General features: G+C 34.1%; 62 protein-coding genes and 1 other RNA gene (2 of these 63 running past the window's edge). 42 read left to right on the top strand and 21 right to left on the bottom strand.

All coding sequences use genetic code 11. The features are described from left to right. On the top strand, positions 1–294 hold the 3' portion of the coding sequence (locus K7G76_RS08480; protein ID WP_223033778.1) for a DUF4153 domain-containing protein. It extends 1095 nt beyond the left edge of the window; the window shows 294 of its 1389 coding nt (coding positions 1096–1389); the start codon falls outside the window, past its left edge; its stop codon occupies positions 292–294. On the opposite strand, the gene K7G76_RS08475 is transcribed toward K7G76_RS08480, so the two are convergent. Then, positions 272–451, bottom strand: coding sequence for a hypothetical protein (locus K7G76_RS08475; protein ID WP_223033777.1), 180 nt, complete (start codon positions 449–451; stop codon positions 272–274). The two genes, K7G76_RS08480 and K7G76_RS08475, sit on opposite strands and share 23 nt — an antisense overlap. A 216-nt stretch (positions 452–667) precedes the next feature. On the opposite strand from K7G76_RS08475, the gene K7G76_RS08470 reads away from it, so the two are divergent. From K7G76_RS08470 to K7G76_RS08455, 4 genes are read left to right on the top strand one after another with little or no spacing between them, the layout of a single operon-like run. Beyond that, positions 668–1297, top strand: coding sequence for a SanA/YdcF family protein (locus tag K7G76_RS08470; protein WP_223033776.1), 630 nt, complete (start codon positions 668–670; stop codon positions 1295–1297). Further along, on the top strand, positions 1294–1671 hold the full coding sequence (locus K7G76_RS08465; protein WP_223033775.1) for a ribosomal maturation YjgA family protein: 378 nt from the start codon (positions 1294–1296) through the stop codon (positions 1669–1671). The genes K7G76_RS08470 and K7G76_RS08465 overlap by 4 nt, the downstream gene beginning before the upstream one ends. Then, positions 1668–2333 (top strand): DUF1361 domain-containing protein, encoded by a 666-nt coding sequence (locus K7G76_RS08460; protein ID WP_223033774.1) that lies wholly within the window; start codon positions 1668–1670, stop codon positions 2331–2333. Before K7G76_RS08465 ends, K7G76_RS08460 begins: the two co-directional genes overlap by 4 nt. A 57-nt stretch (positions 2334–2390) precedes the next feature. After that, complete coding sequence (locus K7G76_RS08455) at positions 2391–4292, top strand: TlpA disulfide reductase family protein (RefSeq protein WP_223033773.1); 1902 nt, start codon at positions 2391–2393, stop codon at positions 4290–4292. Positions 4293–4343: 51 nt separating this feature from the next. Here the strand turns inward: K7G76_RS08455 and K7G76_RS08450 are convergent, their stop codons facing one another. Then, on the bottom strand, positions 4344–5546 hold the full coding sequence (locus tag K7G76_RS08450; protein ID WP_223033772.1) for an NAD(P)-dependent oxidoreductase: 1203 nt from the start codon (positions 5544–5546) through the stop codon (positions 4344–4346). Between the two features lie 107 nt (positions 5547–5653). Here K7G76_RS08450 and ssrA point away from each other — a divergent pair. After that, positions 5654–6048: a transfer-messenger RNA gene (gene ssrA / locus K7G76_RS08445) on the top strand. 210 nt (positions 6049–6258) lie between these two features. On the opposite strand, the gene K7G76_RS08440 is transcribed toward ssrA, so the two are convergent. The 4 genes from K7G76_RS08440 to K7G76_RS08425 all read right to left on the bottom strand — a co-directional run bounded on the left by K7G76_RS08440 (position 6259) and on the right by K7G76_RS08425 (position 8218). Further along, entirely contained in the window at positions 6259–6657 is a 399-nt protein-coding gene (locus K7G76_RS08440) for a rhodanese-like domain-containing protein (RefSeq protein WP_223033771.1), read from the bottom strand. Between the two features lie 10 nt (positions 6658–6667). Further along, on the bottom strand, positions 6668–6982 hold the full coding sequence (locus K7G76_RS08435) for a rhodanese-like domain-containing protein (RefSeq protein ID WP_223033770.1): 315 nt from the start codon (positions 6980–6982) through the stop codon (positions 6668–6670). A gap of 94 nt (positions 6983–7076) precedes the next feature. Next, entirely contained in the window at positions 7077–7688 is a 612-nt protein-coding gene (locus tag K7G76_RS08430; protein WP_223033769.1) for a thioredoxin family protein, read from the bottom strand. 5 nt (positions 7689–7693) lie between these two features. Beyond that, the gene (locus K7G76_RS08425; protein ID WP_223033768.1) at positions 7694–8218 is read right to left on the bottom strand and encodes a TlpA family protein disulfide reductase; all 525 of its coding nucleotides are present in this window, start codon (positions 8216–8218) and stop codon (positions 7694–7696) included. A gap of 269 nt (positions 8219–8487) precedes the next feature. Between K7G76_RS08425 and K7G76_RS08420 the strand changes: the two genes are divergently transcribed. The 10 genes from K7G76_RS08420 (at position 8488) to K7G76_RS08375 (ending at position 17420) form a co-directional block, all read left to right on the top strand. Further along, entirely contained in the window at positions 8488–9891 is a 1404-nt protein-coding gene (locus tag K7G76_RS08420) for an anthranilate synthase component I family protein (protein WP_223033767.1), read from the top strand. A 1-nt stretch (position 9892) separates the two neighbouring features. Next, positions 9893–10459: an anthranilate synthase component II gene (locus tag K7G76_RS08415; RefSeq protein WP_223033766.1), complete on the top strand. Its 567-nt coding sequence runs from the start codon at positions 9893–9895 to the stop codon at positions 10457–10459. A 1-nt stretch (position 10460) separates the two neighbouring features. Further along, positions 10461–11459, top strand: a complete 999-nt coding sequence (gene trpD, locus K7G76_RS08410) for an anthranilate phosphoribosyltransferase (RefSeq protein ID WP_223033765.1) — start codon at positions 10461–10463, stop codon at positions 11457–11459. Then, complete coding sequence (gene trpC / locus K7G76_RS08405) at positions 11456–12241, top strand: indole-3-glycerol phosphate synthase TrpC (RefSeq protein WP_223033764.1); 786 nt, start codon at positions 11456–11458, stop codon at positions 12239–12241. Before trpD ends, trpC begins: the two co-directional genes overlap by 4 nt. After that, positions 12238–12864 carry a phosphoribosylanthranilate isomerase gene (locus K7G76_RS08400; RefSeq protein WP_223033763.1) on the top strand — a complete coding sequence of 209 codons (627 nt, stop codon included), beginning with the start codon at positions 12238–12240 and terminating at the stop codon, positions 12862–12864. Before trpC ends, K7G76_RS08400 begins: the two co-directional genes overlap by 4 nt. 90 nt (positions 12865–12954) lie before the next feature. Then, positions 12955–14136 carry a tryptophan synthase subunit beta gene (gene trpB, locus K7G76_RS08395; RefSeq protein WP_223033762.1) on the top strand — a complete coding sequence of 394 codons (1182 nt, stop codon included), beginning with the start codon at positions 12955–12957 and terminating at the stop codon, positions 14134–14136. 3 nt (positions 14137–14139) lie between these two features. Next, a complete protein-coding gene (trpA, locus tag K7G76_RS08390; protein WP_223033761.1) occupies positions 14140–14904 on the top strand; it encodes a tryptophan synthase subunit alpha in 765 nt (254 codons plus the stop codon). Positions 14905–14953: 49 nt separating this feature from the next. Continuing rightward, entirely contained in the window at positions 14954–15781 is an 828-nt protein-coding gene (locus K7G76_RS08385; protein ID WP_223033760.1) for a hypothetical protein, read from the top strand. 10 nt (positions 15782–15791) lie between these two features. Beyond that, a complete protein-coding gene (locus tag K7G76_RS08380) occupies positions 15792–16814 on the top strand; it encodes a DUF481 domain-containing protein (protein ID WP_223033759.1) in 1023 nt (340 codons plus the stop codon). Between the two features lie 6 nt (positions 16815–16820). Continuing rightward, positions 16821–17420, top strand: coding sequence for a hypothetical protein (locus tag K7G76_RS08375; RefSeq protein ID WP_223033758.1), 600 nt, complete (start codon positions 16821–16823; stop codon positions 17418–17420). 179 nt (positions 17421–17599) lie between these two features. Here K7G76_RS08375 and K7G76_RS08370 read toward each other — a convergent pair whose 3' ends face one another. The 3 genes from K7G76_RS08370 to K7G76_RS08360 all read right to left on the bottom strand — a co-directional run bounded on the left by K7G76_RS08370 (position 17600) and on the right by K7G76_RS08360 (position 24244). Next, positions 17600–19195: a T9SS type A sorting domain-containing protein gene (locus K7G76_RS08370; RefSeq protein ID WP_223033757.1), complete on the bottom strand. Its 1596-nt coding sequence runs from the start codon at positions 19193–19195 to the stop codon at positions 17600–17602. 155 nt (positions 19196–19350) lie between these two features. Next, entirely contained in the window at positions 19351–22347 is a 2997-nt protein-coding gene (locus tag K7G76_RS08365) for a fibronectin type III domain-containing protein (protein WP_223033756.1), read from the bottom strand. A gap of 286 nt (positions 22348–22633) precedes the next feature. Continuing rightward, complete coding sequence (locus tag K7G76_RS08360; RefSeq protein ID WP_223033755.1) at positions 22634–24244, bottom strand: tetratricopeptide repeat protein; 1611 nt, start codon at positions 24242–24244, stop codon at positions 22634–22636. A gap of 240 nt (positions 24245–24484) precedes the next feature. Between K7G76_RS08360 and K7G76_RS08355 the strand changes: the two genes are divergently transcribed. Next, positions 24485–25315, top strand: coding sequence for a cyclase family protein (locus tag K7G76_RS08355; protein ID WP_223033754.1), 831 nt, complete (start codon positions 24485–24487; stop codon positions 25313–25315). Here the strand turns inward: K7G76_RS08355 and K7G76_RS08350 are convergent. Next, positions 25312–26049, bottom strand: coding sequence for a uracil-DNA glycosylase family protein (locus tag K7G76_RS08350; protein WP_223033753.1), 738 nt, complete (start codon positions 26047–26049; stop codon positions 25312–25314). The two genes, K7G76_RS08355 and K7G76_RS08350, sit on opposite strands and share 4 nt — an antisense overlap. A gap of 176 nt (positions 26050–26225) precedes the next feature. On the opposite strand from K7G76_RS08350, the gene K7G76_RS08345 reads away from it, so the two are divergent. Next, on the top strand, positions 26226–26357 hold the full coding sequence (locus K7G76_RS08345; RefSeq protein WP_223033752.1) for a 30S ribosomal protein THX: 132 nt from the start codon (positions 26226–26228) through the stop codon (positions 26355–26357). A 2-nt stretch (positions 26358–26359) separates the two neighbouring features. Here K7G76_RS08345 and yaaA read toward each other — a convergent pair whose 3' ends face one another. From yaaA to K7G76_RS08330, 3 genes are all read right to left on the bottom strand, one after another. Beyond that, complete coding sequence (yaaA, locus tag K7G76_RS08340; protein WP_223033751.1) at positions 26360–27118, bottom strand: peroxide stress protein YaaA; 759 nt, start codon at positions 27116–27118, stop codon at positions 26360–26362. An 89-nt stretch (positions 27119–27207) separates the two neighbouring features. Further along, complete coding sequence (locus K7G76_RS08335; RefSeq protein ID WP_223033750.1) at positions 27208–28248, bottom strand: RluA family pseudouridine synthase; 1041 nt, start codon at positions 28246–28248, stop codon at positions 27208–27210. A gap of 2 nt (positions 28249–28250) precedes the next feature. Then, entirely contained in the window at positions 28251–28814 is a 564-nt protein-coding gene (locus K7G76_RS08330; protein WP_223033749.1) for a PASTA domain-containing protein, read from the bottom strand. A 162-nt stretch (positions 28815–28976) separates the two neighbouring features. Here K7G76_RS08330 and K7G76_RS08325 point away from each other — a divergent pair, with 162 nt between their 5' ends. Genes K7G76_RS08325 through K7G76_RS08315 form a run of 3 tightly spaced genes read left to right on the top strand, consistent with a single transcriptional unit; the run spans position 28977 to position 30905 of the window. Then, the gene (locus tag K7G76_RS08325; RefSeq protein ID WP_223033748.1) at positions 28977–29951 is read left to right on the top strand and encodes a D-alanine--D-alanine ligase; all 975 of its coding nucleotides are present in this window, start codon (positions 28977–28979) and stop codon (positions 29949–29951) included. Between the two features lie 18 nt (positions 29952–29969). Beyond that, positions 29970–30425 (top strand): pantetheine-phosphate adenylyltransferase, encoded by a 456-nt coding sequence (gene coaD, locus K7G76_RS08320; RefSeq protein ID WP_223033747.1) that lies wholly within the window; start codon positions 29970–29972, stop codon positions 30423–30425. A gap of 6 nt (positions 30426–30431) precedes the next feature. Continuing rightward, positions 30432–30905, top strand: coding sequence for a nuclear transport factor 2 family protein (locus tag K7G76_RS08315; RefSeq protein ID WP_223033746.1), 474 nt, complete (start codon positions 30432–30434; stop codon positions 30903–30905). Here the strand turns inward: K7G76_RS08315 and K7G76_RS08310 are convergent. Then, positions 30902–32524 (bottom strand): SulP family inorganic anion transporter, encoded by a 1623-nt coding sequence (locus tag K7G76_RS08310; protein ID WP_223033745.1) that lies wholly within the window; start codon positions 32522–32524, stop codon positions 30902–30904. The genes K7G76_RS08315 and K7G76_RS08310 overlap by 4 nt on opposite strands. 99 nt (positions 32525–32623) lie before the next feature. Between K7G76_RS08310 and K7G76_RS08305 the strand changes: the two genes are divergently transcribed. Further along, the gene (locus K7G76_RS08305) at positions 32624–34351 is read left to right on the top strand and encodes a M14 family metallopeptidase (protein WP_255572963.1); all 1728 of its coding nucleotides are present in this window, start codon (positions 32624–32626) and stop codon (positions 34349–34351) included. Between the two features lie 64 nt (positions 34352–34415). On the opposite strand, the gene K7G76_RS08300 is transcribed toward K7G76_RS08305, so the two are convergent. Beyond that, complete coding sequence (locus K7G76_RS08300; protein ID WP_223033744.1) at positions 34416–35069, bottom strand: hypothetical protein; 654 nt, start codon at positions 35067–35069, stop codon at positions 34416–34418. Between the two features lie 247 nt (positions 35070–35316). Between K7G76_RS08300 and K7G76_RS08295 the strand changes: the two genes are divergently transcribed. The 3 genes from K7G76_RS08295 to K7G76_RS08285 are packed head-to-tail and all read left to right on the top strand — an operon-like array spanning position 35317 to position 38667. Next, positions 35317–35682: an Hpt domain-containing protein gene (locus K7G76_RS08295; protein WP_223033743.1), complete on the top strand. Its 366-nt coding sequence runs from the start codon at positions 35317–35319 to the stop codon at positions 35680–35682. Next, positions 35675–36439: a LytR/AlgR family response regulator transcription factor gene (locus K7G76_RS08290; RefSeq protein WP_223033742.1), complete on the top strand. Its 765-nt coding sequence runs from the start codon at positions 35675–35677 to the stop codon at positions 36437–36439. The genes K7G76_RS08295 and K7G76_RS08290 overlap by 8 nt, the downstream gene beginning before the upstream one ends. Continuing rightward, a complete protein-coding gene (locus K7G76_RS08285) occupies positions 36436–38667 on the top strand; it encodes an ATP-binding protein (RefSeq protein WP_223033741.1) in 2232 nt (743 codons plus the stop codon). Before K7G76_RS08290 ends, K7G76_RS08285 begins: the two co-directional genes overlap by 4 nt. A gap of 41 nt (positions 38668–38708) precedes the next feature. Here the strand turns inward: K7G76_RS08285 and K7G76_RS08280 are convergent, their stop codons facing one another. Continuing rightward, the gene (locus tag K7G76_RS08280; RefSeq protein WP_223033740.1) at positions 38709–39290 is read right to left on the bottom strand and encodes an NUDIX hydrolase; all 582 of its coding nucleotides are present in this window, start codon (positions 39288–39290) and stop codon (positions 38709–38711) included. Between the two features lie 130 nt (positions 39291–39420). On the opposite strand from K7G76_RS08280, the gene pyrE reads away from it, so the two are divergent. Both pyrE and K7G76_RS08270 read left to right on the top strand, forming a co-directional pair. Beyond that, on the top strand, positions 39421–40065 hold the full coding sequence (gene pyrE, locus K7G76_RS08275; protein ID WP_223033739.1) for an orotate phosphoribosyltransferase: 645 nt from the start codon (positions 39421–39423) through the stop codon (positions 40063–40065). Between the two features lie 25 nt (positions 40066–40090). Continuing rightward, the gene (locus K7G76_RS08270) at positions 40091–40486 is read left to right on the top strand and encodes an SRPBCC family protein (RefSeq protein ID WP_223033738.1); all 396 of its coding nucleotides are present in this window, start codon (positions 40091–40093) and stop codon (positions 40484–40486) included. Here K7G76_RS08270 and K7G76_RS08265 read toward each other — a convergent pair. Next, positions 40483–41214: a biotin--[acetyl-CoA-carboxylase] ligase gene (locus K7G76_RS08265; RefSeq protein WP_223033737.1), complete on the bottom strand. Its 732-nt coding sequence runs from the start codon at positions 41212–41214 to the stop codon at positions 40483–40485. The two genes, K7G76_RS08270 and K7G76_RS08265, sit on opposite strands and share 4 nt — an antisense overlap. Positions 41215–41309: 95 nt before the next feature. Between K7G76_RS08265 and rsfS the strand changes: the two genes are divergently transcribed. From rsfS to K7G76_RS08235, 6 genes are all read left to right on the top strand, one after another. Continuing rightward, the gene (rsfS, locus tag K7G76_RS08260; protein WP_223033736.1) at positions 41310–41681 is read left to right on the top strand and encodes a ribosome silencing factor; all 372 of its coding nucleotides are present in this window, start codon (positions 41310–41312) and stop codon (positions 41679–41681) included. 8 nt (positions 41682–41689) lie between these two features. Then, positions 41690–43657, top strand: a complete 1968-nt coding sequence (ftsH, locus tag K7G76_RS08255; protein ID WP_223033735.1) for an ATP-dependent zinc metalloprotease FtsH — start codon at positions 41690–41692, stop codon at positions 43655–43657. 118 nt (positions 43658–43775) lie between these two features. Next, positions 43776–44384, top strand: a complete 609-nt coding sequence (locus K7G76_RS08250; RefSeq protein WP_223033734.1) for an LUD domain-containing protein — start codon at positions 43776–43778, stop codon at positions 44382–44384. A gap of 1 nt (position 44385) precedes the next feature. Continuing rightward, positions 44386–45195, top strand: coding sequence for a phosphatidate cytidylyltransferase (locus K7G76_RS08245; RefSeq protein WP_223033733.1), 810 nt, complete (start codon positions 44386–44388; stop codon positions 45193–45195). 1 nt (position 45196) lies between these two features. Further along, on the top strand, positions 45197–45850 hold the full coding sequence (locus K7G76_RS08240; RefSeq protein WP_223033732.1) for a phosphatidylserine decarboxylase family protein: 654 nt from the start codon (positions 45197–45199) through the stop codon (positions 45848–45850). Then, a complete protein-coding gene (locus K7G76_RS08235; RefSeq protein ID WP_223033731.1) occupies positions 45847–46113 on the top strand; it encodes an acyl-CoA-binding protein in 267 nt (88 codons plus the stop codon). Before K7G76_RS08240 ends, K7G76_RS08235 begins: the two co-directional genes overlap by 4 nt. 6 nt (positions 46114–46119) lie before the next feature. Here K7G76_RS08235 and pafA read toward each other — a convergent pair whose 3' ends face one another. Next, on the bottom strand, positions 46120–47775 hold the full coding sequence (pafA, locus tag K7G76_RS08230; RefSeq protein ID WP_255572962.1) for an alkaline phosphatase PafA: 1656 nt from the start codon (positions 47773–47775) through the stop codon (positions 46120–46122). A 105-nt stretch (positions 47776–47880) separates the two neighbouring features. On the opposite strand from pafA, the gene K7G76_RS08225 reads away from it, so the two are divergent. Beyond that, complete coding sequence (locus tag K7G76_RS08225; RefSeq protein WP_223033729.1) at positions 47881–48618, top strand: MlaE family ABC transporter permease; 738 nt, start codon at positions 47881–47883, stop codon at positions 48616–48618. Then, positions 48618–49385, top strand: coding sequence for an ABC transporter ATP-binding protein (locus K7G76_RS08220; protein WP_223033728.1), 768 nt, complete (start codon positions 48618–48620; stop codon positions 49383–49385). Before K7G76_RS08225 ends, K7G76_RS08220 begins: the two co-directional genes overlap by 1 nt. 4 nt (positions 49386–49389) lie before the next feature. Here K7G76_RS08220 and K7G76_RS08215 read toward each other — a convergent pair whose 3' ends face one another. Genes K7G76_RS08215 through K7G76_RS08205 form a run of 3 tightly spaced genes read right to left on the bottom strand, consistent with a single transcriptional unit; the run spans position 49390 to position 52539 of the window. Beyond that, positions 49390–50853 (bottom strand): DUF389 domain-containing protein, encoded by a 1464-nt coding sequence (locus K7G76_RS08215; RefSeq protein ID WP_223033727.1) that lies wholly within the window; start codon positions 50851–50853, stop codon positions 49390–49392. A 6-nt stretch (positions 50854–50859) separates the two neighbouring features. Further along, positions 50860–51939, bottom strand: a complete 1080-nt coding sequence (locus K7G76_RS08210) for a mannose-1-phosphate guanylyltransferase (RefSeq protein WP_223033726.1) — start codon at positions 51937–51939, stop codon at positions 50860–50862. 3 nt (positions 51940–51942) lie between these two features. Then, the gene (locus tag K7G76_RS08205) at positions 51943–52539 is read right to left on the bottom strand and encodes a SprT-like domain-containing protein (RefSeq protein ID WP_223033725.1); all 597 of its coding nucleotides are present in this window, start codon (positions 52537–52539) and stop codon (positions 51943–51945) included. 457 nt (positions 52540–52996) lie between these two features. Here K7G76_RS08205 and K7G76_RS08200 point away from each other — a divergent pair, with 457 nt between their 5' ends. The 7 genes from K7G76_RS08200 to K7G76_RS08170 form a co-directional block, all read left to right on the top strand. Then, entirely contained in the window at positions 52997–53560 is a 564-nt protein-coding gene (locus K7G76_RS08200; RefSeq protein WP_223033724.1) for an adenylate kinase family protein, read from the top strand. 146 nt (positions 53561–53706) lie between these two features. Then, on the top strand, positions 53707–54510 hold the full coding sequence (locus K7G76_RS08195) for a hypothetical protein (RefSeq protein WP_223033723.1): 804 nt from the start codon (positions 53707–53709) through the stop codon (positions 54508–54510). Positions 54511–54683: 173 nt separating this feature from the next. After that, a complete protein-coding gene (locus tag K7G76_RS08190; protein WP_223033722.1) occupies positions 54684–55892 on the top strand; it encodes a serine hydrolase domain-containing protein in 1209 nt (402 codons plus the stop codon). A 125-nt stretch (positions 55893–56017) separates the two neighbouring features. After that, positions 56018–56575: a DUF1572 family protein gene (locus K7G76_RS08185; RefSeq protein WP_223033721.1), complete on the top strand. Its 558-nt coding sequence runs from the start codon at positions 56018–56020 to the stop codon at positions 56573–56575. Between the two features lie 58 nt (positions 56576–56633). Continuing rightward, positions 56634–57053 (top strand): DUF3995 domain-containing protein, encoded by a 420-nt coding sequence (locus K7G76_RS08180; protein ID WP_223033720.1) that lies wholly within the window; start codon positions 56634–56636, stop codon positions 57051–57053. A 35-nt stretch (positions 57054–57088) separates the two neighbouring features. Further along, positions 57089–57631, top strand: coding sequence for a DinB family protein (locus K7G76_RS08175; protein ID WP_255572961.1), 543 nt, complete (start codon positions 57089–57091; stop codon positions 57629–57631). 27 nt (positions 57632–57658) lie between these two features. After that, positions 57659–57671, top strand: the beginning of a protein-coding gene (locus K7G76_RS08170) for a DUF6090 family protein (RefSeq protein ID WP_223033719.1). It continues 749 nt past the right edge of the window; only the first 13 of its 762 coding nucleotides appear in the window; its start codon is at positions 57659–57661; its stop codon lies beyond the right edge, outside the window.

Below are 57671 nucleotides of genomic sequence, written 5' to 3'. Positions count from 1 at the left end.
AGGGTTAACAGTTTAACGGCTTATGCCCTATTAATTATCTCTTGCTCGGTTAATTGGGATAATTTAATTACCAATTATAATTTATACCATGCCAAGTCCAATGATTTTGAATACTTGATTAGCTTATCAAACAACAATACCTTTCTATTAAAGGCATACTCCCAAAAAAATCAATTGAGTACAAAAAATCAATTTCTCGTTGATAAAAAGCATAATGATTTTGTAGAAAAGCTAAATAGCAATACATGGCAAGAAATGCAGTTCGATAATTTTAATATAGAACAATACAAATGAGATACTCCAAATCAATCTTAAAATCTATTTTTCTATCTGGAATTATATTTTGGTTAGTCATTTTTTCAGAAGACTTTAATGCTGATATGCTATTTTGGGTGTTTTTATCAATAATACCTATTTCACTTTGTTGCTCTTTTACAATCTTTACCACCATTGCACCTTGGTTTATTCTAAACTCTGGTATGAAACCTAGAGAAGTATATGTCAAATATTTTGCTTACTACGCAATTCTTTGTTTTGCCTTATGTTTTTATGGAGTCTGGAAAAGCAACTTCAGCATTTATGCTATTAGTTTTTTTGCATCAGCATTTATTACCACAATGCAAACCTGGAATTGGCTTGTAATCGATAACCCAAAAGACTCAAAATCATGAAACACTTAAAAAAAATACTTCTATTGGTACTTTGTACAATTGTTTATGCTTTAGTATTTAGTTCCCATGTAACTTATAATACCAAGGGTTACTCATACAATATCGTACAAAATATTCCAGAAAACAGAGTTGGTATTGTTTTGGGCGCAAGCAAGTATACTAGTAACGGACAAATAAATTTATACTATAAATACAGGCTTGAAGCTGCAATTGCGTTATATAAATCCGGTAAAATTAAATTTATACTTGTTAGTGGTGACAACAGCAGAAAAGACTATGATGAACCTAGTGATTTTAAAAATGATCTTATAAAAAATGGTATACCAAAAGAGAAGATATTTTTAGATTATGCAGGTTTTAGAACATTAGATTCCATGGTTCGAGCTAAAGAAATTTTTGGCTTGAACTCATTTACAATTATATCACAAAAATTCCATAACGAACGTGCACTTTATTTAGCTCAACATTATAATATAAATGCCATAGCATTTAATGCGAAAGACATAAATGGACATTATGGCTTAAAAACCAAACTTCGTGAATATATTGCTCGTACCAAAGCTTCTATTGACATCCTATTTAATGTTAAGCCTAAATTTTTAGGTGAAAAAATAAAAATTGCATGAAGCTACAGTTCAACAAAACATATTTTTCTGGTTTCATTTTACTGTTTACTATAGAGTTCCTTATTGCAATCTACTTGAAAGATGGTTTTATAAGGCATACGTTTGGAGATTTTTTAGTAGTTATTCTTTTGTATTGCTTTATTAAAAGTTTCATAAATATAAATCCATTATCAGCTGGGATATTGGTATTAATTATAGCATTTACAATTGAGTTTCTCCAGCTATTCCAACTCTTAAAATTTTTGAATTTAGAGCATAATTATATAGCAAAACTGGTACTTGGAAGCACATTTCAAATTGGCGATTTAGTGGCTTACATTTTGGGTATAATTACTGTTTTACTTGTCGAAAAATCAAACCAAAGAACACCATGAATTCATTAAAAGTCTTTTTGTTTAATCGGTTTAATACCTTATCGTTTTTAACAGCATCTGTAGGTTTCAGCCTCTTTCTATTAATGCTTCGTATTAAACTAACCCACTCATTTTTCTTAATATTTTTAGTATGGAATTTGTTTTTAGCCATAATTCCGTATGCTATAAGTTTATTTTTAGAAAGCAAACCAACCCTTTCAAAACCAAAACACTTTCTTTACATGGGTACTTGGTTAACTTTTCTCCCAAACGCTCCCTACATTGTTACAGATTTTATTCATTTACGATTAAGCTTAAATTACATGGTATGGTTGGATTTTGTTGTTATAGCTTCATTCGCTATTACCGGGTTGGCTTTCTATTTCCTGTCAATAAACAGCATGCTTAAAATACTCAAAACCAATTTCAAACTTCAAAATGAAAAATACATGCTATTTGTTATATTTCTATTATCTAGTTTTGGCGTGTATTTAGGTCGTTTTTTGCGCTATAATTCGTGGGAGATAATTCAAAACCCCATAACTCTGATAACCGATATTTTATCAATTATAGTCTTTCCAAAAACACACGCAGGAGCATGGGTGTTTACTATTGCATTTACATGTTTTTTAATAGTTTGTCACTTCATTTTATTTAAAAGTAATTACTTAAAAAAACTTTAACATCAATAAATGTAAAATATTACTATCTTCAATGACCGTAAAAAACACAAATACATTATGAAAAAAATCTCAACCTACATTGCAATCTTAACTGTACTTTTTACAGCATGTAAACAAGATGAAAAAAAAGTGGAATCACCTGAATTAGCCATGGGTGATTTTGTTTTTGAAACTGAATATTTCAAGCCTGGCACATCTGTAAACCTTACCTATAATGGTGAGGAAGATACTCTAGAAAGTTTGTATTACTACATGGTAAACGACAAATCATACCCTGTAGACATTAATTTTAATTCAGAAAATTCTGCTACAGTAAAAATTCCAGATTCCGCACAGGCATTAGCTTTTAATTTTAAAGTCGATGGTGATTATCTTAACAATGACAAAAAAGGTTTCCTATACCAATTAAAAGATGAAACAGGCAACGATTTACCTGGAAGTAAAGCAGCATTAGCAAATTATGTTATGCGTTATGGCAGTGAATTCGGAATTAAATCAGATAAAGAAGCCTTATTCAATGATCTTGAAAGTGATATTACTACCAATCCAGAAATTAAGGATAACTGGAATACTACTTACCTAGCTATGGCCTATCGTCAAAATCAGGAAAAAGGCGAAAAAATGATTAACGACTATATTGAAGAGGTATCTAATAAGGAAACAAAAACCGAAGAAGATTATGTTGCTTTATCCAGACTATACAACACCATTGGCGATAGACAGAAAGCAGCTTCAATAACCGAAGAAGCAAAAGCTAATTTCCCTAAAGGTAACATGGCAAAAAACAGTTATGGTTCTACATTTTCCCAAGCTAAAGATTTGGAAGAAAAAGAAAAGATATTTTTAGAGTATAAAGAAACCTTTAATGAAGTTGATGGAAATTTAGGTAACTATATGGTGCGCTCTTTAGCTCAAGCACATCAGGATAAGGGCAACGAAGAAAAGTTTGAGTACTATGCCAATATGATGAAAGACAAATCGGCAAAAGCAGGAATATTTAATAGTATTGCTTGGCCATTGGCAGAAAAAGGAGAGAATTTGGATTTTGCGGCTAAAACCTCAAAAGCCTCTTTAGAGCTCATGAAAGAAGCGCAACAAAATTTAGACAACAAACCTGAATATTACACTAAAAATCAATATCAGAAAAGTCTAGAAAACTCGTACAATATGTATGCAGATACTTATGCTTTAATTTTATTTAAACAAGGTAATGTAAAAGAGGCCATAGTCTATCAAGAAAAAGCTATTGGAGAAGGAAAGAGTGGAGAGATGAACGAACGCTATGTTGAATTTCTTATGGCAGATGAAAATTATGATTTAGTTCAAAAAAAATCGGAAGAGTTTATTGAATCCGGTAATGGTTCAGAAAAAATTAAAGCGTTTTACAAAGAAGCTTTCATGAAATCTAATGATAATGCTGAAGCGTTTGAAAGCAAATTAGCACAATTAGAAAAAACAGCCCATGACAATTATAAAGCTGAAATTAAGAAAACCATGATTAATGAAGAGGCTCCCGCATTTGCTTTAAAAAATACCAAAGGCGAAGAAGTTTCATTGGCATCCTTAAAAGGTAAAACCGTAATCCTAGATTTTTGGGCTACCTGGTGTGGACCATGCAAAGCATCTTTTCCTGGGATGCAACAAGTAGTTACAAAATACAAAGATGATGAAAATGTTGTTTTACTATTTGTTGACACCTTTGAAAGTGGTGATGATAGAGAAAAATTGGTTACAGACTTTATTGAGAAAAATAATTACGATTTCCATGTCATTTACGATGAAGCCATAGAAAACAGCAGAGGTTTTGAAGTAGCTGACAAATATGGTGTTTCAGGAATACCAACTAAAGTAATAATAGATAAAGACGGTAAAATTCGTTTTAAAGCTGTTGGCTATAGTGGCCAAACCGAAAAACTTGTAGACGAAATGGATATTATGATAGAAATTTTAAAATCATAATACTCCTAAAGCCAAATAAAAAAGGTTGACTTTTAAGTCAACCTTTTTTATTTAATTACCATCTACATAATCTTGTAAATATCTAAACCTTTCAGTCAACTTTCCCTTATCAGTAATCTTGGCTCGTTTTAAAATACCGCGCTCGTCATTATTAAAAAAGGCTGGAATAACATGCTCCAAAAACATATCGCCAAAGCCCTCACTAGCATCCTTTGGCAGTTCACAAGGTAAATTATCTACAGCCATAACTGTAATGGCATCAGGCGCATCAAAAGCCACTTCACTTTCCGTTTTGGCATCATAACCATAAAACGGATTGGCAATAGTTGATGCTCGTAATGTTGAAGCTACTGGACCGTCAACATCACAACTAATATCGGCAACCAAATTAATTCTAAAATCGGGATGTTTGGCGTCGTTTCTAGTAAACAAATAAGGTGCATTATTGCCGTAAAAGTGACCAGCAATAAAAAAGTCGGTTACTTTCGCATAAGGCATAAAATTACTTTCATAACCAGTAGGATCTTTATAAAACTCTTGTTTTCTACCTACCTTACCATCTTTCCGTTTATTATATTCCATAACATCTGCCATAACATAAACAGGTTCTGAAAATTGCGATGTTAAATACAAGGCATCACTAATTTCCTTAATCTGTAAATGATCTAAAATTTCTTTAGCGCCTTGTGCTACCTTCCCTGTTCCCGTAAGCAGTATTTTAAGGTTTGGTAACGTAATTTTATCCAACTCTGCTTTTACCTCGTTTAAATCGGCTAATGCTTCTACTTTAGGCAAACTAAACAAGTTATCACGCAAACCTAAAGCCCTGAAACCGTTATAGGCACCAACCAATCCCGCATAACGTCCAAAACCAATTAAACGTGCACCACTTTGTTTTACTATAGTTTCATGATCATACATATCTATGTTATTGTCTAGCATAGCTTTCAACAACTTTCTATTGTAGGGCTGTTTTTTTATGGTATGAGAAAAATAAAAGTATTTTTTATTCGGAATTAAATTCTCGATCGGCACTTCTTTCACCCCAAGCATGACATCACAACCTGACACATCGTTAGTAACCTTAAACCCTAAAGCTTTATAAGCTTCATCAGGAAAAATACGAATATCACTAGACTCAACTATAAACTCGGCTTGAGGAAACTGTGCTCTAGCTTCCGCTAACTTTTCTGGCGAAAAAACCACGCGTCTATCTGGTGGGTTTTTACGTTCTTTTATGATGGCAAACTTCATACTGAAAACGAATTGGAATAATTTTTGCACGAAAATACATGTATTGCCAAGGTTATACAAACTTTTTGATAACTTTGCGATCCTTTACCATTATTGCAAATAAACTTGGGGTCGACTGGTTTTGACAGCGAGATTAATGAAATGGTAAGCACGTCGTGTAATGACATTGAAACACGTAAAAGGCTAGGTCAAACTTTTAAACGGCGAGAATAACTACGCTTTAGCTGCTTAATCTGAATTATAGTAAGATTTGCCTAGTCCCGCAAGGCGGGAAAGCTAAATGTCTCCTGAAAGCCTTGGTTAATGGCGTTCGATTAGAGGCATCGTAAAAATTAACATAGAACGTAAAGCACTTCGATTTACTTTCGAAATTTAAGAAGATAAGTTGTAAGTAGGTTGTCTGTAACCAGCTTGCAATCGAAAAAACAAGAACAGAATAAACGTGTAGAAAGCCCTTTGATTACTTGTTTGGACGAGAGTTCGATTCTCTCCGACTCCACATTTAAAGCTCACAATCTATTCAGCACGATTGTGAGCTTTTTTTACGCTTCAACAATTTATCATGCATGTTATCGGATAAATCAACACAGATTAAAATGGTTTTATAAATTCATGTCACCATAACATAAGTAGGTTAAGTTTATGGTAGATTTGGGGCAAAAAAGGTAGACACATGTCTACCTTTTTTATTTTAATCAACTATACTTTATTTTTAATTGGATCTCACAACATCGTTACCATTATGAATCCATTTTGTTATGCCTCCATCCAAATCATAAATCTTAACAAAACCAGCTTCAACCATTTTTTTTGCACAGCGTGCGCTTCGTCCTCCTGATCTGCAATACAATATAACGGGCTTCTCTTTATCGAGTTTTAAAATATCTTCTTCAAAAGTTGGAGACATAAAATCTATATTCTGGAAATTAGCTATATAGCCTTCTTCGTACTCCTCTGGAGTTCTAACATCTACCAATTGAATATCTTCTATTGCCAATAGTTCTTTCATCTCTTCTGAAGTTACAACCTGTATTCCACTTTGGGCTTCAGCTTGTTTGCAAGAAAAGCACAAAGACATTATAGCAATACTTAAAATTAAGATTCTACTCATATTATATGTTTTAACTATTAACTACTTCTCCAGACCATTGCATAATTCCACCCACTAAATTATAAGCGTTTTTAAAACCCAGTTGGGACATAATAGCACAAGCCTGTCCGCTACGTCCTCCAGATTTACAATACACAAAGTAATTTTTGTTTTTATCAAGTTTATTAATACTATCCATAAAATTCTGCCCTTGATAAATATCTAAATGAATTGCATTGGGTATAAAACCTTCTTCCAATTCTTCAGCTGTTCTAACGTCTAAAACAACTGCATTTTTGTCCTCACTCAGCTTTTCGCGCCAAGTATCTTGTGATAAATCTGCCATAGATTATTTAGTTAGTGTATAACAAAATTATACATTTCTAATTAAATAGACATAAAAAAATCCGAAGCGTTACACTTCGGATTATAATTTACATTTATACTTTTATTGAACACCCAATTGCTCGGGTTTTAGGCTCTTTTATTTCTTCTCCTGCCAATAAAGCATCAACAGCATCCTCTACATACTTTTGGTTTACGGCATTGGCATCTTTGTAATTATCATCAATTGCACCTATATATTTAACAATATTGCCTTTAGAAGTTTTTTCCAAAACATACACATGAGGTGTTTTTGTTGCTCCATACTGCGGATAAATTTTCTGCCCTTTATCCATTAAATACGGAAATGTAAATCCTTTTGCTTTTGCTCTTGCTTTCATGGCTTCCATATTATCACCAGGTTTTACATCAGTATTATTTGGCATAATGGCTATAACTGGATAACCCTTATCAGCATATTTTTTATTTAGAGCCTCTACTCTATCTTCATAAGCCACAGCATAAGGACATGTATTACATGTGAAAATTACAATAAATCCTTTCGCTTTCTTAAAATCTGAGAGCGAAACCATTTTACCATCAATATTTTCCAGTTTAAAATCGGTAGCCACATCACCTATTTCGTAGCCACCACTGTCATTTGTAGTTGTAAATGCAAATAAACCCAAAACGGCTACCAGCACAAACATTGTTTTTAGTGTTTTCATAGTTATTAGTTTAAAAATTTGTTGACTTCTGTTTTGAGCTCTTCATATGTGAAAGATTGCTCGTAAAATTGTTTTTTATCTTTATTGTAAATTAATGTTGCTGGAATAGCACCTTCCCAATCTGGATTTACTTTTGGAATCCATGAATTCATATCCGGATCATCCAATACTAGAATTTTAGACTGTAATTTATTTTTCTCTATAAAGGGTATTAATTTAGACTCGTAGTCTTTGGGAAAGTCTAAACTTATCAATACCACCTTTACATTATTATCTTTATAATTCTCACCCAGTTGTTCAAAAAAAGGTAATTCCTTTACACAAGGTGCACACCAAGTAGCCCAAAAATTCACAACATAAACATGATCATCTTTTAGGTTTAAATAGGGTTCTAAACCAGCATAATCATTAATCTCAAGCTCCAAGCTTTTACTATTTTCTTCAGTAGTTTCATTTACCTCAACTATTTCAGTTGGAGCTTCTTTACAGCTAAATACGAATACGATTAGTATTAAAATAATAGGTTTCATAACTCATAAATTTAGATATAAAAACATTAACCCCCTTAATCTTTAACATACTTTTAAAACGAAAACCAACTTATACATTTATTTTTCATGCAAAAACTTTGGATAAAACCGAATTCATTATATATTTGAATAAATAAAACAATGAACACAATTTTAAATCATACTTGGTGGTGGAATTTTCGAAATCAACTTTCGTGAATTAACCCTATATATTTAATTAAAATATTTTAAAGGCTTGTCATTCACGACAAGCCTTTTTTAGTTTCAATATGAAAACATTTAGTCTTTATACGCATTACAAAAAAACACTAGCAGATACCATTACACCTGTTAGTGTATATCTTAAATTAAGGGACAAATACCCTAATAGTATTTTATTGGAAAGCAGCGACTATCATGCTAACGATAATAGTTTTTCTTATATATGTTGCAACCCAATAGCATCAATACAAGTAAAGAACGAAACAATAACGCAACTATTTCCTGATAACAGCGAGATAACAAAAAAGATAACTGCAAAAACCAAGGTAGCCGAGGAAATCCACAAATTCACCAAGCGTTTTAAAATACAAGCATCTAAAAACTTTAAATTTATTAATAACGGTATTTTTGGTTTTACGGCTTACGATGCAGTGCGCTATTTTGAAGACATAAACATATCTAAAAAACCAAATAGCTTAAATATACCTGATGTACATTATGCCGTATATCAAAACATAATAGCCATTAACCATTTTAAGAACGAAGCCTATGTTTTTGCTCATTGTTTTAATACAGAAAACAATATTGATGAGGTTTTACAACTCATAAGTTCAAAAAATTATGCAGCTTTTAATTTTAAAACCGAAGGCAATACCAGTTCCAATTTAACTGATAATGAATACAAAGAACATGTTGTAAAAGCAAAGCAACATTGTGCAAGAGGCGATGTATTTCAATTGGTACTTTCAAAAAAGTTTACACAACATTTTAAAGGCGATGAGTTTAACGTCTATCGTGCCTTGCGTAGCATAAACCCCTCGCCATACCTATTTTATTTTGATTATGGCGATTTTAAAATCTTTGGAAGCTCACCAGAAGCACAGCTTATTGTCAACAAGGGCAAAGCTGAAATTCATCCCATTGCAGGAACGTTTAAAAGAACAGGTAATGATGAACACGACGCTGAACTGGCAAAACAATTAGCAGTAGATGATAAAGAAAATGCCGAACATGTCATGCTAGTTGATCTAGCAAGGAATGATTTAAGCAGACATGGCAGAAATGTAAAGGTAGATACATATAGAGAAGTTCAATTCTTTTCGCATGTGATTCATTTAGTAAGTAAAGTAACCGGTAATAAAAATGACGAAACAACCACGATGCAAATGGTAGCCGATACTTTTCCGGCAGGCACCTTATCTGGTGCTCCAAAACACAAAGCCATGAAACTTATTGAACACTATGAAAAAACAAGTCGCGAGTTTTATGGTGGCGCTATAGGTTTCATGGATTTTAACGGTAACTATAACCACGCCATCATGATACGAACATTTTTAAGTAAAAATCACACATTACACTGGCAAGCTGGTGCAGGCTTGGTATCAAAATCCAATCCTGAATACGAATTGCAAGAAGTATATAACAAATTAGGCGCACTAACAAAAGCTATTAAAATTGCTGAAACCATTTAAAATGAAAAACGTATTAGTAATAGATAATTACGACAGTTTCACCTACAATCTTGTTCATTATTTAGAAGATTTGAATTGTCATGTAACGGTTTTTAGAAATGATCAGTTTCAACTGGAATCCGTAAAAGGGTTTAATAAAATTTTACTGTCTCCAGGTCCTGGTATTCCTGATGAAGCTGGCTTATTAAAACCATTAATTCGAGAGTTTGCACCCTCCAAAAGTATGTTAGGCGTGTGCCTTGGACAGCAAGCCATAGGTGAAGTTTTTGGAGGTTCAATTATTAATCTCGATACCGTTTTTCATGGTGTATCCACAACAATTGAAATAACAGACCCTGACGAGTATTTATTCAAAGGTTTAGATAAACATATTGAGGTTGGGCGTTACCATTCGTGGGTTGTGAGCAACAATCTTCCAGATTGCTTAACTGCCACATCGTTTGATGAGAATGGTCAAATTATGTCCTTAAAGCATAATGAATATGATGTTAGAGGTGTACAATTTCATCCTGAATCCGTACTAACTCCTAACGGCAAACAAATTTTAGAAAACTGGATTAATAATTAATATGAAGCATATTTTAAACCGATTAATAAATCAAGAAAGCATCTCTAGTGAAGAAGCCAAGGAAGTATTAGTAAATATTTCTAAAGGTGACTATAACCAAAGTCAAATCGCTTCTTTTTTAACGGTTTATATGATGCGTACTATAACCATAGAGGAGTTATCAGGCTTTCGTGATGCTTTATTAGAACTCTGTATTCCTGTAAATTTAGATAGCTATAACACGATTGATTTATGTGGCACAGGTGGTGATGGCAAAGACACATTTAACATTTCAACATTAGCATCTTTTATCACGGCAGGTACAGGAATAAGCGTTACAAAACATGGCAACTACGGTGTGTCTTCAACGTGTGGCTCGTCAAATGTTATGGAGTTTTTAGGCATAAAATTTTCAAACGATATCAATTTTCTAAAACGTTGTTTGGATGATGCTGGTATTTGTGTATTGCATGCACCATTGTTTCATCCTGCTATGAAAAATGTAGCGCCAATTAGAAAAGAACTGGGTGTAAAAACATTCTTTAATATGTTAGGTCCCATGGTAAATCCAGCGTTTCCAAAAAACCAACTGGTTGGCGTATTTAATTTAGAATTACTCCGTTTGTATAGTTACTTGTATCAAAATACCGACAAAAACTATTCAATTGTTCATGCCTTGGATGGTTATGATGAAATTTCACTTACTGGTCCTGCGAAGGTTATACAAAACGATAGCGAGCAAATTATTGATGCTTCAACTTTTAACCTCAACACACTAAAACAAGAACAAATTCACGGTGGGAATTCGGTTGAATCTTCAGCTAAAATTTTTACACATATTTTACAAGGTCAAGGTACCGATGCGCAAAACCATGTGGCTTGCGCTAATGCCGCATTAGCCATATCTACATTCAACAACACCTCTATAGAAGACAGTTTTCAAATAGCAAAAGAATCATTGTTATCTGGCAAGGCTTTAAAAAGCTTTAAAACTTTGGTCGCATTAAGTCAAAACGCATGAACATTTTAGATAAAATAGTAAGAGACAAACACATCGAAGTTGAATTAAAAAAAAGTTTGATTCCAATTTCTCAATTAGAAAACTCGGTTTTGTTCAACAAACAAACGTTCCCTCTTGCTGAAACATTAAGAACAAGCGAAACGGGTATTATTGCAGAACACAAAAGACGCTCACCCTCTAAATCTGTTATCAATCAAAATTTAAATGTGCAAGATGTTGCTAAAGGTTATGAATTAGCTGGTGTTTGTGGCATGTCTGTTTTAACTGAAGGAAAGTATTTTGGGGGCAGTTTAGATGATTTACTTATCGCAAGAGCGAGTTGCAACCTGCCATTATTACGCAAGGAATTTATAATTGATCCTTATCAAATTATTGAAGCAAAAGCTTATGGATCCGATGCTATTTTATTAATTGCTGCAATACTCTCTAAAAAAGAAATCAAACAGTTTTCTGAACTCGCAAAATCACTGGACCTAAATGTACTCTTGGAAGTTCACAATGAGGAAGAATTGAACAAATCCATCATGTCAAGCATAGATATGATTGGTGTTAACAACCGCAATCTAAAAACCTTTGAGGTTTCACTTAAAACCAGTAAAGTTTTAAGTGAACTAATTCCAAATGACTTTGTAAAAATTTCTGAAAGTGGCATTAGTTCTGTAGAGGCCATAAAAGACCTGCGTTCTTATGGTTACAAGGGTTTTTTAATTGGTGAAAATTTCATAAAAACAAATAATCCTGGAGAGCATGCCTTGCAATTTATAAACGATTTAATACCATGAAATTAAAAGTCTGCGGTATGAAATATCAAGATAATATTAAAGCTGTTGCAAAATTGCAACCCGATTATCTTGGTTTCATATTTTATAAAAAATCACCTAGACATTTTGAGGATAATATTCCCGAATTACCTAAAGGCATAAAAAAAGTAGGTGTGTTTGTTGACGAAGAAGTTGAGTTTATTGTAGACCATATAGAAAAACATCAACTGGACGCTATACAACTTCACGGTAACGAATCTACCGAAATATGCAAACTATTACAATCAACCAACAAGGAAATCATAAAAGTGTTTGCCATGAAACATGCTTTCAATTTTGATGTTATAAAACCTTATGAAGATGTATGCGATTATTTTTTGTTTGACACAAAAGGTAAACTTCCAGGTGGTAATGGTTATACATTCGATTGGAAAATTTTGAAAAGCTATCCATCTACCAAACCCTATTTTTTAAGTGGAGGTATTGGTTTAGAAAACACAGAAGATATCCTGTCCTTCCTAGGTAGGCAAGAATCCAAATATTGCTACGCTATTGATGTAAACAGCAAATTTGAACTTAAACCAGGCTTAAAGCATATTGAAAAATTAGAAAAATTTAAAAATAACCTACGTCACTTCGAGTGATTTTGTGAAACAAAATTGTATCGAGAAGTATGTGGTCTCGATACAAAATTCTTAAAGAATTTCACTCGACCTGACGAAAATGCAATAAACATGAGTTATAACGTAAACGAAAAAGGCTATTATGGTGATTTTGGTGGTGCATTTATACCCGAAATGCTCTATCCTAATATTGAAGCGCTACGGCAAAATTATTTAAATGTCATGGCTGAACCTGAATTCCAAAAAGAATTCAACCAATTATTAAAAGACTATGTTGGTCGACCTTCTCCACTTTATTTTGCAAAACGATTATCTAAAAAATTCAACACCAAAATATATTTAAAACGTGAAGATTTAAATCATACTGGCGCACATAAGGTCAACAATACCATAGGACAAATATTAATGGCCAAGCGATTGGGTAAAACCCGAATTATTGCTGAAACTGGTGCTGGGCAACACGGTGTTGCAACTGCTACCGTTTGTGCTTTAATGGGATTGGAGTGCATTGTCTATATGGGCGAAATAGATATTGCCAGACAAGCACCAAATGTAGCTAGAATGAAAATGTTGGGCGCAACGGTAATACCAGCAACGTCAGGCAGTAAAACACTTAAAGATGCCACCAATGAGGCTATACGCGATTGGATTAACAACCCCAAAAACACACATTACATTATAGGCTCGGCCATTGGCCCTCATCCCTATCCAGATATGGTAACACGTTTTCAATCGGTTATTTCAGAAGAAATACAATGGCAATTAAAAGAAAAGGAAGGTCGAGAACATCCAGATTATGTAGTGGCTTGTATTGGTGGTGGCAGTAATGCCGCAGGCACTTATTATCATTTTTTAGACCATGATGATGTTGGTATAATCGCTGTTGAAGCTGCTGGAAAAGGCATTCAATCTGGAAAAAGTGCGGCAACTTCAGCATTAGGGAAAGAAGGTATTATTCATGGCTGCAAAACCTTATTAATGCAAACTAAAGATGGACAAATTACGGAACCTTATTCCATCTCTGCAGGATTAGATTACCCAGGTGTCGGGCCATTACATGCTCATTTATACAAAACGGGACGTGCTGAATTTTATTCGGCCACAGATGATGAGGCTATGCAAGCCGGATTGGAACTCACTAAATTGGAAGGTATAATTCCAGCGATTGAAACAGCCCATGCGTTAGCAGTTTTTACGCATAAGACTTTTAAACCAGATGATATTGTGGTAATTAGTCTTTCCGGAAGAGGCGATAAGGATTTACAAAACTATATTGATTATTTTAATTTATAACGAATGAACCGAATCCATCAAAAATTACAAGAAGACAAGAAACTCTTGTCCATATATTTTACAGCAGGTTATCCCAATTTAAATGATACAATCACTATCATTCAAAACCTTGAAAAAAGCGGTGTCGATTTGATTGAAATTGGTCTACCATTTAGCGACCCTTTGGCTGATGGTCCAACCATACAAGGCAGTTCAACACAAGCCCTAAAAAATGGGATGACAACGGAAGTCTTATTCAATCAACTGCAAGATATTCGTAAATCGGTTTCCATTCCCTTAATCATTATGGGCTATTTCAATCCTATTTTGCAATATGGTGTTGTAGCCTTTTGTGAAAAATGTCAGGAAGTTGGTATTGATGGTTTAATAATTCCCGATTTGCCAATTGATGTATTTGAAGAGCAATACAAAACCAGTTTTGAAAAACACGGACTTATTAATGTATTTTTAATTACGCCACAAACTAGCGAACAACGCATTCGCTATATTGATTCAATGTCAAACGGATTTATCTACATGGTAAGTTCGGCGAGTACCACTGGAGCAAAATCTGGATTTGGCGAAGAACAAACTAATTACTTTAAACGCATTGCAGACATGAATCTCAATAACCCGCAAATTGTTGGCTTTGGCATATCAAACCAAGAAACATTTACACAGGCCACGCAATATACCAAAGGTGCCATAATTGGAAGTGCTTTTGTAAAGTTTATAAAAAATAACCCTTTAGGCGATATCAAAAATTTTATTCGCTCAATAATTGGTTAGCTGTTTTACTTTAAAACATTTATCTTTAACAGATAAATCAATCCAAAAGATGAAAAAACTTTCCTTTCTGTTCATTCTATTAATTCATTGCGTTTCTTTTTCTCAAAATAATTCTGATAATTCCGCAGATAATCAAGATCAAGAAATATCTCAAGCCGATAAACTGGCCAAACAATTGCAAAATCCTGTCGCCAGTTTAATAAGTGTGCCGTTTCAAGGGAATTTTGATTTTGGAATTGGTTCTAAAAACGGTTCGCGAATGACCCTTAATATTCAACCCGTAATACCAATAAGCATCAGTGAGAATTGGAATTTAATTGGTCGTATTATTTTACCTGTAATTTCTCAAAACAATTTATATGGTAACAGTGGCAGCCAATTCGGGTTGAGCGATGCCGTTGTTAGTGGTTTTTTCTCTCCTAAAGAACCTACATCTGGCGGATTAATTTGGGGAGCAGGACCTGTTTTTCTCATACCTACTGCGACAGATAATCTTCTAGGTACAGAAAAATTTGGTGTCGGACCAACTGCCGTTGTTTTAAAACAAGCCGGGCAATTTACTTTTGGTGCATTAGTTAATCATATTTGGTCTGTTGCTGGAAATGATTCTAGAGCCGATGTAAATAATACATTTTTACAACCTTTTTTCGCAAAGAACTTTAAAGGTGGTTATGCTCTTACTCTAAATACTGAACTCACTCAAAATTGGGATACAGATTCTACCTCCGGATTCCTACATCTAATTGGAGCTAAAGTCTTTAATATTGGCAAGCAATTAACACAAGCTTTTATTGGTCCTAGAATTCCATACGGTAATGGAAACACTACGTCATGGGGATTTAGAGCAGGAATTGTTTTATTATTTCCAAAAGGTTAATTATTAAAATATGAAACACTACAAATTATTATTGTTGTTATTATTAATTATGACACCTTGTATTTTAGTCTCTCAAAACGACACCATTGTGTTAAAAAATAATGACAAGCTGGTTGGCGAAATTAAATCTATGGATCGTGGCGTTGTAACTATTGAAACCGATTATAGTGATTCTGATTTTACCATCACCTGGATTGATATCATCAGTATTAAAAGTAAGCAAACCTATTTAATGACATTGTCTGATGGCACACGAATTAACAGCTCCATGTACACCAAGGAAGGTGATTCGGCAGTAGTTACATTAAAGGGCTACAACAATGAGACAGTTAGAATTAAGGATATAGTTTATATCAACCCTGTAAAGAAAAAATTCATATCTAGAATTGTCGCTTCGGTTTCATTTGGTTATAACATTACAAAAAGTAATAATTTAAGCCAACTCTCCATAAACAGTAACATCAGCTATACAGCCTATAAATGGAAACTGTATGGTAGTTATAATCAAGTGCGAAGCAATCAGGACAGTGTAGCAGCTACCGACCGTATGGATGCCTCTGCTGGTCTTAAATACTTTATGAAAAACGATTGGTTTTATTCACTTTCTGGAGACTTTTTGTCTAATGATGAACAGAAACTTCAATTGCGTTCTACCGTTAAAAGCGGTATGGGCAAATACGTCATTCACTCCAATAAAATGTATTTTGGGGGTGGATTTGGTCTAGCATTCAACAATGAAAAGTTTACAGATATTAATAATACCAATAGAAATTCGTTAGAAGCTTACCTAGGTTTGGCATTAGATATATTTGATGTAAAAGACTTCAACCTAAAAACTGATGCAACCCTATATCCCAGTTTAACTGAAGGCGGACGTTATAGGGTTGACTACAATCTAAACTTAAAGTATGATTTACCGCTTGACTTTTTTATAAAACTGGGCTTGACCTATAATTACGATAGCAAACCTGTTGAAGGTGCTTCGGTTTCAGATTATGTGTTTCAATCAACTTTTGGGTGGGAATTTAATTAAACTATTATGGCATTTTTTAACAAATCATCTCGGGCTTTAATATTTGGAGGGCTTTTTTTTATAATTCCTTTCTTTTTGGTTGTTGTTGCAGGAAAACAGCTTTTTGAAATTCTACATCCAATTGGTCAAAAAATAAGTCAACTGTTGGGTTTACATACCATTTTCGGAAAATCTTCTGTACTTATCGTAACCATACTTATTATTATACTTTTTTGCTATTTGGCAGGAATTCTTATTGAAAAAGGATTGGTAAAAAATTGGAGTGCAAGTTTAGAAAAAAAACTATTTATCATACTACCATCACTACAAATGTTCAAATTTAGAATTATAGGTGATAAGAGTAATGTTATAAATGAGATATGGCAAGCTGTTATCTTCAAAGAAGATACGTTTTACAGAATTGGTTTTATAACAGACAAAACAGATAATTATACCACAATTTATATTCCTGATGCCCCAAAAATTGATGCTGGCGAAGTTCGTTACATGCACAATCCAGAATTTGAATACCACCCTATTGATATGAAAACGGCTATGTCTGCCATTTACAATTTTGGCGAAGGGTTGGATATTGAAGCCATAAAAAAACAAACTAAAAATCATTAATTTGACTATCTCCAAAAAATAGTCGAGTTCCATTATTGTCAGTAAGGAAAGTTAATATCTTTAAGTAGTGAATTACCATTAAGAATAACTACGAATGCAAGTTAAAATAACCCTATGCTATAAAAAGAAAACCCTATTTGAAAAACAAATAGGGCTCTATCCATTACAGAAAAAAAAGACTATCTTTTCAATATCTTTATTCCTTTTGATATTCCATTATTGAAAGTTAGGTTTACAAAATACATACCTGCTTCCCAAGATTGCACATTAATATCTACTTCATTTGAGTTAACATTTATTTTTACAACTTCTTGTCCCAATGTATTAACAATTATTACACTCTGTATTTCTTTTTCACTTTTAAGTTTTAATTCGTTTTGAACAGGATTTATATACTGCAATGAAATTTCTGAATTAAAATCATAGATAGAAAGCGCAGGATCTGTAAAATTTTGCGCATAGACTTTCTCTCCTGTACCTTTATCTTCGGTAAAAACAGTAACTACCTGACCATTCACAGGTGTATTAAAATGAATTCTACCTTTGCTAGCAGCATATGTAGCTACAGGTTTAATTTCTTCTGTCCAAACAAAATCGCCGTTAGCATCTAAAAGACAAGCATTTAACGTTACAGGGGTCGCTCCATTATCAAAACCGCTTTTAATTAAAAATAAGGGCTGGTCATTTAGAAGTTGTAAAGCCCCTGCATGGGTATTACCTGTGCCAACAGCATAAACCTGTTTTGCAGTATCTGTAAATTGTCTTGTTCCAGTAACTTTATCAAATTTTTGAACATATTCCCCAGTGTCGCTTTGTGATGCATCGGTATAATTACAAATAGCCCAAACATAACTTGAACCTGGACTGATTGCTATTTGAGTATCTTTTTCATAATTGGTTTCATTAATATCAAAGTCCATTCCGTTTATTCCCCATGGCAAAGTTCCATCTGGATTAATTCTTTGAACAAAAGCATCAATTCTTGTGCTTGTTTTCGCAGGATACCCATAGTACACCACATCTCCATCTGTTGTTCCATTATAAATGGCATTGTATTGCGTTGTTTTATTTGATAATTGAGCTGGGTTTGACCAAATTGCATTACCATCAACATCAAATCGTTGAGCATACAAAGTTGAATTAACACCGCTTCCTAATTGATGATAAACCAATATATAATTCCCTGAAGAAATTTCATATAAATCTGCAGGTGCAGATGGAGCAACCGTAGATGACACTGTTGTCCAAACAGAATTACCACTACTATCATATTTTTGCATCGTTGCACTAAAAGTCGATGTGCTCAACCAAGCTACTATTGCATCGCCAGATGCCATTGGCAACACCTTAACTAATTGCGCACTTGGATTAGTTACAGTCCAAAGAACAGTGCCACTAGTATCAACTTTGTAAGCCCAACCTGACTCATTATCAGTACCTGTAACACCAACATAAAGGTTATCATTACCATCAATAGTTACTGTCCAAAAAGCAGTAAAGGTATTCATAGGTATTGTGTTACTTATAAGAGCTCCATCAGCCCCTAATTGTTGATTCCCAGAAGCATCAAGAAGTTGAACTCTTAATTCATAATTTGTTGGAGCCGCTACTTCTTTCCAAAACACTACATAAGTTTGGCCGTCTGAAGTGCCAATTGATTTAACGTCACCAGAATCTGAAGATGCGACTAAGGTATTTACAGCAGTATCAATATTCCATTGTGCATGAGATACAAATCCAATTAAAATGGCAATGTATAGTGTAAATTTTTTCATAACTACTGAGTTTTTTGATTAGCATTAGTTTTGACTTTTTTTATTATCTTTTTTAACACCTTCTTTTTCATCTTGGATTCTTCTAAAAGTTCTTCTAAAGATTTTGAAGAGTTTTTCGGTAATATAGTCATTTTTTATATTATAAAAATCTGTTATTAGTTCTTAAGTATTCTTACTGTTTCTGTAACATTATCAATTGTTACTTTAACAAAGTAAGTTCCTGTTTGTAAAGCAGACATGTTAACCTCTGTACCAGTAGAATTAGGAACAGTACGTAATACTTCTTGACCTAACATATTGTAAATAGAAAGGCTTTCAATATCTTTTTGTGCTTTTAAAACTAAGCTATTAGTAACCGGGTTTGGATAGTAAGTAAAAGTGAGACCAGTATCTAAATCTGTAGTAGACAAAGTAGCATTTACATTTACTGTATAATCTTCAGTTTCACCTCTAGGAGTAGTTGCAGAACCATAAGAACATGGAGCATCATCACCTGGATTAAGATCATTCCAATCTAACATTACACGCATTCTATAATCTCCATCCGCAGTACCAGTAGGAACAGTAACTGAACCTGTAAAAGGCCCATCTCCATAACTAGTAGTACTATATGAAACTTCAGAAACATCAAAACTAAAATCGTTATTCCAATCTACCCATACTGCACAACCAACTGTACCACCAACAATTTCAATACTAAAATCAAACGTCCCCTCTGAAGCTTGACTAACAATCATTGCGGTATTATCTGCATAACTACCAACAGTGTAACCAGATGCTAAATTAGAAATATTCACACCTCCATTAGTGGTGCTAAAGTTATCTATATAAGTATCAGCACTTGTTCCCACAGGAATACAATAACCTGTAAAGAAACTAAATGGACCAATCCAAACACTTGTATCTCCTCCTCCACAATCAGCTTGAACATAAAAATCATAAGCTGTATCTGCTGTGAGTTCTGTTTTTGTAAATGGATTTGTAACTCCTGTATCTGTTGCTGTTCCTGTAGGTGTTGCACCTGCAGTTACAACTTCAACATTCCATGATGTTTCTGAAGCACCTGCTGTCCATCCTAATTCTGCCGATGTAGTTGTTAGAACAGTAGCTGTAAGATCTGATGGTTCTAAACAACTAGGTATAGCTTCCCAAATAATATCATCAATATATGTATTATCAAAGCTTCCAGAAGGAACCATTTTAAATGCTATATATGTATCTGTACCTGCATACGTATCAAAGTTTACAGAATATTCCATAAAAGTTGAGGTTGAAGTTATAGTTTCAAATGCTGTAAATGTAGTAGCATCTGTAGGATCTGTTATAGTACCTACAATAATATCATTATTATCATTATCTCTAGCAGAAAATTTCACTCTATTTAGTGTTATGTCTCCACTTAACTCTGGTGAAACTAATATTAATTCTGCAGCGATGTCACTTGAATTGAAAAAACGAACAGAATTACTTGGTGATGAAGATGCAGCAGTACTAGTAGCTACAGATGCAGCTGCAGTGGCAGCATTTTCAATTTTAGACCAGCAATTTGGTAATTCTGGAGTTGAAGCACTATCAAAATTTTCTGTAAAAGCTCCAAATGGATTACAAAGCGTTGAAAACGCAAATGGTCCTGACCATATACTTGTTTCACTTCCACAATCTGCTTGTACATAAAATTCATAATCTGTACTAGCCATTAAACCAGATCTTGAAAACGGATTAGAAACTCCAGTATCTGTTGCTGTTCCTGTTGGAGCTGTACCTGCGGTAACAAGCTCTACATTATACATAGTTGCAGTTCCTGTTTCTGTCCAACTTAACTCTGCAGAATTAACAGTAATAGTTGTAGCTGCAAGTGCTATTGGTTCTGGACAAGAAGGTGGAGTTCTAACTATAAAATTATCTAAATGAAAATCAATATCAATAGCAGTAGTACCTGTATTTTCAGCTGCATAGAAAGCAAACTGAACATTACTTCCGGTTAATGCAGAAATATCTACAATAACAGTATCTCCTGATGCTGAAGGTGTATTAGCTTGATTCCACAATTGTAAAGTTGTCCAATTAGTTCCATCTAATGAATACACCAAACGTACTTCATCATCCACATCAAACGTATCATTTGTGGTTGTTGCATTATAATCTGTAAGTGCAACATCAACCAATAATTCATAACCACCAGCTGAAAGATCAAACATTGGAGATAGAAGCCATTCTATATCATCATTATTATAAATATTTACATTCACCGCACCAAATCCAGATGCACTAGAATGTGCAAATTCTTCAGCTGCCCATAAACTTGATCCAAAAGTAGCTGGTCCTGTAGTTAAATCTCCATCAGCAGCCTCTGACCAGCAAGGATTTAAATATGTAGTGAAATCCTCAACGTAGTCTGGTGTTTCTGTAGCACAAAGCGTTGTTGCTGTAAAAGGCCCAACCCATTCACTTAAATCTCCACCACAATCGGCTTGATAATATATAAAATACTCTGTTGAAGGCATTAGACCCATTGCTAAATATGTTGCTGTAGGACTAGCTGTAGCTGTTGAACCAGCAGCACCTGTACCTGGTGCAAAATCTGCACCTGCATTCCATTCTAAATTCCATGCAGTTTCTGTATTTCCTGCAGTCCAAGATAGATCTGCAGAACTTGATGTTACATTCGACGCAGTCATTCCAGATGGATCTGGACAAGCAGGAGCTGGATTAATCGTTACTACAATATTTGTCCAATTTGCTGGTGAATTATACGTTCTTGATAGCCCTAAATCAAGTAATCCATTTACTGAAGGATCATATATACCTGCCAATGATCCAGAAAACGTTAAAGTTGTCGCTGTTGAAGAATTAGCACCTCCAGAAGTTGGTGCCATTGCCATAGTGGTTCCAGCTGAAGTTGTTACAGCTAATCGTGCTTCACTAGACCAAGCGTCGCCTGTGGCTATAGACCAATCGGCTGTTACAGTAAATGAATTATACAATCCAGCAGTTGCTCCAGCTCCATTTGCAACATCATTTACATTTACAGTTACTGTTGTTGTGTTATCTGGAACAGTATAAACACCAGCATCAGCAGGAAAAGAATATTGTGCTAATGCACTAAAGCTAAATCCTAAAATTGTAAAAAATAGAAAAGTAATTTTTTTCATAAAAATATAAGTTTTGGTTAATTAATAAAGTGTTATCTAATACTTGCTTTTTTTAAACTTTGAATCTTTAGAAGCTCTTCTAAAGATTTAGAAGCATTTTTGGGTTTTACAGACATTTATTATCCCATTAAATCTTTTGATATCACAAACATAAGATATCACCATACCTATTGATAAAAATTTAGGCACCCAAAAACACTCCAACCAATTAAAATCACCCAATAAAAACCACTCAATAAAATGTAATTAATTGATTTTTAAGAATTTAATTAATATAGAGACCTGATTACTGTAAACTATTCATGTAATTAGATAGATTTACCTTTTCTTTAGTAAGATTTAATTTTTTACGAAGTCGTGTTCTTGCATTTTCAACTGATTTAAAAGATTGACCTGTGATGAGAGCAATTTCCTTGGAAGTTAGGTCTAAATAAAGAAGAGAACACAATCGTCTATCTTTAGGTGTTAAATCTGGATGTTTTGCAATGAGTGCTTTGCAAAATGACTCATGAACTTGCTCGAAACTAATCTCGAACTCTTCCCAAACATTTGAACTCAAGTCACGTTGTAAGCTTTTTAAAATATAATCAATGGCTTGCTGTGTTTCTTTTTTAACTGCTTTTCGTTTTACTTGTTTTAAATCGTTCAAAATTCCGTTTATAATATCTGTCCTATGCATTTCTGCCATTGCTTTCCCTATGAGAGCCTTGTTTTTATTTTCCAAATTTTGACGTAACTCTTTTTGTTCTGCTTCTAGCAGCTTCTTCTCTAATTGGCTTTTAGATATCTTATCTCTATATTTAATCAATAGGATTATTAAAAACAAAATTCCTGTGACCAAACCCAATCCTATCATTATATAATTGGAACGTTTTTTATCCTCCTCAAGTTGACGTATTTGCTCTCTTACTTTGTATTCCTGTTGCAACTTTAACCGTTCAACGTTTACAGCTTTCTCCTCAACATTAAGACTATCTCTTATCTTATTGTATTGCTCAAAATAGTGAACAGCATTTTTATAATCATTTTTGCTCTTATAAGCTTGATACAATGTACTTGTGGCATCTTGATTACTAAAACTATAAAAATTGCCCTTATTCAAATCCATTGTTTTTCTAGAATAAACAATCGCTGAATCATGTTCTTCGGTTTTAGCGTAAAACATAGCAAGAGATTGATAAACAAACCCTTTTACTATATCATTATTGGAGTTATTGGCAACAGTCAATGCTTTATTAAAATTTTCTCTAGCTTTAGTCATATTGTCTTGATCGGTATAGCCTCTCCCCAAATTAGTATAGATATACCCCTTTAAAACCTCATTGTTCAAACGTTCTGAAATTTTTAGCGATTTATTAAAATAATATAAAGAAGAATCTACATGTCGCTCAAGATGAAGTGTTCCAATATTATTCAATATTTGTGCTAATCTCAACGTGTCATTGTTTTCCAGTTGATGCCTGTAAACATTCCTAAAATATTCTAAAGCTTTATCTTGATTTTTTAATTGAGCGTAGATGATGGCTAAATTATTTTCCAAAATTGACATTTCAGATTTATCACCTAGTTCTTTGTAAAGGCTGTAAGCTTTTTGATAGTATTCTGATGTAATATCCAAAACATCTTTAGAGTAGAAAATATCTCCAAAAGCAACATATATTGATGCTAACTCCAAGGTAGGATTTTCAGTATTTTCAGCTTCTGTTTCAGCCAATTCCAAATACGATATGGCCTTGTCCCAATCTTCATTAGACAATTCAGAAGCAATACGCTTACTTAATGAAACTTTACCTTCTGGATTGATTACAAAGTTTAAACTGTCTATCAGAATCTCAACAGACTCCTGACCATAACAGAAACTAGAAACAACTATTAAAATTAAACTTAAATATCTCATTGAATAAAATATTTTAGAAAGGTAAAATATTTTTCAAGAATAACATACTACGAGAAAGTGTATATTCATCGTATTGGCAAATATTGGGTCTCATTTGGAAGATCACCACCGAATCATATTACGCTTATTTTTTTTACATATTAGTTACAAATATATTCATTTTGCCATACATCCTAATGATAACAAAACCTAACAATTACTTTCCGTATCTTTAACAGGTAAACTTCTAACCCATCAGTCATGTTAAAGCAAACAATACTCGGCGCATTCTTAAGTTTGGCGCTTATAGGCTGCCACCAACAAACAAAAACCACAGAGGCAGAAACTCCTGTTGAAACTCAAAAATTAACTGATAAAACCATTGTCGATCTTTCATATGAATACTCCAAAGAAACCGTGTATTGGGTAACCGCTAAAGAGTTTGAACTCGATACTGTTTTTGCTGGTGACACGGACAAAGGGTTTTACTATTCAGCCAATAACTTTTCCACTGCCGAGCATGGTGGCACGCATATAGATGCACCTATTCACTTTTCAAAAACAGGGCAAACCGTCGAAGAAATTCCTTTAGAGCATTTAGTAGGCTCGGCCATAAAAATTGATGTGTCCAAAAACGCCAAGGACAATCCAGATTATTTGATTACCGTTGAAGATTTAACCAACTGGGAAAACCAAATAGGCCATCAAATTCCTAATGGCAGTATTGTGTTACTACAAACCGGTTTTGCCAAATACTATCCCAATAAAGAAAAATATTTGGGCACCACCGAGCGTGGCGACCATGCCATTGCTTTGCTCCATTTCCCGGGCTTGTCACCTGATGCTGCCCAATGGTTGGTTGACAACAGAAACATTAAAGGCATTGGCATCGACACACCCAGTATAGATTACGGCCAATCGCAATGGTTTAAAAGTCATGTTATACTGCTTTCTAAAAACATTCCAGCCTTTGAAAACCTTACCAATCTGAACCAATTGCCCAATGATGGTTTTGAGATTATTGCACTACCCATGAAAATAAAAGGTGGTACTGGCGCACCATTGCGCATCATTGCGTTATTGGATAATTAAAAAAACTCCCGATACTGCATAACCCGAAAATCAAAGGTGTTAAATTTTGGGTTTTTGACCTTTAGCTGTTTATACAAGGGTAATCGGCTAATAGAAATATTGGCAGCCCCAGAACCCGATGTTAAGGAAACTGTTTTAATTATACGTTTGTCATTTCCAGCCTTTCGACTGCTCTCAAGACAGGCCTGTCGAGAAATCTCATTAACTAAAGATTCTTCACTTCGTTCTGTATGACATAACTCAAACTGATGAATTCTAGGAACGGCGTTGTTTACCAATTCCAGTTTCAGGTCATAGCCCCGTAAATGCCTTCTAAAAAAATATTCAGGGCCATTTTTACTATTACCTCCTGTAAACAACAATGTACCAATATTGGGATATTGTTTTAAATAACCTATTAAGTCACGCAACACAATGTTTTTCATACCTAAATCGGAAGCATCAATCTTGTCACGTTCAGCTGATTCCACAATATCACAAACACCAATTTTATGCTCAATTAAAAATGCTTTGCGTTGGTCTATGGCTTCTTGCGAATTATCGTAACGTAAGTTTAAATTATGTATTTCATCAATAAACAACCACAAACTGTTGTAGTAACTACCGTAACAGAAATCCACATCCTTTTCTAGTAAATCGCCCGTAGAAAAACGCGGTGGTGGCAAGGTGCCAACAATTAACTTCGTCGTATCGTTTTGAATAAAAGGTTCGTATGGGTGTTTGTGTAGAAACATATTTACCATTCCTGCGCAGGCAGGAATCTATAGTACATTTAAATAAAATTCGTCAATTCGAGTGGATTTTTCGATTGAAATGAGAAAAATTTGTATCGAGAATCAAATTTCGTATTTTATAAAGGTTAAAAATAAGTGTAATTAAATAAAATTCCCACTTTAGTGGGCAGTAAAACATGGGAAAAGGCGATAAAAAAACAAAACGAGGCAAAATCCATAGAGGCACTTACGGTGTCAGACGACCACGCATCAAGAAAAAAGTAAAACCTGAAGATAAAATCAATATCAACAAAAAGGCAAAGGCCTAACCTTATCTAATAAATACCAAATCGGTATCGGTTGACAGGCTTTCACTAAAACCATAGCCCTCGTAATTAAATCCTTTAATGTCATCCAATGTTTTGGCATTGGTATCAATCACATAACGCGTCATGTAGCCTCGTGCTAACTTTGCGAAGGTCATGATGGTTTTGTACTCACCATTCTTTAAATCTTTAAAATTAGCTGTAACCACAGGTACTTTTAACGCTTTGGTGTCTATGGCTTTAAAATATTCATTACTGGCCAAATTTAAAAATAACTCACCATCTTCCAATTCAGCATTCAAAGCTTGGGTGACTTTCTTTTTCCAGAATTCATAAAGGTTTTTATTTTTTCCAACAGGAAATTTTGTTCCCATTTCCAAACGGTAAGGCATAATTAAATCCAATGGTTTTAAAACGCCATACAATCCTGAAATGATACGGACCGTATCCTGAAGTTTATCCAACTGCTTTGTTGAAATTGTATATGCGTCCAACCCTCTATACACATCACCGCTAAAGGCGTAAACCGCTTGCCTGGCATTATCTTTTGTAAATGGTAACTCCCACTCTTGAATACGCTCATAGTTAAGCTGACCTAAATTATCAGATATGCTCATAAGTTTGGACAAACTTTTAGCTGATTTCTTTTTAAGCAGTTTATTTAAACGTTTTGCTTCAGACAAAAAGCAAGCTTCGGTAGTTTTTGAAGTTGGCAATTTACTTTCATAATCTAAAGACTTGGCTGGCGATAATACTAATTTCATTGACATAAAGATTTGTCTCAAATTTACAATTACCTATAGAAAATATCAACCTTCATGGGTTTTTGTTTCTATGAAATTATAAATAAAATTTATTCGTTGGATTGGTGCTTGGAATACTGGCGCCATTTTTCAATACAAGTCCGCATATCTTGTGGTATTTCAGAATCAAATCGCATAATCTTACCTGTTTTGGGATGCTCAAACCCCAGTGTTTTGGCATGTAGTGCTTGCCGTGGCAAAACCTTAAAACAGTTCTCTACAAACTGTTTGTACTTGGTGAATGTGGTTCCCTTTAGAATTTTTTCGCCACCATAACGCTCATCGTTAAATAAGGTATGCCCAACGTGTTTCATATGCACGCGTATCTGGTGCGTACGTCCGGTTTCTAACTTACAGGAAACCAACGTGACATAACCTAGTCGCTCCAAAACCTTGTAGTGTGTTACGGCAGGTTTTCCTTTGTCGGCATCATCACCTTCGTAAACCGTATTTTGTAATCTATTTTTTGGATGTCTTCCAATGTTGCCTTCTATAGTGCCTTCATCTTCCTCTACATTGCCCCAAACCAAAGCAACATATTCGCGCTCACTGGTTTTATCAAAAAACTGCTTGGCCAAATGGGTCATGGCTTCTTCATTTTTTGCAATCACCAATAAGCCACTGGTATCCTTATCAATGCGGTGTACCAAACCAGGTCTGTTACTGGAGTTATTAGGTAAATTATCAAAATGATAAATCAAGGCATTAATTAAAGTTCCTGAATAATTGCCATGTCCTGGATGCACAACCATACCAGCTTCTTTATTAACAACTAACAAATCATCATCTTCATAAACAATATCAAGTGGTAAATTTTCAGGAGTCAGCAAATACTCATAAGGCGGGTGTTCAAAAAGTACACGGATTTTATCAAATGGCTTAACCTTATAATTCGATTTTACAGGCGAATCGTTCACATAGATATTGCCATTTTTGGCAGCAGCTTGAATTTTATTACGCGTGGCGTTTTCAATAAAATTCATGAGATATTTATCTATACGAAGCGGTTGCTGGCCTTTTTCGGCCGTAAAAGCATAATGCTCATACAAGTCATCATCTTCCTGTTGATTTTCTGGTGTGTAATCGTCCATAGTTAATCTGAAGATGGCCTATTACCATTACCTAAAACCAAATCAATTTTTGAAGTTTTAGGCAACATATCACCAGCTTTAATTTCTTGACCATCGTACATCATTTTTATAACCACATCAATAGCAATATTATCAATATAAGTTAGCTTTCCTACTTCAAAACCCAGCGCCTCCAAAGTCGGTTTAGCCTGTCTTAAAGTACGCTCCTTTAATTCTGGAATCATGACTTTTCGATAACCTGATGGGTTAAGGGTCAAGTATATTTTTCGATTTTCTTTTACCTGCTTACCAGCAATAGGATCTTGTTCTATAACAGAGAACTTGGGGTAATCTGGATTAAAATTTGACGAATCTAAAATTTCCATGGCTAAATTGTTCTTATCCAATTCAATTTTTGCTACCTTAACAGACTTACCCTTTAAGTCAGGAACCGTTTCAAACTCACCATGATTGGTAGATATATTTAACCATTTTAACATAATGAATGCTATAACTACTATAGCCACCAATGCCAATACCAACTGCTTTAAAAATACTTTACTTTTTAGAAATCCTATTAAACTCATGCATGATTGTTTCTGAAACAAATATATAAAAACAGAACTGTTTTTACTTTCGATTTTTTAGTGATATTTTAGCTTAACTAATAATAGATACGTTTTATTGTTCGTTTTAGATTTTATAGACAGAATTAATCAATTTGATTTCCTTTTAAACGGAAAATAGACATGAAAAAAAAGATTGGAATAATAATGGGTGGCTACTCTAGCGAATACGAGATTTCGCTTAAAAGCGGCCAAGTGGTTTATGAAACCTTAAATCCTGATAAATTTGAAGCTTACAGGCTCCATATATTTGAAGACAAATGGGTTTATGTTAATGATGATAAACAAGAATTTCCAATCGATAAAAATGATTTTTCCATAACTGTTAAGGGCGTAAAAATTACTTTTGACTGCGTCTTCAATGCCATACATGGTTCTCCTGGTGAAGATGGCTACATGCAATCGTATCTTGAGCTCTTAAAAATTCCACACACCAGTTGTGGCATGTATCAAGCGGCCTTAACGTTTAATAAACGTGATTGTTTGAGTGTTCTAAAACCTTATGGAATCAAAACAGCCGAGAGCTATTATTTAAATTTGGGCGACCCAATTGATGAAAACGCTATTATCAACAAAGTGGGCTTACCCTGTTTTGTAAAAGCTAATAAAGCTGGTAGCAGTTTTGGCATTACCAAAGTCTATAAACAAGAAGAGCTTAATCAAGCCATTCAACATGCCTATAAAGAAGATGATGAAATCATTATTGAATCGTTTTTAGATGGCATTGAAGTTTCCATTGGAGTTATTAAATACAAAGGCGAAGTGATTGTTTTGCCTATAACCGAAATAGTAAGCGATAATGATTTTTTTGATTACAAAGCCAAATATTTGGGTGAATCACAAGAAATTACACCTGCAAGAATTTCTGAAACAGATGCCAACAACGTTCGTAAAGTTGCCAAGCAGGTTTATGAAATTTTAAAAATGGATGGGTTTTCCAGAAGTGAATATATTTTTAAGAATGGTAAACCGCATCTTTTGGAAGTCAATACAGTTCCAGGTCTTACAAAGGCTAGTATTTTACCACAACAAGCTGCCGCCGCTGGAATAAATCTAGCTGAATTATTTGAAAATGCCATTGAAGAGGCTTTGAAATAAAAATCGTAATTTTAGAACATGAAACGAGCCATTTTCCCAGGATCATTTGACCCCATTACTTTAGGACATTACGATATTATAAAACGTGCTGTAAAGCTTTTTGATGAGGTGATTGTCGCTATTGGTATAAACGCAGAAAAAAAATACATGTTTTCGTTAGAAGAACGCATGCAATTTATAAAAGATGCATTTGCCAATGAGGCAAAAGTGACAGTGGTTTCTTATGAAGGCTTAACTGTTGACTTCTGCAAAAAAAATAATGTCAAATTCATTTTACGTGGTTTACGCAATCCTGCTGATTTTGAATTTGAAAAGGCTATTGCACACACCAATCGGGATTTAGCACCCATAGAAACCGTTTTCTTGCTAACTGCTGCCAACACATCTTACATTTCATCTTCAATTGTTCGTGATGTTATTAGAAACCATGGTGATTACACCAAATTGGTTCCAAATAGTGTTCGTGTAAAATAAATTGTCATGAAACCCATTAGTCTCTTTTCACTGTTAATTATCATACTATTTTTTAGTTGCAAAAAAGAGCAACCCAAAACGTTGGATAAATCACAAGTTGTTAATGAAATTGAAACCATGTTTGATGAGTATCACGAAGCTATCAAACAAAATGGTTTACCTGCGGAATTTGATTATTTGGATAATTCCGATGATTTTTTCTGGGTACCACCGGGTTACAAATCGACTATAAAGTATGACTCTATCAAAGCTATTCTTGTTCAGAACAATAAAAGCATACAATCCATTTCTTTTGAATTTGAAAGGTTAGAAATTTTTCCTTTATCATCAAAAATTGCTAATTATTCGGGAATTGTAAAAGGCCAAATGGTTGATACAGCCAATGTTCAATCCAACTTCAAAATCATTGAATCAGGCACACTTATTAAACGCACTGATGGCTGGAAATTATTAAACGGACAATCTCGGAATTTGGATTAGAATTTATATTCTGAAAGTGGTTTCGGAAACTCTTCCGGGTTGGCAGCCAAATGATAGCGTGGATCGTCAATATCTTCAATAATAACTTCTCTGAATTTAGGACTCGCCTTATACAATAAGATTTTACAGTCTTCACTTAAGTGTTTCAGCTTAATGATTTTACCTTCGGCTTCATATTTTTCAACCAAATTAAAAATAGCTTCCAAAGCCGAATGGTCACTTACTCGTGATTCCACAAAATCTATTTCAACATTTTCAGGATCGTTTTTAACATCAAACTTTTCATTAAATGCTTTTATCGAACCAAAGAATAACGGCCCCCAAATTTCATAAACTTTAGTGCCATCTTCCTTAAAACGTTTACGTGCACGGATACGTTTGGCATTTTCCCAAGAGAATACCAAGGCACTTACAATAACACCCGCAATAACGGCAATGGCTAAATCGAATAAAACGGTTAATCCAGAAACCAAAATCAAGACAAACAAATCAGATTTTGGAATCTTATTCATAATTCTGAAACTAGACCATGCAAAGGTTCCAATGACTACCATAAACATGACACCTACCAAGGCAGCAATAGGCACTTGTTCGATTAAACCAGAAGCAAATAAAATAAACATCAATAATGCAAGAGCCGCTACAACACCCGATAGTCTTGTACGACCACCTCCTTTAATATTGATAATAGATTGCCCAATCATAGCACAACCTCCCATACCACCAAAAAGACCAGTTACAATATTGGCACCACCTTGTGCCAAACATTCCCGATTGGTATTCCCTCGGGTTTCGGTCAATTCATCAATTAAGTTCAAGGTCATTAAAGATTCTATCAATCCAATTGCAGCTAAAATCAAAGCATAAGGGCCAATAAATTTAAGCGTTTGCCAAGTGAATGGCACTTTGTTAAAGATATCAAATTGAAACTGTGGCAAACCACCTTTTAGGCCTTCTCCACCACCTTCACGAATAAAGCTTCCAACGGTTGCCACATCCAAATTTCCAAAAATCACAATGGCTGAAACAACTAAAATAGCCAGCAAAGCTTCAGGTAATTTTTTAGTCAGTTTTGGTAAACCAAACATAATTCCCATGGTTAATGCTACCAGTCCAATCATAGTCCATAATTCGATTCCAGATAACCAAACTTCTTTACCTCCTTCAACAGTCATAAACATACCCAACTGCGACAAGAAAATCACAATAGCCAAACCATTGACAAAACCCATCATTACGGGATGTGGAATTAATCGTACAAATTTCCCGAGTTTAAAAACACCGGCTAGCATTTGTATGATTCCCATAAGAATAACCGTTGCAAACAAATAATACAATCCAAGCTGTTCACCAGCTGCTCCCATGGCATTCCCTTCAGCTACCAAACTTACCATAACAACTGCCAAAGCTCCTGTGGCACCACTAATCATGCCAGGACGGCCACCAAAAATAGAGGTAATCAACCCAATCATAAAAGCTGCATATAACCCAACCAAAGGATCTACGCCTGCTACAAAAGCAAATGCAACGGCTTCCGGGACTAAAGCCAATGCAACGGTTAAACCTGATAAAATATCATTTTTAGCATTAGCTGCTCGTCTTCTAATAAACTCTGTCATGATGGTCGTTTTACAAGCTGCAAAAATACGGTTAATCTCAAGAAGCACAAGTTTATATTGTTAGAATTTGATTAAGTTTATGGTTTAAAACTCGCCTTTATGAATAGATTATTTGTTTTCCTAATGCTTTTCACACTGTTTCAAAATGTTATAGCTCAAAATTTTACGACCGCCTTTGAAAAAAGTAATGGCACCGAAACAGCTACTTATTACCAAACCATTGCTTATTATGAAAGTTTAGCCAAAACCTATCCGGAAATTTCTATTCAAACTATTGGGAAAACCGATTCCGGCGAACCCTTACACCTAATCACCTTAAATCCTGATAAAGTATTTGATTTTGACAACATAAGGCAAACTGACAAACGTATTTTATTGATAAACAATGGGATTCATCCAGGTGAAAGTGATGGTATTGATGCCACAATGATGCTCTATCGCGATATTGTTCAAGGAAAAATTAACATGCCAAAGCATACGGTTTTGGCAACCATTCCAATCTATAATATTGGTGGTAGTTTAAACCGGAATTCTGGAACACGCGCCAACCAAAACGGCCCCAAGGAATACGGTTTTAGAGGCAATGCCAGAAACTATGATTTAAATCGAGATTTTATAAAATGTGACACCGAAAATGCCAAAGCCTTTGCTCAAATTTTTCATTTAATAAAACCCGATGTATTTATAGATAACCACGTAAGCAATGGCGCTGATTATCAATACACGCTAACCCATTTATTTACCCAGCATAACAAATTAGGCGGCTCATTAGGCAATTACCTTCATACTGAAATGATGCCAGAATTGGAAAACAAACTCGCCAAAAAAGACTGGGATATTACACCTTATGTAAATGTATTCAATCAAGTGCCCGAAAAAGGCTTTAGCCAGTTTATGGATTACCCACGATATTCAACAGGTTATACAACGCTCTGGAACACACTAGGCATGATGGTAGAAACGCACATGCTTAAACCCTACAAACAACGTGTTGAAGGGACTTATGAATTGATGATAAGCATGATTGAAATTATTGAAGAAAATTATGAAGAAATTGGATTGATTAGAAAAAGTGCTCAAAATGTTTTTAATGTAGGTGAAAAATACACTTTGGATTGGGAAGTTGACGAAAGCCAAACCAGCACTTTACAGTTTAAAGGCTACGAAGGCGAATTTATTAAAAGTGACATTACTGGTAGCAACCGTTTGAAATATGATCGTAAAAAACCATTCACCAAAGATGTGGTTTACAAAAACTATTTCAAACCCAGCATTGAAACTACCGTGCCTAAAGCCTATATTGTTCCTCAAGGCTGGCATGATGTGATTGACTTATTAAAGTTGAACCGTATTGAAATGAAACAATTTAAAAAGGATACAATCATTTTTGTTGAATCGTATAGAATTTCAAATTTTGAAACGCGAAAGTCTGCTTATGAAGGACATTACATGCATTATAACACACAAGTCAATTCATCAGAAGAAAAAATAACCTTCAGAAAAGGCGATTACTTAATTTCAACTGATCAATTAGGAAAACGCTATTTATTGGAAACATTGGAACCGCTAGCTCCCGATTCGTTTTTTAATTGGAACTTCTTCGATACTATCTTGCAACAAAAAGAAGGGTTTTCGCCTTACGTATTTGAAGATGAAGCGTTGGAATTACTGAATACCAATCCTGATCTAAAGGCAGAATTTAAAAAAAAGAAAGAAGCAGACGCGCAATTTGCTGCTAATTGGTACGCACAACTCAACTGGATTTTTGAGCGCTCCAATCATTACGAAAAAGCCCACTTGCAATATCCCGTTTATCGTGCAAAATAAAAAACACCTCACAAAATGAGGTGCTTCTTCTTAACTAAAAAATGGTTGGTTAATTAGAAAAGTATTATTCTACTGATATACCAGAGTTTGGACTTATACGCATAGTTTTATATTCGGTAGCCTCTGTACAACCCGTAAACTCAAAGTTTTCATCAAACATTGGTTGCGCATCACTAATACGACAATGCCCATTAGCGGTTTCGTTGGAAGCATTTTCTCCTGTAGGTATATAAAATGTAAATACAAGACCAGGTATTGGCTCAAACACTTCAACTACATACTCACTAATAAAATTATAATTAAAGGTTCCTAATTGCCCTTCTACACAGTCACTTGAATATGCCGTTTCAAAAGAAGGGAAACTGATTATAGCTGCCGATGGCGAATTAGTGTGAATTGAAAATCGTGCTCTTCCATTTGGCATAGCCTCTATGCTTCCTAAACCACCAATAATATAAAGACTCTCGCCTGTATTGGCTGCATAAGACAAATTATAACCGTCTTGCAATAACATTATACCATTACCATTGTTTCGTTGGTATTGTCTTGAGTTAATAAATTCTCTGAATTCAGGGCTTGATTGGAGTATTTCAATTGTTTCAGATAAACTTCTTGAGTTTTCTAAAGTAACATTCTGTTCAATTGGCTCTGAAATTTCTTCGGTATTACAACTAAAAGCAAATAGTGCTAATGCGATAATTAAAATTGAATTCTTCATAATTGGTTGATTTTAGATTAATAGATTAATTAATTAGTTGATTTAGCATTTACATTTCTAAATCTGAAACCAATATTAATTCATCAAAAATTGCCATCCTATTTCTTTTTATCCAACAACACAGCATTTGTACAACCGGTTTATCAAACGGAAAAAACCACTTGATAAACCATTGGATTAGTTAATCAATAGAGTATTAATAATTACCGTATCTTTAATCTACATTCCGCCAAAGAAATTAATAGCAATGAATTTAGAACGAAATACACATTTTATCAATCTTGATAATTTAGTTTCCATATCAAGAGGTAATTCAGATAGAATGTTAAAATACCTGAATCAATTTCAAGAACTCATTCCAGAGCGCTTACAACAACTTAAAAAGGCCTTAAATCAAGATGACCGTAGACAAATTCGCCAAATACTTCATAAAATGAGTCCTCAACTACAATTCTTTGGTATTCAAGACATTATTACACCTATACAAAGACTTGAGTTTGAGTATGAAACCATACCTTTTATTGAACTGGAAGCTCTTGGCAACGATATAATTTATAAATTAGAAGGAGCAACAAAAGAGGTATCACAAATTATTGAAACACATTTTGAGTAACCTGAAATCAACATCCAAACCCATAAAATGTATCATTATTGATGATGATCCTTTTATTCAAGATTTATTAAAGGATAAACTCAATCAATATTTCCCCGAAATTCAGATTCTGGGTTTAGGGAATAATGGTCAAGAAGGTATCCTTAAAATCCAACAATTAAAACCTAACTTAGTTTTTTTAGATGTCGAAATGACTGATATGACTGGATTCGAGATGCTTTCCAAATTGGATGCCATTACATTTAAAACGATTTTTATTACATCATACAAGCATTATGCAATTAAAGCAATCAGATTCAATGCTTTGGATTATTTGTTGAAACCATTTGATTTAGAAGAATTAAAAAATGCCATACTTCGTTTTAAGAAGAATCAAAAATCAAATAATGTTCCGGTTGCTCTACAAAATTTGAAGTTAAAACAAGCAAGCGATCAAATTTTAATTTTAAAAACCCAGCAAGGTGAATTACATATACAATTAAAAGACATTATTAATATAGAAGGCGAACGGAATTATAGCTACATCAATATGGTAAACAGCAAGAAAGAATTAGTGTCAAAAACGTTAAGTAATCTGGAGGAGTTACTGGAAGACAAAGGCTTTTTTAGATGTCATAAATCGTATTTAATTAATAAGTTGCATATTACAGAAAACCCCAACGGCTCTACACTATTTTTATCAAATGGTATGAAAATTCCAATTTCTAGACGAAAAAAAGACACTTTTAAAAATTGGTTCAATAATGTAGTAATATGAGATACACCATAACTCTATTTGTATTATTATTATCTATATTGGCTTTTGGACAACATGATCAAGACTCATTACAGAATGCTAATTTACTTGAGTTTGAAAGACTGGAAAGTGAATTACAAAACGTTAGAGCTAATGGAGATATCCAATCCGAAATACACATTTTAAATGATATATTATATCATAAATTAGGGAGCTTTCAAGATTTTACATCTAGCTATTTCGATGCGAAAAACCTTGAGGATTTAATTGAAGAAAATCCGCAAATTCATGTTTCAAACAAATTAAAATCCAAGTTATTTGACAATATAAGTTGGTTATTACAAAGTCAGGAAGAAACCGAAGAGAGCATCGTATATATAAAAAAAGCTATTCAAGCAGCCAATAACGATCAGGATATAAAACAAGCTAAAACCCATTTAATAAGGCTTGCCATATTAGAAAATGATTTAGGTAATAAACAAAAATCAGATTCTATATTCCAACACATACAAGAATGGGCAATATCTCAAAACGATACTGAATTCCTTGCGGCTCAATATGAAACTAAAGCCTGGATGGCACTTATTCAAGAAAATTATACCGAAACCATAAGATATGGAAATATATGCCTAAGACTCAGTAACAATTTTGTGCGAACCACTTACAATAATATGTCAGAGGCGTATTTAAAATTGAACAAGCCTGATTCAGCATTAATTTATGCGAAAAAGACTTATAATGCAGTTGTAAGTTCTGGTCATATGGCTGATAGAGCCAATGCTCATCAAAGCTTAAGAAAAAGTTATGCTGCATTAAATGATTTTGAACAGGCCTATTACCATTTTAATGAATATTATAAAATTAGCGAGAAGCATAACTCCTATAAAACTGCTCAAAAAATAGGTAACTACAACTTGCAAAGGCAAAAGGAATTAACTCGCATAAAAGAAGCCATAAATACTGAAAAATTAGCTAATCAGCGTCTGATAATTTGGATAATTTCTGGTAGTTTAATAATCTTAATCATAGGATTAATTTATATTTTCAATCGTTTAAAACTTATTAGAAGACAAAACACAATCATTGCTCAAGAAAAAGCGCGTGCAGAACAGTCAGAAAAATATAAAGAACAGTTTTTAGCCAATATGAGTCATGAGATTCGAACCCCTATGCATGCTATTTCCGGCATGACTGGTAGCCTTCTACGAAACACTCACCTTAAAGAACAAGCACCTTATTTAGAAGCTATGAGAACCAGCTCTGATAATCTTCTGGTTTTGTTGGATGATATTCTCGACTTATCAAAAATAGAATCGGGAAAATTAGAAATACAGCATGTTTTAATGGATCCTAAAGCAGTTATAGATAGCGTAATCAAAACCTTGCAATATAGAGCAAAAGACAAAGGCCTTCAAGTAACCGCTAATATAGCCCCTAATGTTCCTGACGCGATTGTTGGGGATTCCTTGAGGTTAAATCAAATTCTAATTAATCTGGTTGGAAACTCTATAAAATTTACTGAACAAGGCTCAATACTTATTAGTTGTTCATTAAAAAAAGCTAACGATATCCTATTTTGTGTTTCGGATACTGGAATAGGAATATCTGAAGATATGATAAAAACAATATTTAATTCGTTTGAACAAGGCGAAAAATCAAAATCCCAAATATTTAAAGGAACTGGCCTAGGATTAAGTATTTCAAAAAAACTAGTGGAATTACAGGGTGGTGAAATATGGGCAGAAAGTGAATTAGACAAAGGCAGTAAATTTTGTTTTACCCTGCCATTAATCAATCAACTTTCTGATAACATAGACAAGGCAATCCTTACAGAATCTGAACTTTTGAAAATAGGGTTAAAACTAAAAGGCATAAAGATTCTACTTGCAGAAGATGACGAATTCAATACTATGGTAATTGAAGATGACTTAAACTATTTTATTAAAAATTTCACTTTAAAAAAAGCTAAAAATGGGCAAGAAGTTTTAGAGCTTTTCAAATTAAATACTTTTGACATCATATTAATGGATATGCATATGCCTGTTTTAAATGGTATTGAAGCTACTATTGAAATTCGTAAAATAGAATCAAGCAATAATGTAACTAAACACATACCAATATTGGCCATGACTGCAAACATTGTAAAATCTGAACTCGATAAATGCATCGAGTCTGGCATGAATGCTGTTATACCCAAACCCTATAAACCTGAACAATTACTAGTAAAATTATCTGATTATTATATTTAAAACGTGTTGTAAATCAGCCTTACAACAACAATCAATTTAAGCTAAACCAAAGACTTAATATTAGCGTAAGAGTTTTTCATGGCTTTTTTCATTTCTTTATTATTAAGCCATGCAACTTTAGTTATACCTTCATTGACCTCTGGTATAAACTCACCATCAAATTCAGTGTACATTTCAAACCAATAGGTAATTTTAATTCGGTATTTACCATTACGTTTAAATATATGATAGGTAGTTTCTAAAGGTTTTGTAATTCTCAAACCCGTAACACCTGTCTCCTCCTCTACTTCACGTATAGCAGAGGCTTCAATAGGTTCTTTTTTTTCGGTCTTACCTTTTGGCAAATCCCATTTACCATTTCTAAAAATAAAAAGTACTTCTCCTTTCTTATTCAATACCTTGCCGCCACCAGCAATAACATTTGGCAACTTTTTCAGAAACTTTTTAAGTAGTTTTTTTTCGTTATGGTGAATAACATATACCTTTTTTCTATTTGTAGTATTAAGTTCTTTGATTACCTTTTTAAGATTAACCGATTTAAGCTGGTAATTTTCAAACTCACTTTCCTTTTTAACTTTCGTCGTTAAGATAATGGGCTTATCATTAACAAAAACTTTATACATATTTTGGGTACATGATGTTTAAGTTTTGTAAAAATATCAATTTTTAAACGATGACAAAGGTTTTAAAAAATTTAATTTAATGTTGTGAAATTGAAATACAGATTAGCGAAAAAAGTGTAATTTTGCGACTATGATTTTCAACAAACATACCGCTAGGAAAACCGCCGAAGTTTTACTTCAAATAAATGCCATCAAACTACAACCTAAAAACCCTTTTACTTGGGCTTCAGGTTGGAAATCGCCCATTTATTGCGACAATCGTATTGTGTTATCCTATCCGCCAATTCGTAATTACATTCGCGAAACCATGGCCAAGCAAATAGAAAAACAATATGGAAAACCAGATGTTATTGCTGGAGTCGCAACCGGAGCAATTGGCATTGGCATGTTAGTAGCTGAATATTTAGGCCTGCCTTTTATTTATGTTAGACCAGAAGCAAAAAGCCATGGTCGCCAAAACCAGATAGAAGGTCATCTAGAGAGTGGTCAAAATATAGTTGTTGTTGAAGACCTCATTAGTACCGGAAAAAGCAGTTTGAATGCGGTTAAGGCCATACAGGAAAGCAAAGGTAATGTTAAAGGCATGATCGCTATTTTCTCTTACGATTTTCAGGTAGCAAGAGATAATTTTGAAAAAGCTGGCGTTCAATTATTAACCTTAAGCGATTATGATTCGCTTTTAGAACAAGCCCAGCATACAAATTACATATCCAGCAAGGAACAAGACATTTTAGCATCTTGGAATGCCAATCCATCAGAATGGAACACTAATTGATTAGTGAAGTAACAAAAACACAATTATGAATTTAGAATCTCCAAAAACAACTGTAAATAAATCACCTGAAGAGGTCTTTGATTTTTTATCTGATGTCAAAAATTTCGAAAAGCTTATGCCTGAAAACATTAGCAAATTTGAAGTATTAGACACTGATAAGTTTTTGTTTGCTTTAAAGGGCATGCCAGAAATTGTCTTGAAAAAGAAAGAAGTTACTGCACCTAACAAAATTGTTTTAGGAGCTGCTGGTGGTAAAATAGATTTTTCACTTGTTGGACATATTGAAGGCATTGATTCTAATACAAGTCATGTTCAGTTGGTATTTAACGGTGATTTCAATCCTATGATGGCCATGATGATAAAAGGTCCCATTACGAAGTTTATAGAAACACTTTCTACAAACATTCCTTCAGCAATTTAATACAAAAGCTGAATCTCTTTTAAGTCATATTCACGTAATTCGTTATCTTCAATCAAGACCTGCAATTTACCAGAATTTGTAACAGCTTTTATAAAGCCGGAAAACAGATGCCCTTGTGCGTCTTTAAATGTTGACGGTTTATCTTTCCGGAATAAAAACGATTCATAGTCCTGCTTTATTTTGAACAATTCATTCTGTTCCAATAGGTCTAAATAATATTTTAAATGTGTAATAAAACCCAATAGCAGTTCATCTAAATTATAGTGGACACCTGTTATTTTGCATAATGAAGACGCTTGTGGCAAATTATCAAATTGCAACTGGTTTACATTCAAGCCAACACCAATAATAGCAGATTGCAAATTGTTTTGCTTAACCAAATACTCTATTAAAATACCACATATTTTCTTCTTTTCTGACAAAATGTCGTTAGGCCATTTTATCTTCAATTTAGGTATTGAAAATTGCTTAAGCGTTTTTATTAATGCCAAACAAGTGGCCATACTAATATAAAACTGCAGGTTAAAAGGTAAAAAAGAAACATCAACAAACACGCTAGCCATAAGGTTTTTGCCTGTTTCGCTTTCCCAAGAAGTCCCCATTTGACCGCGACCGGAATTCTGTTCGTCAGCTACAACAACTGTATAATCGGTAAGACTTTTGTCACTACTTAATTGCCTTAAATATGAATTTGTAGAATCAGTGGCATTAAGTTTGATTATATGCATTAGAAAAAGTTATTAATCAGCTTAAAAAATCTTATGATTTTTTTACAGTATAAAGAACTAAAAAATAATAACTTTGCACAAATTAAAACAAATTAATGGCGAAAAAACATTCGAATGCAGACCAGTTAATTGCTGCTATATTAAGTGGAATTGAAGATGTAAAGGGTAAAGAAATAAATATTCTAGATTTACGCGAAATTGAAAACACAGTTTGCGACTATTTTATTGTATGCGAAGGTACTTCCAACACACAAGTTAATGCCATTGTAAACGCTATCCAAAAAAAAGTTAGTAAAGAACTAAAAGACAAGCCTTGGCATATTGAAGGAGAAAGTAATGCTGAATGGGTATTAATGGATTATGTAAATGTTGTTGTACATGTTTTTCAAAAACATATACGAGAATATTATGATATTGAAAGCCTTTGGGGTGACGCAAAAACAACAGTAATAGAAACAAACTACTAAACAGATTAATGATAAACGACAATAAAAAACCGAAAGCCAAAAAACCTAAATTTAATCCGTATTGGATTTATGGTGGAATAATAGTCATCTTTTTAGCCATGCAAATTTTAGGTGGCAGTGGATTTCAAGACACAAAACAAACTACGCCTTCCCAATTCATGGCCTTTCTTCAGGATGGTGATATAGAAAAAGTAGAAATTGTAAACAGACGAGAAGCCAAAGTTTATTTAACAAAGGAAGCTGAACAAAAAGAAATACATAAGAATTCTAAACCGACTTCTCTATTACCTTCAGCCACAAAACTGCCAAATTATACGTTTGAATTTGGTGACCTTCAAAACTTTGAAGATGAAATAGCCACCATTATAAACGCCCAGAATTTAGACCCTAAACCTAAAATTGAATATAAAACCGAACAAAACCTTTGGGGTGATTTCCTTATTGGACTTTTGCCATTTATTTTATTAATTGGGGTTTGGATTTTTATCATGAGACGTATGTCATCAGGTGCTGGTGGTGGAGCAGGCGGACAAATATTTAATATCGGAAAATCTAAAGCCAAGCTATTTGATGAAAACGATGAAGTAAAGACATCTTTCAAGGATGTTGCTGGTTTAGAAGGTGCCAAAGAAGAGGTACAGGAAATTGTAGATTTCTTGAAAAACCCAGAAAAATACACTTCTTTGGGTGGTAAAATACCAAAAGGAGCTTTACTAGTAGGCCCTCCAGGAACTGGTAAAACCTTATTAGCTAGAGCTGTAGCCGGAGAAGCCAAAGTACCTTTCTTTTCATTATCCGGTTCAGATTTTGTTGAAATGTTTGTAGGTGTTGGAGCTTCAAGAGTACGTGACTTATTTAAACAAGCCAAAGAAAAATCACCTTCAATTATATTTATTGATGAAATTGATGCTATTGGTCGTGCTCGTGGAAAAAGTAATTTTTCGGGCTCTAACGACGAGCGTGAAAACACACTTAACCAGTTATTAACTGAAATGGATGGCTTTGGTACAAACAGTAATGTTATTGTATTGGCTGCAACAAACCGAGCTGATGTTTTAGACAAAGCCTTAATGCGTGCCGGACGTTTTGATAGACAAATTTTTGTTGACCTTCCAGACGTTCGTGAACGTAAAGAAATTTTTGAAGTACACTTAAGACCTTTAAAAAAGGCCAAGGATTTAGATTTAGATTTTCTATCTAAACAAACACCAGGTTTTTCAGGAGCAGATATAGCCAATGTATGTAACGAGGCCGCTTTAATTGCTGCCAGAAATGGCAAAAAAGCAGTTGACAAACAAGACTTTTTAGATGCTGTTGATAGAATAGTTGGCGGATTGGAAAAGAAAAACAAAATTATTACGCCAGACGAGAAAAAAGCAATCGCCTACCACGAAGCAGGTCATGCGACTGTTAGCTGGATGCTTGAACACGCTGCACCTTTAGTAAAAGTCACTATTGTTCCTCGTGGTCGCTCATTAGGTGCTGCGTGGTATTTACCTGAAGAGCGCTTAATTGTTAGACCAGAACAAATGCTCGATGAAATGTGTGCTGCCCTTGGTGGTCGAGCTGCTGAAAAAGTGATTTTCAATAAAATTTCTACTGGAGCCTTAAGTGATTTAGAAAAAGTTACAAAACAAGCCAGAGCGATGGTCACCATTTATGGCTTAAGCGATAAGGTTGGTAATTTAACGTATTATGACTCTTCAGGGCAAAGCGAGTATGGCTTTACAAAACCGTATAGCGAGCAAACTGCAGAGCTAATTGATAAAGAAATTTCAGATATTATTGAAGAACAATACGAACGTGCAGTTAATCTTTTGGAATTACATAAAGATAAACTAACACAATTGGCTGAAGTTCTTCTAGAGAAAGAAGTGATTTTTAAAGACAATCTGGAAAAAATCTTTGGAAAAAGACCTTTTGATAAATCTGAAGAAATAAACAAAACAGAAAAAACTTCTGATGAAGAAGAATAAAAACCAATAGTATTTCTGTTAACTTTAACTAAAAATCTTAAATAAACCCAAAGGTTCGTTTAAGATTTTTTATATTTGAAAAACACCTTAAATCACTCAGATTAATAGCGCAATATAAATGAGTCTTTTTAGAAAAATTTTTGGTTCAAAATCTGATAGTTCAGAAGAAGAATTAAAATCAAGCGATAGAGGCAAATATATGCCTGAAATAAAGCTACCAATAGATGAAAGGTTTACCATAAACTTTAAAGCTAATGGTGGAAAGTTTTTGTATTGCGAAAATTTAGATGAAGTTTTTGAAAGTTTAGACTTAATTTTAAAGGAAAACGATTGGGAAAACAAAAACGGTTTAATACTAGATGCCAATCTTAAAGACCGGTTTAAGAACACCAATATTAAAATACACGATTCGCTTCGTGACGCTTCATTTTTTGTTACTACTTGCGAAAATTTAATTGCTGATGATGGTTCCTTGCTTATATCGTCCAATCAAATAGCCGAAAAAAAATTAGGTGAATTCCCTAACAACCTTATTGTATTTGCAACAACAAGTCAGATTGTAGGTAGTATTGGTGAAGGTTTACGAGGTATAAAACATAAAAATAAAACAAGTATCCCTACAAACATCACTACTATAAAGCACTTTAAGTCTCAAGAAGAAAAGGACTTCTTGAGTTACGGCAGCAGCTCTAAAAATTTATACTTACTTCTTTTAGAAGACCTTTAAAATGAAAGAAATTCTTGTAAGATCTTTTACGGGTTTGGTGTATATTTCATTATTAATGGTATCATTATTAAATGAGCATGCTTTAATCATTTTATTTTATTTTTTTGGGCTTATCTGTTTAGCCGAGTTTAAAAAATTAATTGAATACAAATCATTCTTCCCCTATATATTTTTTACTGTTTTGTACCTAGTATTTGGCTACTGGCAGTTTTTCATGAATTCGCATACAGGGTTGGATGAAGCTACTCAAATCCTACAAGTGGTTACCATATTTGTGCAGTTGTTTTTAATAAAGGATTTATTTACTGAAAAGCGTATACCGCTTTTTATATCCAAACGGTTTATACTAACAACATTCTACTTGTCAAGTGCTTTTGTCTTTTTAATATTAATAGCAAATTATAACAACAAATATGAACCCTTAATATTATTTGGTTCTTTTGTACTGATTTGGACAAACGACACCTTTGCTTTTTTGGTGGGTAAAAATTTTGGCAAGCAAAAATTATTTGAAAAAATTTCACCTAAAAAAACAGTAGAGGGTTTTTTAGGCGGATTGCTTTTTGCATCGATAGCAAGCTATTTTATTGCTACCTTTACAGAAACACTAACCTTTAACCAATGGTTAATATTAGCCATTATAATTAGTGTATTTGGTACTTTAGGAGATTTAATAGAATCTAAATTTAAACGCCAAGCTGATGTAAAAGACAGCGGTATTATTATGCCTGGTCATGGTGGATTGCTTGATAGGTTAGATAGTATTATTTTTGCAGCTCCATTTATTTATTTGTTTTTAGAAATTATTTAATATGTTTCATAAAGAAGGTCATAAAATTATAGTACTAACACTAATTGTGGTTGTTGGACTATTTTTACTTGTAGACAGTTTTAATCTTGCCTCATGGTTAAGCACTGTAATTATGCTTGCACTTTTAGTGTTTTTGGTTTTAATTCTCCAATTTTTTAGAAACCCAAAACGCAACATCTTTCTTAACGATTCACATGTTGTTTCGCCTGTTGATGGTAAGGTAGTAGTTATAGAAGAAGTAGAAGAGCCTGAATATTTTAAAGACAAACGTATACAGGTTAGTGTTTTTATGTCGCCCATAAATGTTCATGTTACGCGTTATCCCATTGGAGGCGAAGTCGTTTTCAGTAAATATCATCCTGGAAAATATTTAGTTGCTTGGCACCCAAAAGCCAGTGAGGAAAATGAACGTACAACCGTTGTTGTTGAAAACCCTTCATTTGGAAAAGTGCTATACAGACAAATTGCAGGTGCACTTGCTAAACGTATTGTAAATTATGCCAAACCAAATGACAAAGTTAGTCAAGGTGACGATTCTGGGTTTATAAAATTTGGTTCTAGAGTAGATTTATTTCTACCTTTAGATTCCGAAATTAAAGTACAGCTTAATCAAAAAGTTAGAGGTGGTGAAAGTGTTATTGCAGAAATAAAATGACTTCAGAAGAATTAGATATTGCCTTTAAAGACGCTGTAGCACGAATTAATGCGCACACCGAGCCATTTCCGGCAGATTTCTTACTGCGTTTATATGCTTACTACAAAAAAGCCACTAACAATTATGGCAGGCCAAGCAGTAAAAAACCCATAATCAATGCGTTTAAAACCAACGCCCTATTTCAGGTCAAGAACATTTCAACAGACGAGGCTAAACAAATTTATATAGACTTGGTAGACAATTACTTTTTATACAGAAAGTAATAACAGTTATTCTTGGGTTTCAAATACAAATTCAAGGGGATTCCCGATCGCTCCATTTGGTAAACTTATATTAAGTAAAGCCGAAATAGTTGGTGCTATATCAGTAATGTTGGTACGTTGCAATGTACTCCCTTTTGCTATACCCTTACCAAAAAACAATAGTGGTACATGGGTGTCGTAATTTAAACCGGAGTGATGATCTGTTCCTGTTCGGTTCCAAAGAGTGTCCTTAAAAACGGCTGGATTAAATACAAAAACAATATCGCCAGATCGTTTTTGATTATGCCCATTCATTAACATGTTTTCCAGATACCCATTGGCAAGTTCTAACTGATTACCATCAGAAGTGGTGTAAACTTTATCTATCAATCTATATTGTAATAACTTATTGGAAACTCGTTCTTTTAACTCACTCAAATCTAAATTAGATTTTGAAATCTTTTTATGGTTAAAAAAAATCTGGTTGTTAATTCGGCTTAATATCAATTTCTTAACGCCGTATTCTTCCTCTAGTTCACTATTCAAGGCATCAACCATGGCATTCAAATCAAATAATCCGGCTGGTATTTTATTAGACTGTAAATACGAAGGTACGTTTGGCGCTCCATGATCTGCGGTTAAAAACACAACGTAATTATCAGCCCCTACTTCATCGTCCAAAGCCTTAAACAGACGTTCTAAATCTAAATCCAAACGAATATAGGTATCCTCTACTTCTTTAGAGTTAACACCAAAATTATGCCCTACCTTATCAGTACTGGAATAACTCACTGTCAACACATCGGTATAATTATCTTTTCCTAAACCCTCCTCTTTAAGTAATTCTAAAGTGAAATCGGTAATCAAACTGTTTCCGTACGGCGTTTCAACAATTATTTTATAATTCCCATTATCGGCTTTTAAAGCGTTCAAGTCATAAGGAAATGTAGCCGTTTCCTTTCCACTAAAACCACCTTCAAAGGTGTTAAGGTCATCACCACTTTCTGTATATGAATCAATATCATAATAGGTATCCCAAGTTTTAAAATACTGTTCCGTTTTGTTCGATTCATTAAAACGTTTTACCCAGTTAGGCAATTCTTTCATATAAAACGAACTCGAAATCCAATTTCCAGTCCCTTTATCATCTACCCAATACGCCGCATTTGCCGTATGACCAGCAGGTAAAACTGCTCCTCTGTCCTTTATTGAAACACCTATTGTTTTACCGCGCATTTGCGTAAACAACCTATTCTCGTCTGCAAAAGTCGTAGTCAACATACGATGGGGAGACATTTGACCTTTTTTGTTATCTGTACCCACAGATTTAAAGCTATTATCATTTACACAATACACATTTTCACCAAGCTTTTTGTCAAACCAGTCATTCCCTATTATACCGTGAAATTTTGGTGTTGTTCCTGTAAAAATAGAGGCATGCCCTGGGGCTGTCTTGGTTGGTATATAATTAAAATGATTGTTCTTACAATTAAAGCCATCTCGTATCATACGCTTAAAACCGCCTTCGCCATACTTATTGTAAAAACGCGTTAAATAATCATAACGCATTTGGTCTACTACTATACCAACTACCAATTTTGGTCTGTTATTAGGTTCATTATATTGCGCCTTTACTGTTAAAAAGCTAAAAACTAAAAGTAAAAACAAGACTTGGTTTTTCATGTATTTCATAATTAGGTCTCAAAAATACTGATTTTTAGATATCCCTATTTAAAATTACAGTTAAATACATTTTAGTTTTTTATTTTAGCATTAATAAATTTCTCTATGACTTACCTCTATAATATTGGTACTTATTTTTTAATGATTAAAGAAATGTTTCGTAAGCCAACCAAATGGTCGGTCATGAAAACATTAATCTTTAAAGATATTGACGATTTAATTTTTGGGTCACTTGGTATTGTAGCCTTTATATCCTTTTTTGTTGGCGGTGTCGTTACCATACAAACAGCACTTAATATTGACAACCCACTTATCCCAAAATATCTGGTAGGTTTTGCCACAAGGCAATCGGTAGTATTAGAATTTGCTCCCACCTTTATTTCTATTATTATGGCTGGTAAGGTCGGTTCGTTTATTACATCCAGTATTGGAACTATGCGTGTAACCGAACAGATTGACGCCCTTGAAGTCATGGGTATTAATGCCATAAACTATTTGGTGTTTCCTAAGTTTATTGCCATGATGCTTTATCCCTTTGTTATTTCCATAGCGATGTTTTTGGGTATTTTAGGTGGTATGGCCGCCTGTATTTATGGTGGGTTTAGCACCTTGGAAGATTATATTACCGGTGTTCAAATGGATTTTAACACTTTTCATATTACGTATGCCTTTGTTAAAACCTTTGTTTTTGCCTTTTTATTGGCTACAATCCCGTCCTATTACGGTTACTTTATGAAAGGTGGAGCCTTGGAAGTTGGTAAAGCCAGTACCACATCGTTTGTTTGGACCAGTGTTATGATTATTCTTTTAAATTATTTATTAACCCAATTGATGTTGAGCTAATGATAGAAGTTAAAGATTTGCATAAGTCGTTTGGAGAAGCCCATATTTTAAAGGGTATTTCCACTGTTTTTGAAAAAGGCAAAACCAGTTTGGTTATTGGACAAAGTGGTTCTGGTAAAACGGTATTTCTAAAATGCCTGTTAGGTCTTTTTCATCCTGAAAAAGGTACTATTTCATACGATGGAAAAATATATGCTAACTTAAGCGATGATGAAAAGCGTGACTTGCGAGCCGAAATGGGCATGGTATTTCAAGGCAGTGCCTTATTTGACTCGATGACCATTGCCGAAAATGTGATGTTCCCCTTGCGCATGTTTACCAAACAAAGCAAAAGTGAAATGCAAGATCGTGTAGACTTTGTTTTAAACCGTGTTAATCTTTTTGAAGCCCACAATAAAATGCCAAGTGAAGCCTCTGGCGGTATGCAAAAACGAGTTGCTATTGCTCGAGCCATTGTGAACAATCCTAAATATTTATTTTGCGATGAGCCTAATTCTGGATTAGACCCCAAAACAGCCATAGTAATAGACAACCTGATTCAAGAAATAACAGACGAATACAATATAACCACTATTATCAACTCGCATGATATGAACTCGGTAATGGAAATTGGCGAAAAAATTGTGTTTTTAAAAGATGGCCATAAAGCTTGGGAAGGCTCTAACCAAACTATTTTTAAAACCGACAACGAAGCGGTTACCGATTTTGTATATTCTTCAGAGTTGTTTAAAAAAGTACGTCAAATGTATTTAGAGGAGCGCCAATAAAACCTTAATTATCACGTCTTACCACCAACGTATCTAATTGCAATTTGGTTTTTAACCAACGTCCTAACTTATCTTCTTCTTTTGTAATGTCGCGTTTTTTTATTTTGGACTTGTCCCACTTTACTGTAAAGACAGCCAAAGTATCGGTCTTTTTAAAATTAGATGATATTTCACTGGCATAGCCAAAGCTCTCTAAAGCTTCGTAGTTTATTTGGGCTTCTCTAGCCACCTGATTGAATGGAATAGCATGTTCTTCTAAAACCGATAAGGTCTTTACACGATTTTCTAAAAACAATATTTTTTCAGATTGGTTAACCAAATCCAATGAGTCGCGATAGCGCAAGCGTTCCATATACTTTAAATTATCAAACTCCTCATCTGGCCTATTCTGGTTAAAAACGACTCGTGTATTTGCCAAGGCAGGATAAGCACTACGTTTACTTTTTAACAACTCTATGGTGGATTCAGGAATTTCGTCCAAACCGTAGGTATTAAAAGCTATAAAGGAATCGCCATCGTTATAATCGTAGTTCATGTTCTTTTTAATGTACTCAAATTGTGGTAAGGCACTAAACTCATTATCCACATAACTTCTAGCATCAACATAAAACCGACTCTCTTGTAGCACATTGTAAAAAGTCCACATAGCCGGCACCATAACCACAATAGCCAATACGGATGCTATTCTGGCAATGCGCTTACGCTTTTTAGAGTTAGCATATTTTAACATAGGAAACCGTAGTGCCTTTAAAACAATAAAAGTTGCCAAAGCAATAAAAATGGTATTTATGGTAAACAAATACATGGCACCAAGAAAGAACTGCCAATTTCCTTTAGCCAAGCCATAACCTGCAGTACATAAAGGCGGCATCAAAGCCGTGGCAATAGCCACACCAAAGATTACAGAAGCTATGGTTCCTTTTTTAGTTTTGGCTATTATTAATGCCGAACCACCAAAAAAGGCTATAAGTACATCACGAATATCAGGCCGAGTACGCGCAAACAGTTCAGAGGTTTCTTCACTTAAAGGAAAGAGCCAAAAGAATAAAAACGCCGTTAATAAACTCAACACTATCATAGTGGCTAAATTTATTAGCGACTTTTTCATAGTATCAATATCATTAACCGCTACCGATAATCCGATACCTAAAATAGGTCCCATTAAGGGTGAAATTAACATGGCACCGATAACCACAGCAGTTGAATTGGCATTTAACCCAATGGAAGCCACAAAAATAGAACAGACCAAAATCCATGCGGTAGCACCTTTAAATGAGATGTCTTTTTTAATAGCCTCGATGGTTTCATCGCGATCGGTATCTTCACGAAAATCCAGAAGCTCTATTAAAAACTTCCTGATGTTTTGCACCAAGCCCTTGGCGTCTTTTTGAACCGCTTTTTTAGATTCTTCTACTGCAGCATTTTTTTTCTCTTCGTCTTCGGAGAAATTGAATTTATGTTCTTCCATATACTACTATCCTAGATTATCACCAAACTTATCTTTTACGCTTTGGAGCACTTTTTTAATATCCTGCTCTTTAGCTTTAGGAAAGATAAGCAAAACTTCCTCTTTATCAACAATTATGTAATCATTAATACCGTCTACTACCACAACCTTTCCTTTTGGTGCCCTTATCATATTTCCCGTGGCGTCTTCGGTTAAGGTTTTGGCATTTACTACGGCATTATTTGCGGTATCTTTGTCCAACTTATCGTATAAACTGCCCCAAGTGCCCAGATCGTTCCAATCAAAAGTTGCAGGAATTACGTATACATTTTGCGAACTTTCCATAATGGCATAATCTACCGAAATGTTTTCTGCTTCGGCATAATGTGCCTCAATAAAAGCCGTTTCGGCATTGGTATTATAAGCTGCCATGCCCTTTTCAAACAGCGCATACAAATTGGGTTGATTGGTTTTAAAAGCTTCGATTACGCTTTTAACGCTCCACATAAAAATGCCGGCATTCCATAAAAAATTACCTTGAGCTATAAACTGTTTGGCGGTTTCGTAATCGGGTTTTTCCCTAAACTGGTTAACTGGCTTAATGGTTTCGGTTACCGCCTTATCGTACTCTATATAACCATAGCCCGTATTGGGAAAGGTAGGCGTAATTCCCAAGGTCATAAGTGCCTTATTTTGCGCGCAAAAATTAAAGGCCTGTTGCACATTTTCGGTAAAGGCCTGCTCGTCCTCTATCCAATGGTCGCTAGGTGCTACAATCATTACCGCATCTGGGTTTTCCTTTTGTATTTTTAGCGACGCATATAATATACAGGGTGCCGTATTTCGCATGGCCGGTTCCAACACCACTTGTCTACTGGTCACTTCTGGCAATTGCTCGAAAACCAAATTGTTGTAACGTGCGTTGGTTAAAATAAATATGTTTTCTTTTGGAATAAGCTTACTTAAGCGCTGAAAAGTTTTTTGAATAAGGGTTTCGCCTGTTCCCAACATATCGTGAAACTGCTTGGGGAAATCCTGGGTACTTACAGGCCAAAATCGAGAGCCTACGCCTCCTGCCATTAAAATAGCATAATAGTTTTTATTCATAATTTAATTTACTAATTCTACTTCAGCATTAGGATTAAACAAATACAATTTTCCTGATGAAAGCTCTACACATTCAAAACGCTTGGTGCGTTTGCCCACTTTTTTAAACACACGCCCATTGTATAATTTAAAGGTGCTACCTAATGGTAATTCAAAAATAAAGGTTTTATCGTTAGGTTCGTCAAATTGCTTTAAAGCAAAGGCCAATTGTGTATCGGTATCGCTACTGGCTTTTGGGTTTTTAAAATGCTTGGCCAGCATTGGCAACAGCTGTACAGGAAATATCTCTGGATTTAAAAAGGGCAGCATAAGGTGTTGAAAGGTATACTTCCACTCCCTACCATGTGGCTTTATGTTTTTACCGTAGGTTTTATAGGCTTCAAAATGGGCTATTTCGTGAATAAGGGTTATTAAAAACCTATAGCTGTTTAGGTTGCTGTTTACGGTTATTTGGTGTTTGCCATTAGGCAAACGCTTATAATCGCCATGGCGTGTTTTACGTTCGCTTTTAATTTTTACGCTAAGGTTATCGTCGTTTAGCAAGTCTACAACTTGATGAACTGCTTGTGTTGGTATGTAGTTTTGGAGGGTTTTATGCATAACACAAACATAGTGTTTTTTAGAGATTTTTTATAGGTGTTTAAGGCCTTACCCTGTAGGTATTCCAAGCCATTTATGTTTGGCATTACCATTTCTGCCATTTTTTACTGTTTTTAGGAGTATTTACCGGAATAGTAAGTTTGGGATAATATACCCTTTGCATACACTATCCATACTTAAGCCATACTTAAGCTATACTTGAACTATACACAATGACCCGTCCTAAAATAGCTATACAGGTTAATACATAAATCCTGATATCATTATATAACTCTATTTTTTGATCCTAAAATGGGTACAGATAAAATCAAGTGTATGAAAAAGGCTAAAAAAAAGAATTACAAAACAATCTGTTAATGGATACAAAAAAGTGTTCATATCCGGAGCAAAAATCGATTAAACGGCTATATTTGTGTTTATACAACAAGTTACAAGCAAGCTGAACAAACCAACATAAATGGAAATATTGATAATAACAGGACCACCATATTCTGGAAAAGGAACACAATGCGAAATTTTAAAAACGCAACTTAATTTTGAACATATATCAACCGGAGATAGATGCCGATTAGAAAAACAAAATGAAACTGAAATCGGAAAAATAATGTCTGAATATGAAGAAAAAGGTGATTTAGTTCCTGATTCAATTATGAAAGACCTTTTCAGCCAAATATTGGATGAAAATAGTTCAAAAGATGGAATCATATTAGATGGTTATCCAAGAACTGAACCACAAGTTAATGACCTAATTGAACTTGTGAACTCAAAACAAATGAAAATTGGAAAAGTATTGAATATAAATGTACCGAAATCTGAACTTTTGAAACGTGCGGAAAAAAGAGCCGAAACATCAAACAGAAAAGATGACAAAGACCCTAAAATTCATATTAAAAGAATTGAGGTTTTTGAGAACTCGACAAGACCTGCAATTGAATATATGAAATCAAAAATCAAAGTGCTGACTTTTGACGGACTTGGAACAATCGAGGAAATAACTGAACGAATAAAAGCCAGCTTGTAACACGGTGTATAAAACATAGCTAATAAATGCTTAACCCAAAGGTTTGTGTATATTTAGAATGTCCGCCAAATTTTTAATTTGGCTTTTAAAAAGAGAAAAATTAAAAACAAAATATAAAAATTCGGCTCTGTGTTAAACCGAAAAGTTTGTGTCTTTTTGCACGCTACATTTCATACACAAGTCCGTTGTACACCATTATGAAAAACCTACTTGCATCCATTACAACTTTGCTGATTTTTAATACTTCTTTTGCTCAAAAAAGTGAAACTGAACTATTGAAAGATTATCACTTCTATGTTGAACACAACATAGAAATGGGAAAATGGAATACTAAATATTATCTTGACAATGGACTTATTTCAGTCCAAGAAAGTTATTGGAGAAATGAACTACGAAATCGAACTGAATTTGAATACGACCGATTTGGAAATGTAGAACGTGAAATAAACACTTATAATATCAATGATGGAAAAAGAAATAATATATCCAATTTTATATTAGAGTATAAAGACTCATTATTAATAAGCAAGGAATTTAGATTTGGAGTTATCGAAAAATATTCCAATTTCAATGATCTTGGAAAACCTCAAAAAATAATCCGAATTGATTCGTCAAAATTCACACTTCGTCCAAACAAGGAATTAATAGAATATGACAAAAATGGAAATATTATAAAAACAACAGAATTCAGTAGTTACGAAGATTTTGACGGAAAAACTATTAATGAAACAGCCACAACTTACTATAAATACAACAACGAAAACAATGTAATAGAAATTCATCGAGAATTTGAACCTAAACAAGAGTTTCCAATACATATGACTGGCGGACCATCCAAATACGAATTTGAATACTTTAGGTATAAATACAACAGAAGTGGACTTTGGACAAAAAAGTATAAAAGTGTTGAAGGAAAAGAAATTTTAGTTGCAAAAAGAAAATATAAATAACGGTGTACAACACCGACTAGAATTCATTGCTTCTGACTTTGCTTGCGGAAAATCCCCACGGATTCTCACAAAAACCCTCAAATACCCATAACCAATAAGGCTATTTAAGGAGTTGCAACATTTTAAAAAAGATATCGTCTTTCTTAAAACTATCAATCAAAATACTTCTCCTTATGTACAAAATGAATTTGAGCTTAATAGCCCTAGTGTTATTTACATTTTTATCATGTCAATCAAATACCAGAAAAGAACTTGTTGATTCTGCAACAGGCAATTCAAATTCTATGCAGAATAGAATTGAAAACAATATTCACAGAATAGACAAAAATGGAAAAAACGACCCTTTAGCGACCACCATAGAGACACGAATGAGAGATCTTAAAGTGCCAGGTGTAAGTATAGCTGTTTTTGACAATAACCAAATACTTTGGGCTAAAGGCTATGGCAAAAAAAACAAAGAAACTACAGAGAATGTGGATGAAAACACCATTTTTCAAGCTGCTTCGATTTCCAAACCTATTGCAAGTGTTACGGCATTTAAACTTATTGAGAAAGGCAAACTTTCACTTCATGAAGATGTTAATTTAAAACTAAAAAGATGGCATGTGCCAAATAATACGTTTACCGCAGATGAAAAAGTTACCCCTAGTAGGATAATGAGTCATACTTCGGGATTAGGAACATCGGGTTTTCAAGGTTACAATAAAAAAGATACGGTACCAACATTAAACGAAATTTTACAAGGTAGTACGATAACCAATTCAGAACCCGTACGTGTTGTTCAAAAACCTGGAGAATCTGAATTATATTCAGGTGGCGGAATGGAAGTATTACAAATGCTAATAGAAGATGTAAGTGGACAAGAATTTTCTAAACTGGCAGATGACCTCATTCTTAATCCCATTGGGATGAGCCACAGTTCTTTTGTTTATCCCCTTCCAGAAAAACTACACAAATTAACAGCCAATGGTTACGATGAAAACGGGAATCTTATTGATGGTGGCTACCGTATCTATCCTGAAAAAGCAGCAGCTGGCCTTTGGAGCAACCCGACAGATTTAGCACTTTTTATGATAGCGTTGGGAAAATCATATCGTGGAGATGATAATACGTTATTAAGTGAGGAATCAGCAAAAACCATGATGACCCGAGTACCAAATGCTGGTGGCATTGGAATAGGCCTAGATGGCGAAGGAAAAGCTTTTCGTTTTAGGCACACGGGCGGAAACGCTGGATTTGTTTGTTATGCTGTGTCTTTTGCCAATACTGGACGTGGTGCTGTAATTATGACAAACTCTGATAACGGATTCCCTCTGATTCATGAAATCATAAGAGCTATCTCTAAAGGGTATAATTGGCCAGCAATGTGGATGCGTGAATAAAAAATTAGATAAAAATATCTACTCTCAACAATGGCAATAAATAATTGCTATCTTAGGTTTGTGATGGAATTTCCTGTTGGGTTTTCACGAAGGTCACACACATACGTTTTAATCCATTATAAAAAATGAAAGACGAGTATTTAAATAGTATTACAAAGCAATTTGAATATTATAAATCTGTTGGAGAGAAAACTTTTGACCAACTTAATGAAAAGGACTTTTTTTGGCAGTATAACGAAGCATCCAATTCCATTGCTATAACCGTTAATCATCTATGGGGAAATATGAAATCGCGATGGACAGATTTTTTGACTTCAGATGGCGAAAAGGAATGGCGCAATAGAGATATGGAGTTTGAAACGGTTATAAAAACCAAAGCAGAACTCGTTGAGAAATGGGATGATGGATGGACATGCTTGTTTGATGCGCTAGATACTATTAATACAGAAAACTTCGCGACTAAAGTTTATATTAGAAATCAAGAACACTCCATACTTGAAGCTATAAACAGACAGCTAGCACACTACGCTTACCATATTGGACAAATTGTATATATAGGCAGAATGATTAAAGGCAACACATGGAATAGTTTGACAATTCCAAAGGGAAAATCAACTGAATTTAATACTAAAAAGTTCTCAAAAGGGAGACATAAAGGCCATTTTTCTGATGATTTAAAATAACCAAACTACTGCATTTAATAATGATTTATTGTAAATATTTATACTTATTTTTAATGTTATGATTCTATCTGTTTTATTAAGCGTTATATTAATTGGACTCGGGTTTATTCATTTTAATTGGGTAATTGGTGGCAAATTTGGGTTTTCAGAATCCTTACCCACAAAATTAAACGGAGAAAAAGTGTTAAATCCCAAAAAGGCAGATAGTGCAATAGTTGGTATTGGGCTGACAGCTTTTGGTTTTTTTTATCTCATTAAGTCTGGACTTATAAATTTTAACCTGCCTGTACGGATAATGACTTATGGCAGTTGGATAATTCCAGCAATTTTCTTGCTACGCGCCATTGGCGAGTTTAAATATGTTGGTTTTTTTAAGCAAATAAAAGAAACAGAATTCAGCAAATGGGATACTAAACTATTCTCGCCTTTATGCCTGACAATAGCCATATGTGGCATTATAATTCAACTCACACAATAAAAAATCCCATGATAACATTTATAAAAATGAATACAATGAAACACCAAACCATTCTAATATTCACAACACTATTCGCTTTATTTACATCACCACTTTTAGCGCAAGACGGCAACTTTATTAAGGACTATTTAGAACGATTGGAAAACTCTAAAAGGTATTTAATTCTTGTGGCCGAAACCATGCCAGAGGATAAATACACTTTTAAAGCCACTCCAGAATCCATGAGTTTTGCAGAAAATTTAATGCATATTGGATGGGCAATGGATTGGCACAGTCAATCCCTAATGGGTGGTCGCGAAGCCAGAGATTGGAATACCGATACCGAGCTTAAGGTTGACAACAAAACTAAAACCGAAATGATTGCCACAATTACCGAAACATTTGACAAAACCATAACATTTATTTCTAATTTCGATACCAAAAAACTTGAAGAGCGATTGGATTATTTTGGGTTGGACAGAACAAAAAGACAAGTTTTATTATTACTTGCCGACCATATAACACACCATAGAGGACAAATGCTTGTTTATATGCGACTAAATGGGCTAAAGCCACCAAGATATGTACTATACCAATAGCTGCAAAATGATACGTAAAATGCTATTATGATAAAATTCT

It is taken from the genome of Hanstruepera marina, assembly GCF_019880635.1.
Classification (GTDB): Bacteria; Bacteroidota; Bacteroidia; order Flavobacteriales; family Flavobacteriaceae; genus Hanstruepera; species Hanstruepera marina.
Note: the sequence above shows the minus strand (reverse complement) of the source record. Positions and strands in the feature narration are given on the sequence as shown.

Coding starts and splice junctions, on each gene's coding strand:
- K7G76_RS08475 (WP_223033777.1), bottom strand. CDS start 451: ATGGTGGTAAAGATTGTAAAAGAGCAACAAAGTGAAATAGGTATTATT.
- K7G76_RS08470 (WP_223033776.1), top strand. CDS start 668: ATGAAACACTTAAAAAAAATACTTCTATTGGTACTTTGTACAATTGTT.
- K7G76_RS08465 (WP_223033775.1), top strand. CDS start 1,294: ATGAAGCTACAGTTCAACAAAACATATTTTTCTGGTTTCATTTTACTG.
- K7G76_RS08460 (WP_223033774.1), top strand. CDS start 1,668: ATGAATTCATTAAAAGTCTTTTTGTTTAATCGGTTTAATACCTTATCG.
- K7G76_RS08455 (WP_223033773.1), top strand. CDS start 2,391: ATGAAAAAAATCTCAACCTACATTGCAATCTTAACTGTACTTTTTACA.
- K7G76_RS08450 (WP_223033772.1), bottom strand. CDS start 5,546: ATGAAGTTTGCCATCATAAAAGAACGTAAAAACCCACCAGATAGACGC.
- K7G76_RS08440 (WP_223033771.1), bottom strand. CDS start 6,657: ATGAGTAGAATCTTAATTTTAAGTATTGCTATAATGTCTTTGTGCTTT.
- K7G76_RS08435 (WP_223033770.1), bottom strand. CDS start 6,982: ATGGCAGATTTATCACAAGATACTTGGCGCGAAAAGCTGAGTGAGGAC.
- K7G76_RS08430 (WP_223033769.1), bottom strand. CDS start 7,688: ATGAAAACACTAAAAACAATGTTTGTGCTGGTAGCCGTTTTGGGTTTA.
- K7G76_RS08425 (WP_223033768.1), bottom strand. CDS start 8,218: ATGAAACCTATTATTTTAATACTAATCGTATTCGTATTTAGCTGTAAA.
- K7G76_RS08420 (WP_223033767.1), top strand. CDS start 8,488: ATGAAAACATTTAGTCTTTATACGCATTACAAAAAAACACTAGCAGAT.
- K7G76_RS08415 (WP_223033766.1), top strand. CDS start 9,893: ATGAAAAACGTATTAGTAATAGATAATTACGACAGTTTCACCTACAAT.
- trpD (WP_223033765.1), top strand. CDS start 10,461: ATGAAGCATATTTTAAACCGATTAATAAATCAAGAAAGCATCTCTAGT.
- trpC (WP_223033764.1), top strand. CDS start 11,456: ATGAACATTTTAGATAAAATAGTAAGAGACAAACACATCGAAGTTGAA.
- K7G76_RS08400 (WP_223033763.1), top strand. CDS start 12,238: ATGAAATTAAAAGTCTGCGGTATGAAATATCAAGATAATATTAAAGCT.
- trpB (WP_223033762.1), top strand. CDS start 12,955: ATGAGTTATAACGTAAACGAAAAAGGCTATTATGGTGATTTTGGTGGT.
- trpA (WP_223033761.1), top strand. CDS start 14,140: ATGAACCGAATCCATCAAAAATTACAAGAAGACAAGAAACTCTTGTCC.
- K7G76_RS08385 (WP_223033760.1), top strand. CDS start 14,954: ATGAAAAAACTTTCCTTTCTGTTCATTCTATTAATTCATTGCGTTTCT.
- K7G76_RS08380 (WP_223033759.1), top strand. CDS start 15,792: ATGAAACACTACAAATTATTATTGTTGTTATTATTAATTATGACACCT.
- K7G76_RS08375 (WP_223033758.1), top strand. CDS start 16,821: ATGGCATTTTTTAACAAATCATCTCGGGCTTTAATATTTGGAGGGCTT.
- K7G76_RS08370 (WP_223033757.1), bottom strand. CDS start 19,195: ATGAAAAAATTTACACTATACATTGCCATTTTAATTGGATTTGTATCT.
- K7G76_RS08365 (WP_223033756.1), bottom strand. CDS start 22,347: ATGAAAAAAATTACTTTTCTATTTTTTACAATTTTAGGATTTAGCTTT.
- K7G76_RS08360 (WP_223033755.1), bottom strand. CDS start 24,244: ATGAGATATTTAAGTTTAATTTTAATAGTTGTTTCTAGTTTCTGTTAT.
- K7G76_RS08355 (WP_223033754.1), top strand. CDS start 24,485: ATGTTAAAGCAAACAATACTCGGCGCATTCTTAAGTTTGGCGCTTATA.
- K7G76_RS08350 (WP_223033753.1), bottom strand. CDS start 26,049: ATGTTTCTACACAAACACCCATACGAACCTTTTATTCAAAACGATACG.
- K7G76_RS08345 (WP_223033752.1), top strand. CDS start 26,226: ATGGGAAAAGGCGATAAAAAAACAAAACGAGGCAAAATCCATAGAGGC.
- yaaA (WP_223033751.1), bottom strand. CDS start 27,118: ATGAAATTAGTATTATCGCCAGCCAAGTCTTTAGATTATGAAAGTAAA.
- K7G76_RS08335 (WP_223033750.1), bottom strand. CDS start 28,248: ATGGACGATTACACACCAGAAAATCAACAGGAAGATGATGACTTGTAT.
- K7G76_RS08330 (WP_223033749.1), bottom strand. CDS start 28,814: ATGAGTTTAATAGGATTTCTAAAAAGTAAAGTATTTTTAAAGCAGTTG.
- K7G76_RS08325 (WP_223033748.1), top strand. CDS start 28,977: ATGAAAAAAAAGATTGGAATAATAATGGGTGGCTACTCTAGCGAATAC.
- coaD (WP_223033747.1), top strand. CDS start 29,970: ATGAAACGAGCCATTTTCCCAGGATCATTTGACCCCATTACTTTAGGA.
- K7G76_RS08315 (WP_223033746.1), top strand. CDS start 30,432: ATGAAACCCATTAGTCTCTTTTCACTGTTAATTATCATACTATTTTTT.
- K7G76_RS08310 (WP_223033745.1), bottom strand. CDS start 32,524: ATGACAGAGTTTATTAGAAGACGAGCAGCTAATGCTAAAAATGATATT.
- K7G76_RS08305 (WP_255572963.1), top strand. CDS start 32,624: ATGAATAGATTATTTGTTTTCCTAATGCTTTTCACACTGTTTCAAAAT.
- K7G76_RS08300 (WP_223033744.1), bottom strand. CDS start 35,069: ATGAAGAATTCAATTTTAATTATCGCATTAGCACTATTTGCTTTTAGT.
- K7G76_RS08295 (WP_223033743.1), top strand. CDS start 35,317: ATGAATTTAGAACGAAATACACATTTTATCAATCTTGATAATTTAGTT.
- K7G76_RS08285 (WP_223033741.1), top strand. CDS start 36,436: ATGAGATACACCATAACTCTATTTGTATTATTATTATCTATATTGGCT.
- K7G76_RS08280 (WP_223033740.1), bottom strand. CDS start 39,290: ATGTATAAAGTTTTTGTTAATGATAAGCCCATTATCTTAACGACGAAA.
- pyrE (WP_223033739.1), top strand. CDS start 39,421: ATGATTTTCAACAAACATACCGCTAGGAAAACCGCCGAAGTTTTACTT.
- K7G76_RS08270 (WP_223033738.1), top strand. CDS start 40,091: ATGAATTTAGAATCTCCAAAAACAACTGTAAATAAATCACCTGAAGAG.
- K7G76_RS08265 (WP_223033737.1), bottom strand. CDS start 41,214: ATGCATATAATCAAACTTAATGCCACTGATTCTACAAATTCATATTTA.
- rsfS (WP_223033736.1), top strand. CDS start 41,310: ATGGCGAAAAAACATTCGAATGCAGACCAGTTAATTGCTGCTATATTA.
- ftsH (WP_223033735.1), top strand. CDS start 41,690: ATGATAAACGACAATAAAAAACCGAAAGCCAAAAAACCTAAATTTAAT.
- K7G76_RS08250 (WP_223033734.1), top strand. CDS start 43,776: ATGAGTCTTTTTAGAAAAATTTTTGGTTCAAAATCTGATAGTTCAGAA.
- K7G76_RS08245 (WP_223033733.1), top strand. CDS start 44,386: ATGAAAGAAATTCTTGTAAGATCTTTTACGGGTTTGGTGTATATTTCA.
- K7G76_RS08240 (WP_223033732.1), top strand. CDS start 45,197: ATGTTTCATAAAGAAGGTCATAAAATTATAGTACTAACACTAATTGTG.
- K7G76_RS08235 (WP_223033731.1), top strand. CDS start 45,847: ATGACTTCAGAAGAATTAGATATTGCCTTTAAAGACGCTGTAGCACGA.
- pafA (WP_255572962.1), bottom strand. CDS start 47,775: ATGAAAAACCAAGTCTTGTTTTTACTTTTAGTTTTTAGCTTTTTAACA.
- K7G76_RS08225 (WP_223033729.1), top strand. CDS start 47,881: ATGACTTACCTCTATAATATTGGTACTTATTTTTTAATGATTAAAGAA.
- K7G76_RS08220 (WP_223033728.1), top strand. CDS start 48,618: ATGATAGAAGTTAAAGATTTGCATAAGTCGTTTGGAGAAGCCCATATT.
- K7G76_RS08215 (WP_223033727.1), bottom strand. CDS start 50,853: ATGGAAGAACATAAATTCAATTTCTCCGAAGACGAAGAGAAAAAAAAT.
- K7G76_RS08210 (WP_223033726.1), bottom strand. CDS start 51,939: ATGAATAAAAACTATTATGCTATTTTAATGGCAGGAGGCGTAGGCTCT.
- K7G76_RS08205 (WP_223033725.1), bottom strand. CDS start 52,539: ATGCATAAAACCCTCCAAAACTACATACCAACACAAGCAGTTCATCAA.
- K7G76_RS08200 (WP_223033724.1), top strand. CDS start 52,997: ATGGAAATATTGATAATAACAGGACCACCATATTCTGGAAAAGGAACA.
- K7G76_RS08190 (WP_223033722.1), top strand. CDS start 54,684: ATGTACAAAATGAATTTGAGCTTAATAGCCCTAGTGTTATTTACATTT.
- K7G76_RS08185 (WP_223033721.1), top strand. CDS start 56,018: ATGAAAGACGAGTATTTAAATAGTATTACAAAGCAATTTGAATATTAT.
- K7G76_RS08180 (WP_223033720.1), top strand. CDS start 56,634: ATGATTCTATCTGTTTTATTAAGCGTTATATTAATTGGACTCGGGTTT.
- K7G76_RS08175 (WP_255572961.1), top strand. CDS start 57,089: ATGAAACACCAAACCATTCTAATATTCACAACACTATTCGCTTTATTT.